Below are 57,671 nucleotides of genomic sequence, written 5' to 3'. Positions count from 1 at the left end.
AGGCGAGTGATGTTCCTGGGGCGTGGGTGGGAAGGGGTATGGAATTTTAAATAAATAATTATAAACATTCAATGCTATATTTTATTTAAATATTTGCTATAATTAATAACATCGGAAATTGTTAAGCAAATTTTTTTAAGGAGGCAATCGGAGAATAAGAATGAAGAACAGAACCTATATCGCAATTGATTTGAAGTCCTTCTATGCTTCGGTCGAGTGTATGGAACGAGGGCTCGATCCATTGACTACTAACCTTGTTGTCGCTGATGCAAGCCGTACCGAAAAAACCATCTGTCTCGCCGTCTCTCCCTCCCTTAAAGCTTACGGCATTCCCGGTAGAGCAAGGCTGTTTGAGGTCGTGCAGAAGGTCAAGGAAGTAAATGCAGCACGACTACGCAAAGCACCAGGGCGAGCCTTTTCCGGTGTTTCTTTCAGTGATACTGAATTGAAATCCACACCTAGTTTTTCGCTGGACTATATTGTTGCTCCGCCGAGAATGGCGTATTATATAGAGTATAGCACGCGGATTTACAATATTTACATGAAGTACATTGCGCCCGAAGATATACATGTCTACTCCATTGACGAGGTATTCATTGATGCCACTGATTATCTGAACACCTACAATCTTTCTGCCCGTGAGCTTGCAACGAAAATGATTCTGGATGTTCTTAAATCGACAGGCGTTACAGCAACAGCGGGAATTGGCACAAACCTGTATCTTTGCAAGATCGCTATGGATATTCAGGCAAAACGCATTCCGGCGGATCAAAACGACGTGCAGATCGCTGAATTGGACGAAATAAGCTACCGTCACTTGCTGTGGTCACACCGGCCTCTAACAGACTTTTGGCGTGTTGGCAGAGGATATGCCACGAAGCTGGAAGAACAAGGCCTATTTACTATGGGAGATATTGCAAGATGCTCTCTCGGTAAGCCCACCGATTATTACAACGAGGATCTACTGTACAAGCTGTTCGGCATCAATGCAGAGCTGTTGATAGACCATGCGTGGGGGTGGGAGCCATGCACGATTGCCGATATTAAAGCGTATAAGCCAAGTACAAACAGTATTGGATCGGGGCAGGTACTGCAAAGTGCCTATACTTTTGATAAAGCGAAGCTGATCGTGTGGGAAATGACCGATCTGCTGGTACTTGATTTGGTGGATAAAAAGCTTGTGACCGACCAGCTTGTTTTGACAGTCGGATATGATATTGAAAATCTGACAAACCCGAAGATAAAGAAATCATACCACGGGGCAATCACCACTGACCACTACGGACGCAACCTTCCGAAATCTGCACATGGTACGGCAAATCTTGGCAGACAGACCTCCTCTACAAAATTGATCCTGGAGGCCATCACAGAGCTGTTTGAGCGTATTGTTGACAAAAATCTCCTGGTCAGGAGAGTCAACATCACAGCGAATCATGTTGTGGATGAGAAAAACGTTCAAAAGCCAGATGACTTTGAACAGCTTGATCTCTTTACGGATTACGCTGCTGAACAGGCGAAAAAAGAAGAGGAAGAAGCCGGGCTTGCTCGAGAGAAAAGTATGCAGAACGCAATGTTGGAGATAAAAAAGAAATATGGCAAGAACGCCATCTTAAAGGGTATAAATCTGGAGGAAGGCGCTACCACAGTAGATCGGAATAAGCAGATTGGAGGACACAAGGCATGACGAAAACATATGACGACATCATCCATCTACCGCATCATGTCTCTGCGGCACACCCTCATATGGCAGCCATTGACCGGGCAGCTCAGTTTTCCCCTTTTGCTGCACTGACCGGTTATGATGCCGCCATTAAAGAAACCGCAAGGCTGACTGATGAGAGAGTAGAATTGGACGAATCCATGAAGGACGCTTTGAGCAATAAGCTGCAAATCATAGCAGACCGGCTTAAAGAGCATCCCGAAATCGCAATCACCTATTTTCAGCCGGATGCGAAGAAGAAAGGCGGCACCTATGTTACTGCTATCAGTGCGGCTAAAAAGATAGACGAATATGAACGGATTGTCGTAATGACCGATGGCATAGTGATCCCCATTGATGAAATAATTAGCATAGACGGGCAGATATTCGAAACTTTGGTATTCCATTCGTGTGATGAATGATTAACGGATAAATAGGACTTTATCGAGTGGTTTTGAACCAAAGGTTAATTATAAAATCCTGTCTGAGAGTATAATTGTTTATAAGCACTAAGATTATTAACAAAATTAAGAAAGAGAATTTCATGAAACAGATTGCAATCTTATCCGATACTCATGGTCTATTACGAGAGCCTGTTATAGCTGAACTTGCTGAAGCTGATTGCTCCATTCATGCTGGTGATATCAACACACCATACATTGTCGAGTCCATACGACAGTTCGGAGAGACCTATGTGGTGCGTGGCAACAACGATAAAGAATGGGCAGAAGCCCTGCCAAAAAGCATTACCGTCACAATTGAAGGCGTGAGATTCTTCATCGTTCATAACAAGAAAGATATCCCAAAATACTTAATAAATGTTGACGTGGTGGTCTATGGTCACTCCCACAAATATTCTGCAGAAGTTATAAAGGGAGTACTGTTTCTCAATCCCGGTAGCTGCGGTAAACGGCGTTTTGATTTGGAAATTACAATGTGCCGTATGACTGTGGATGCAGGGCACTACCAGTACGAAAAAGTGATGATTCCCTTATGAGTAAGAATATAAAATGCTGTAACTTATATAAATTAAATTGTATTTTCGGAGGATTATCAGTGAAAAAGAAAATTGGATATTGCTATACTTTCTTTAGTAATAGTAATCGGTTTGCTGTTTCTAAGTACTGGAGGAAAAATAGCATGTGTGATGATATCTGATTACTCAATATCCGAAGAAGGTGATATAATGGCACTAAAAGTTGGGGTAGCAAGTAGTAAATCTTGCGATGAAATATATTTTTACAGTGGAATTGGTGAATACAAGTTGAAGTTGCAAAAAAATAGCGAAACAAATGAATAGGAAAGAGTTAAGTAGCAAAATTTACATTTCTGGAGGCATAGAGTGTTGAAATCTGATGGAACTAAGAATAATAAAATAGCCATTTTAACAGGATTATTACAAGGTATTTATTTATTGCTCTTTTTTACTGAACTGATAGGAAAGATAGGTCAAATCAATATTTATATTGCATTTGGAATATGTGCTATCATTTCTATTATCTGCTTTTTATTATCTATTTGGCTGCTGCTTCCCTTTTCAAAGTTCAAACATGGCATTAAATATTTGTTTGTATTTTTTGCTGTGATACAGATATTTTTGACAATTTTTATTTACTTATTTCCGGAAGCAGGAATACCAGCACCAATCCAGTTTTAGTAAGAGTATAAGATGATTTAAATACGACTCAAACAAGGCAGACTATAAAAATAGTACTATTCCAGAGATAGGGAATAATAAAGTTACAGTAACTGTCAGGATATGGGAAGGGGGCATAAGGAAGCGCCTTTCACAGATTGAAAAAGGAAACAGCTATATATATATAAACACATGCCTTTAAAATATACGGGTTACTTCTGGCCCATTTTCCATACGACACCGTTCTGGTTATCATGGGCGCGTTGGTTGCCCTCTATCATTTCATTACAAGCAGAACTGTGGCAGGGCGGCAGATTTATGCCTTGGGCGGCAATGCGAAAGCGGCGAAGCTTTCCGGCATCAATACGGGAAAAGTCTTTTTCTGGGTATATACCAATATGGGCATTCTTTGCGCCATTGCCGGAATCGTTCTCTCCGCCAGAAACGCTTCCGCAACTCCCAAGGCGGGAGATCAGTTTGAGATGGATGCCATCGCCTCCTGCTATATCGGAGGAGCCGCGACCACCGGAGGCGTGGGCACGATTATCGGAGCCGTTGTCGGCGCATTTATCATGGGTATTTTGTGCTGGTCCACCGATATCCAGAAAATCGTAAAAGGTGCTGTACTTTTGGGGGCAGTTACGATAGACTTATTATCAAAGAGAAAAAAATAGCTGAAAGAAATTTATGTCAAAGGAGAATACTAATGAGTGAGAAGAAAGGTTCCTCTAATCCGCCTCAGAGCACCCTGATCCTGCGGCTTGTGGGCGGCGGCTATCTGGTTTATCTTGGGTACCAAATGATAACGGAGCTTTCAATGTCTTCCGGGGTCCGAAATCTGGTTCAAGTGGCAGCTATGGTCATATTCCTTGTGGTTGGTACATTGCTTGTGGGATGGTCTGTGAAAAAGCTGCTTCGGAGGGAATATGTGCGTCCGGGGGAGGAAGAAACGGACAGGACAAAAGGAGACAATGAGGAAAATTGATAAATTTCCAAAAGGCAATAACCAGGATATAATATTTACAAAAGATAATTATGACTACAATGCGATGTGTAGCGAATTTTTATAATCCTTAGAAAACAAACCCTGCAAGAGCCTTTAGAACTGCTCTGGCGGGGTTTTTTATTTGATTTAGGAGATGCTGATAAAAATTTCACAACGGCAAATGCAATATATACTTGACATTGTGCAATATATGATGTACCCTATGACTATGAAAGGGGGCATTCTATGAAGAACAAGAGAATGAAAATCGCCCGAATGGAAGTTGATATGAAACAAGAGGACTTGGCAAAAGCCGTAGGCGTAACCCGACAAACTATCGGGCTGATAGAATCAGGGGAATATAACCCCACACTAAACCTTTGCATATCGATTTGTAAGGAGCTTGGCAAAACATTAAATGATTTATTTTGGGAGGAATCGAAATGAAAATACAAAATATGCAAGACGAAAGAGTTGTAGCACTACGCCGTAAAATAAATAGTGAAGCATACGGTATTTTAATGATAGTGCTTCTCGGTTCAATACTCGTTCAACAATACCTGTTTAACGCTCCGTTTAAACAATATGCCGTTGAGGTTATATGTTTTTTTGGTATGTCCTTATACATGACCATACGGTACATGACCTTGGGACTTGACATATACGGCGAAGGTAAACGGTCTAAAGTCATTCCCCTTGTGAACAGTATAGTAGCTGGAATTGTAGTAACTGTGATTAACGGTGTTTTAAACTATACACAGTACGCAGAAAAATATAAGGAAGATGGTATCGGTTATTTTATCGCCGTATTGGCAGTTACTTTTATCAGCGCGACCATTTCAACTTTTGTTGTAATGTCTTGCCTTAATTATCTGAACAAGAAAAGACAGGCAAAAATTCAAAAGCAGTTAGACGAAAAAGAACAGGACGAATACTTTGTAAAATCATCACAGAATAGTAAGAATGGATGAGAAAATGAAAAAACATAGATTAACTTTTGCTTTTGTTGTTTTATTTTTCATAATATTTTATGTGATTATATATAATAATAAAGCAGCAACAGAAAGGTCTGAAAGCAGTTTAGTATTAGAGGATTTTGGTGGAATAACTATGGCGGTGCAAAGTGTGGAAGGCACAAAAATCACAGTGAATATAAATTAATCTGCTGATGATCCGGCAATATTTGGTGCAGATTATATCCTTGAAATAAAGAAGGGTCAAAGATGGTATTCTTTACCTGTTAAGGACGGCATCATGTTTACTTCAATAGGGTATCAATTAAAAAAGGGGGATAGTTTACCGTGGAGTACTGATTTTGAGATATTATATGGTAAATTATCTGCCGGCCATTATCGAATAATAAAAAGTTTTAGAATTGAACCGCAACAGGAAACTTCTAAAGAATATTTTATTAGTGCAGAGTTTTTAATTTCATAGGTATTTAATCAGTACAGTTCTCCCGCTTCATCTTTCGGTTCGTATATTTATGTTGTATTAGCTCTAATGCATAGTATAATATGATTATGGCCCATCTGATCCTAAGGAGGAATGCAACTATGGTTATCGAAATTGAGGAGCTTGTCAATAAGAATTATCATAAACTGAAAGAAACTGACCTTATTATCTGGAAATACATTTCAACTCATCGAAAAGCTTGCTGTGATTACACCATCTATGAATTGGCTGACGCCTGTAATGTGTCACGCACAACGGTGCTGCGCTTCGCTCAGAAGCTCTCATTAAGCGGCTACGCAGAATTGAAGATCTTATTGAGGATGGATTATAAACAGAAGTCTACGAATTACATCAACGATCCGAAAGATCTGATTACACTCTATCACCAGATCGTTACCGAGATGCAAAACAAAGACTTTACCAAGATCAACCAGATGATTTACGGTGCTAAGCACATTTTCGCCTATGGCACGGGCAATATGCAAAACAACGTTCTTCGGGAAATGCGGCGATTGTTCCAGTGCAGCGGTGATTATATTATCAGCATACAGGGGGAGAGTGAATTATCGTTCCTGTTAAAAAACGTTACCCCCCAAGACCTGGTTTTTATCATTTCTTTCAGCGGCGAAACACCGACTGCATTAGACTTCGCTCGGAACCTTTGTGCAAGAAATGTTCCTGTGATTTCGATCACCCGCCTAAAGGACAATATGCTGTCCTCGATCTGCGATGAAAACATCTATGTACACACGATGGACTTTCAATTTTATTCAGAGTATCACGGCTATCGGACCGAGTCTGCCGTAGGATATTTTATTGCCATTGAAACATTGTTTTTACAGTATCAGCAGTATAAAGCCAATATGAGAACAGAACAAGAAAAAGCTCTACCGGAATCCACCAGCGTTCCCCAATTGGAGTAGTGATTGCCGCAGCGCAACCTCCGTCATTACTAACCACACGCTACGTAGCGCCTGGTCGATCGGAAAGATATCAATTCATAAAGCAGATCCTTCGGGGTATGCTTTTTTTTGATCCTCTTTCATTATCTAATGTTTCTGTGATAAATCACGAATAAAGGTATAAAGTCCGACTTTTGAGATAAGGAACAAGCTGGTCCCAAAGCGTTGCAGTGCACTGGTGAAAATTATATAATATTGTCAACAGAAACGCAAAAATATAGAGAGGAGATCCTAAATTTTGAAACAATATAAGACCATTGTAAATGGTGCGACTATGGCTGGGCTGGCAATAGCTTCATGTGATCCAGAGGGAACTCTGATTGTGGATCGGGGAAACCAGCTGGCAAGTGATTTTTTTGCAAGTATGCGAGCCGATCCCATGCCAGAAAGAACGATACAGGGAGAGTCCGCCCGTAAATTCTGGGCCGTCATGAAACAGTACCCATCAGTTGTTCAGGATGGACAACTGGCCATTACCGAAGGGATGCCCGCCCTGGGCAGATATGCAGAAAGCCAGAAATTACAGATCTTGTTCGATTTTTCGATCCTATCCAGTCAGCGAAATATGGATCACTTCACACTTACAGGCATCTGCCGGGATGAGATCTATCACGTACAGGCAGAAAATTATGTAGACACTACCGAAACATTTGTAAAGCAGGCCGTTGATGGAATGGTAACCGAAAGTCTGAACCTTCTGATCTGGAAAGCCGGCCAGGACCGGGTGATCTGCCCCCATGCCACTGTTCATGAGTTTCCAACTGGCGGATATTACATTCTGGAAATGCCGGTAGACGCGGAAATGTCATATCCGCAACTGCGAAAACAAGCCCTCGAGCTGTTTTCTTGCACGCAAACTGACAGTAACGATCTATTGCTGAAGGCAGCGGATCGGATATGCGTCAGAGGCAAGCAGTCATCTGTTCTTTCTGATTCAAATGGTTTCATTTTGTGTTCCTGCCTATCGGATGATCTACTGCATGCTATGGAACGTGGGGAACAATTCTGGAGGGATTACTTATGCTGATGTTTCAACAGATTCTCGAACATGGAGAAATAGCAAAAGAACAACGAGATAATATCTCTTTTTCTAAACATTATGATGCTGTCATTCTCGGGGGCGGTACCGCCGGAAGCATAGCGGCAATCTACCTTGCTAAAAAAGGACGGCACGTTCTGATCGTAGAAAAGCAGAATTTTCTGGGCGGTGTGCACAGCGGGGCCATGTTCCATTACTATCAGGGCTCTACCGGCGGGATCTATGAAACGTACGACGCACGGATCGAGCAACAAAAAAAGCAGTATCGTCTTCCGGATGTGTTTGGGTCTCATCCGCTGATACGTATGTATGTGTACGAACAAGAATTGGAGGATACAAACTGTCAAATCAGCTTTGATTCTGCTTTGACCGGCGTATATACGGATGGAAGAACAATCGCAGGCATTCAGTATCTCACCCCTTTCGGACTGAAAGAAGTCTCCGCCGATTACTTTATTGACGCCTCAGCAGAAGCGGCCCTGTGCCGAATGGCTGGATCAGCCAAAAAGAATGGCAGAGAATTCGATGGCCTGTCACAGCCATTTTCCAATGTACGGCAGTTTTTCGAAAAAGATACTTGCCGCATAAATTTTGATAACATAGATGCGGGCTATGTTCGCCAGGAGCGAGCAGAAGAATATGCCAGCCACATCATAGCATCGTTAAACAACCCCGTTTACAGCACCTGGAAGAAAGGTCAAATCACGATGGGGATGTCTCCTCTGCTAGGGATTCGCGAAGGATTTGCCATAAATGGGATCCGGCTGCTGCGCATGGATCAGGTGATACAAAACCAGGAAACTGCAGAGCCGTTATTTTATTCCAGTGCTAATATTGATAACCATGTGAAGGATATGGCCTTTGAAAGCCAGACTCTGTGCGATTGGGTCGTTGGACTTAGTATGTGGTCCACACTGGTTTCGGTACCAATTGATAAAGAAGTGATGATTCCAAAAGCACTGGACAACGTGATCGCAGCCGGGCGAATTTTATCGCTGGATCACGACATGGCTTCACATACGCGAATGATGCGCGATTGTCAAAAATCAGGTGAAGCGGCAGCAACAGTTGTGGAAGAGGCACTTTGCCTGGGGCTTCCGCTGCAGGATGTGCCGTACCAGGCATTGAAGGAGAGGCTTACTCAAACGGGCTGCCTTTCTTGGCAAAATCATTATGTATTAAAAGACAATCCCCCGCCTGAACGCGAACAGATCCCCTATTTTGATTTAACAACGGAACAGATCCGCAAGGGCCTGTTATCCGATAGTCCGGGTCTTGCGATGTTGGCTGCATGGAAGCTGCGGATCACAGAGGCATTAAAAAGCTGGCTGAGCCAAGACAATATCAATCTACAGGTAAACAGCGCATTGGTATTGGCTTTGTGTGAGGATGATTCAGGCCTTGCGATTTTGATCGAAACGGCACAGCGAAGAGATTGCTATCTGCCGCAAACCAGTAAATCGTACAATTCCTTAAGAGGAATCAGTGCCGTTTACGCATTGGGCAGGCTTCACAATGCCAAGGTAAGTGAACCACTGCTGCATATGTTGCAGCAAAACGAAACCTTTATAAACGACAGTGTACATTTTGATAAATTTATCGGTCACATGCAGGATTATCGATTCCAATATGTCAGCCATCTGGTTCGTGCCCTGCTTACAATTGCCGATTACCACCCGGACTTGCACCGGTGCATTTATCAAGAGGTAGAGGAAATCGTTTTGGCTCCCCAATTTACTGTATCTTGCACACTGAAGAGCAATCCTGACTGCTTACATGATATGACAGGAAGTTTACGAAACTATATACAATGGAGAAAAAATAAAGGAGAAAGAAAATTATGAGCAACACGATCAACATTACGGCAATTATCGAAGGCCTGGGCGGTATCGATAATATTGCGAAAGTAGGGAACTGCATGACCCGTCTGCGGCTGACTGTTCATGATGCGTCACTGGTAGACAGGAAGAAGCTGCAGGCAATCCAGAGCGTCATGGGACTGGCCGGAGATGACAGCAATCCCCAAGTGATCTTAGGCCCTGGAAAGGCGGAGGCGGCCTGCCAGGAGATCCATAAAATACAGGGTCGCGAATCTCAGGTGTCCATAGATCGTGTAGAGGAATTTAACCAGAAGAAAAAGGGCAGAAACGAAATCTTCACCATCATTTCTCAGATCTTTACGCCACTGATTCCTGCCTTTGCTGGTACGGGCCTTTTGTACGGCATTATGAAGCTGCTGCAGTATATTTATATCTATTTTGGTGTCCAGCTGTTTAATCCTGCAGGAATTGCAGATGGAGGTTCTGTTTTCATGGCAGCGCTCAGTGTGATCGCCGGTTCTTTCTTCTCTATCATGAACATCGCGGTTGCCGGGCAGGCCGCCAAGGTTCGCGGCGGCAACCTGTTTGTAGGTCTTGCGATTGGCGCAATCGTTACGAATGTCGGCGCCTTAAACGGCATTTCCATGGGCATCATGGATCTGCAATTCAAAAGCGGCCTGGGCGGAACATTTGCCGCACTGATTGGCGGTATGTTGGCTGCCAAAATTGAAAAACGCGCAAGAAAGGTACTTCCGAATTCGCTTCAGATACATTTCCCCGCTTTGTTTTCTGTTGTGATCACCGGCTTGGCATTGTTATTTATCATCCAGCCCATTTGTGGTATTGTAAGTGACGCCCTCAGCACTGCGATCCTGTGGCTGGTCTATAATGCTGGTGCACTTGGCGGCGCTATTATTTCCGGTACCTTCCTTTTCCTGGTTGCCATGGGTATTCATCATATTGTTACGCCGATCAACACTTTGCTGCTTCAAGAAGTTGGTTATACGTGCCTACAGGGCTTTACCTCTTTGGCAGGTGCAGGTCTGGCAGGTGTTGCGGTTGGACTGCTGATCCGTTTCCGCGACAAGAAAAAGTATGGCAAGCTGCGTTCTGCCGTACTCGGCAACATTCTTACCCAGCTGCTCGGTATCTCGGAACCTATGATCTACGGTATTTCTCTGCCGCTATGGAAACCGTTCCTGGCCGCCAACTTGGGCGGTGCCTGCGGCGGTTTTGTATTAGGCCTATTTAGAACTCAAGGCGCGGAAACAATGATGGTGTCCGGACTTTTGGGAGCCCTGGTCAACACCAAGCCTCTGGCCTATTTACTTGGATACGCTGCTGCGGTTATCGGCGCTGCCTTCTTTACCTGCGTGCTTGGCGTAAAGAACGAAAACATGGCCGTGTTCTTAGATGATGAAACGGAGAATGCCAATGCTTAAAAAAGATTTTTTATGGGGTGGTGCAATTGCAGCCAACCAGTGTGAAGGCGCTTATGAGGCAGACGGAAGAGGCCTGTCCAATGTAGATGTACTTCCTTATGGTGAAGATCGGTACGCGGTTGCTTCCGGTATGATGGAAATGCTTAGCCCTGATGCGCAGCATTTTTATCCAACGCATCAGGCAATCGACTTCTATCAAAACTATCCTGAGGATATACAGCTTTTATCCGAAATGGGCTTAAAATGCCTCCGCATTAGCATTGCCTGGAGCCGCATTTTCCCCACCGGTGAAGAGGATACGCCAAACGAAGCAGGGCTTCGTTACTACGAAAACGTATTTCTTGAATGCAAAAAGTATGGTATGGAGCCGGTGGTCACCATTAACCATTTCGACTGCCCGATCCATCTCATCCGTAAGTACGGCGGCTGGCGCAGCCGCCAAATGATTCCACTGTTTGCCCAATATGCCAAGTGCCTGTTTCAGCGGTTTCATGGGCTGGTCAAGTACTGGCTCACCTTCAATGAGATCAACATGATCCTTCACCTTCCGTTTTTAGGAGCCGGTCTGGTTTTCCACGAAGGCGATCAGAAAACACAGGTAAAGTATCAGGCCGCACACCATGAATTGGTGGCAAGCGCGCTGGTCACCAAAATCGCGCATGAAATAGACGCTGATATGAAAATCGGCTGTATGCTGGCATCCGGCAGCGTATATCCCTACAGCTGCCGCCCTGAAGATGTACTTTGTGCCCAGCAGAAATCGCAGGAGGCTTTCTTCTTTACGGATGTTCAGGTCAGGGGTTATTATCCGGAATATTCAATAAAGCGCCTGGAGCGCGAAGGTGTAAAGTTACAAATGGCCCATGAGGATGTAACGATCCTGCGTGAAAATCCTGTAGATTTTGTCTCCTTCTCCTATTATCAAAGCCATTGCGCCAAAGCGGATATGCCAGATATGAAAACCTTGAGCAATGTGGACGGTGATGCCAAAAATCCTTATCTGGAATGCAGTCAGTGGGGCTGGGGTATTGATCCCATCGGTTTAAGAATTACACTCAATGAACTGTATGACCGTTACCAGAAACCGCTGCTGATTGTTGAGAACGGCTTTGGTGCCAAGGATGAGATTTCGCCGGATGGGAAGATCCATGACCAGTACCGCATCGATTATCTGAAAGCGCATATCAAAGCAGCATTGGACGCAGTTGAATTGGATGGGGTAAATCTATTTGGCTATATTACTTGGGGGCCCATTGACCTGGTCAGCGCAACTACCGGAGAAATGAGCAAGCGCTATGGTTACATATTCGTGGACCGGGATGATTTTGGCCGAGGTACACTGAGACGAATGAAAAAAGACAGCTTTTATTGGTACAAAGAGGTAATTGCATCCAATGGTTTAAGCGTATAAGCAGCATGAAAGCTTATGGCATATCTTTTATTTACGTAATGCCATAGTTACTATTTAACTAATATTAGTTGAATACTTTCTTAAATGGATTACGTTGAGACGGTCTGTTTGCTGTCGGGAAAACCTTGATTCTATGCGGGGTTAAGGAACTTTATAGCGAAAATAAAGCTGTTTTTTGAAAATCCACTTAAATGAAGAGCAGACAAAATGAAATTACCTTTCAAACCTGAAATTTTGGAATCGAACTTGACATTATATTGAATTAGTGATATATTAGATATGTTAGCATTCTCTGGTTGTGAGTGCTAACAACATACAAATAAATAGAGCTAATAAAAGTCACTTTGTATAAAGTGGCTTTTTTTTATTTATATGGCAATCTTTTAATAAACCACCTGCTATGCAAGTATGACCACGGTAGCAATTGTGTATTACTATCACGATTTTAATAAATTAAATTTATCTAAAAAAATGAATAACGGGAAAAGAGGTGATTTTAAATGGGAGATAAAAATCCAAAGAAGTTGTTAAAGAAGAAAAAGGTTAAGGAGGTATCTGTACAGCCGGAAATTGCAGTAGAAACAGTCGCAGCAAAGAAATCGAAGAAAAAATAATAAAATAAAACGAAAGCGAGATACTTTATTTGAATAAAAAAAGAGTATTAGTTGGCAGCCCGGTTTATCAAAAAATAAATATTTTGAAGGAGTTTTTAAGATCGTTAAAAAATCTTAGGCGGAATACTATTTCGATTGACTATATGTTTGTTGATGACAATATTGATGATGAAGCCAGTCATCTGTTAGCTGGCTTTGAAAGAGAAGATTCGAAGGTTATTATCATTCGAGGTAATGGACCGGGAGAGTATGAGTGTAATGATGAATCCCACCTATGGAACGACAGCTTAATGTTAAAAGTAGCAAATTACAAAAATCATATCATTAATTATGCAATAGACAATAATTATGATTATCTGTTTTTTGTGGACTCCGATTTGGTTTTGCATCCTAACTTAATAGAGCATTTGAAAATTCAAGATAAGGATATAATTTCTGAAGTTTTTTGGTCTCAATGGCATAAAAATAGACCTTTCGAGCCGAATGTCTGGATGTTTGACGAATATGATTTAGTTCCTAAAATATTAGGCGAAGTCTTAAGTGATAAAGAGGCTGAAATACGACAAACTAAGTTTTTAAACCAGCTTAGGTTACCGGGCGTATATGAAGTGGGTGGGTTGGGAGCGTGCACATTGCTAAGCAGAGCCTCATTGGTGAAAGGCGTTAGTTTTAAGCCAATTAAAAACTTAACCATACATGGTGAAGACAGATTTTTCTGTATACGTGCAGTGGTACTCGGCATTGATCTATTTGTTGATACTACTTATCCGGCATATCATATTTACAGAGAACAGGATTTAGCAGGAGTTCAGGATTATGTAAAAGATTGCGAAGCTGACCTTGGCTTTGTACGTCAATATAAAGAAGAGGAAAATAAAATCACTCTTTCCATGATAGTGAAAAATGAAGCAGGGCGTTATCTGAAACAGGTATTAGAAAGTTTAAAGGGACATATTGATGAAGCTGTTATCATAGATGACGCAAGCTGTGATGATACAGTAAATATGTGCAGAGCAATACTAAAAGAAATTCCATTGCATATAATACAAAATGATAAATCTATGTTTGCAAGTGAGGCCCAACTTAGGAAAAAGCAATGGGAGGAAACTGTAAAAACAAATCCAGATTGGATTTTAAACCTTGATGCTGATGAAATATTAGAAAAGAATTTTTGGAAAAATGCACAGGAACTCATTAATAACCGGGACTATGATTTGTATTGCTTTAGACTATTTGATATGTGGAATAATACACAATATCGAGAAGATGAATATTGGAATGCACATAACGTTTATAGACCGTTTTTAATGAGATATCAACCTGATTTTAAATATAAATGGAATGAAGCAGCGCAACATTGCGGAAGATTTCCTATTAATACGTCCTCTTTCCCTAAGTCAGCATTGGAATTCAGAGTAAAGCATCTTGGCTGGTCAGCGCCGGTTGATCGAGTTGAAAAGTATAAAAGGTATCAGCTTTTAGATTCGGATGCTATATATGGAATTAAGGAACAATACGATTCCATCCTGGATACCGATCCCAATTTAGTAAAATGGGATGAGGATCAAATGAATGAAAATTAAAAAGAAGATAAACGTTGGCGTGGGTTTTGTAACAGGACGAAAAAATTTTAAAAATGTTGTAAAAACCTATGTTGACAACTGGAATGAATCCGGACTTGTTGATAATAAAAAAATTGCTGTTCATCTGTTTGTCGCGTATGACTTAAAGTATTACAGTACAAAAGTGAGCGATTACAAAATTACGGACGATGAGATATTGGCATTGGTAGATTCCGCTTATTATTTAGGTAATTCTGCAATAACAAATGAAATGCAATATCTGGTAGAAAATGATGTTATCACCTTAAAAGAGGCGAAACTTATTTTTGGTGAAGGATATGCGATGAAAAGAAATGCAGTATTATATTTTGCTTTAAAAAACAAAATGGACTATCTCATTTTCCTTGATGATGATGAATATCCAATAGCAACTATTAAAATCAACAACAGTCTTGTTTGGAAAGGTCAGGAAGTTTTATCGACGCATATTAACAATATTAAATATGCTGATATGACACATGGGTATCATTGCGGTTATATTTCTCCAATACCTCAGTTGGATTTTAACGAAAAGCTTTCAGAAGACGAATTTAGAATTTTCATTGAGTCAATAAGCAATGATATTATTAACTGGGATTCAATAAAAGAAAAAATGAAAGATGGCGGTGTTACATATGCCGACCTTGATATTATAAATAGCGATACAATTGAAATAGTTAAAGAAGTAAATGGAATGAAATTTATTTCGGGTGCTAATTTGGCCTTTAACCTCAAAAATCTTGATAAATTATTTCCGTTTTATAACCCGCCGGGAGCAAGAGGAGAAGATACTTTTTTAAGCACCTGCATTGGTGAATGTAGTATAAGAAAAGTTCCTTGCTACACCTTCCACGACGGGTTCTCAAATTATGAGCATTTGCTTCTGGGAGTTCTTCCTAATAAATTAAAAGCATTGAAAGCGGATTCAGGAGCTATTACAATAAGATTTTTAAAGGCTTCAATAGGCTGGATTAGATATAAACCGCTTTTGCTTTATATCACCCAAAGAGATAATTACGAAGCTGAAATTAAAAAAATGAAAGAAGACTTAACGATAGTTATTCCGAAGATCTGCAATTATTTTGGGAATGATCAATTTAACAATATATTAGATGAACTTGAATTTTATCACGCACATGTAGAACAGCACTATATAGATTTTGAAAATACAAAGTCAGCTTGGTTGAAGATAATCAAGTTTCTAAAGAATAACGAAAATATATTAAAAAAATAAAATCAAATTTAAAGTGACACATGATCTGACAATACAAAAGGAGGGAATGGCAGAATGAAAACAGTTATGCTGATCTTTGGTACACGCCCCGAGGCAATTAAGATGTGCACTTTGGTGAATGAATTGAAGAGTCGAAAAAATATAAAAACAATAGTCTGTGTATCTGGGCAGCATCGTCAAATGCTGGATCAAGTATTGACAACTTTTAATGTAATATCTGGTTATGATTTGTCAATTATGCAGGATCATCAGACACTATTTGATATAACAACCAACATTCTAAATCGTATTAAAAGTGTTTTAGAAGAAGTTAAACCTGATGTGGTATTAGTACATGGCGACACTTCTACCACTTTTGTAACTGCTCTGGCTTGCTACTACCTGCAAATTCCGGTCGGACATGTTGAGGCTGGACTTAGAACTTATAATATTTTCTCACCATATCCGGAAGAGTTTAATCGTCAGGCAGTCGGTATCATTGCACGGTTTCATTTTGCACCGACAGAATTATCTAAAAATAACTTAATTCATGAAGGGAAAGCCCCATCAACGATTTATGTGACTGGGAACACTGCGATTGATGCACTAAAAACTACGGTGAGAGAGGACTATACTCACGAGCAGCTTACATGGGCAGAAGGAAGCAGACTCATCATGCTGACGGCTCATCGCAGAGAAAATCTTGGAGAACCACTTAACAACATGTTCAGAGCGATAAAGAGAATTGTCGATGAGACGCCAGATATCAAGGTGCTCTATCCCATTCATATGAACCCGGTGGTAAGGGAAGCTGCCAATACAATCCTTGGCAAACATGATAGAATAAGAATAATTGAACCCGTCGATGTTTTGGATTTTCACAATTTTCTTTCAAGATGTTATTTGATATTGACTGATAGCGGTGGGATACAAGAAGAAGCTCCAAGTCTAGGAAAGCCTGTTCTGGTTATGCGTGATACAACAGAACGACCTGAGGGGATAGCTGCCGGCACTTTGAAATTGGTCGGAACAGATGAAAGCGTAATCTATAAAACATTTAGAAGGCTCCTTGATGATAAAGCTGAATATGAAAAAATGAGCCATGCCAGCAATCCATATGGTGATGGGCATGCAAGTGAAAGAATAGCTGATATATTGGAGAAATCATTTGGTTATTGAAAAGTTACAGCATCTTTTTTATCTTCTCAAGGTACGCTGAGTGTATAATAATAATGCAGAATTTTTTCAATCTTCTTTTATCAGTGTGGAAAAGCTGCTTGGATGCTCCAATTGATTTGCCAGTAGAAAGCAACTATGGTTTTGACTCCATGGTCAGAAACTTCAAGTGAAAAGGATTTAAAAAATTTTCTGCTATAAAAATATAGGCTGCGTTTTTCGGAATTGAAAAGCGCAGCCTTTTTATTGCCTTAAATTCGCAAAAATAGAATTATCTATACTACATAATTATGGAAGTACCGTAAGTATGACATTGAAAATCGTTCCAGGTGCTGTGAACAGAGGACTGTGGGAAAGTAACGCCTCCACTTTTCCGCGTCCAATATAATGTATAAAATTTCTTTTTCAAAAGTATTGACCATGACATCATGTCATAGTGTATTATAAAACCATACGGACAGGAGGTACATATAGAGATGAGAACAATTAAACAGGTTTCGGATTTAACGGGTATCAGTGTTCGTATGCTGCACTATTACGATAAGATTGGCCTGCTAAAGCCGAGCTCAGTAACAGAAGCGGGCTATAGGCTATACGGCGATAATTCACTAGAAACGTTGCAACAAATACTTTTTTTCAAAGAATTGGACATTCCATTAAAAAATATGAAAGAAATTTTAGAAAGTTCACAGTACGATAAAGTACAGATGCTCCATAAGCAAAAAGAGTTGCTTTCGCTGAAACGAGATAGGCTGAATGAGCTAATCGCACTTATTGAGAAAAAATTGAAAGGCGGCAGCGCAATGAGTTTTAAAGAATTTGATATGAGTGAATATTTTAATGTACTGGAAACATTTAAGCAGGAACATGAGAATGAAGTTGTCAAGTATTATGGCAGTATAGAGGAATTCGGCAAGATTATTGAAACAATGAAATCAAAAGAGCTTGAAGGAGCCAAAATGGCAATTAAGCAGTTTGGCAGTATCGAAAAATACACCGAAGCTATAAAAAACAACCTCAATAATCTGCCGCTGATTATGGAGGGGTTTCAGACAATCAAAGAGAATGCAGATGTTTATATGGCTCAAACGGATCAATTAATGGAACGCTTAACATCTGATTTAAGTAAAAATCATTCTTCGCCAGATATTCAGGAGATCGTAAAAGAAATGGATGATATGGTCAAGGGGCATAGTAAAATTGTCAAGATGGACATGGGAGAAAACTACTGGGGTATGATGGCAGACCTCTATTTAACAAAGTGCACGAAAGTCCATGATAAAAAGTATGGTAAGGGCGCGACAAAATTTATAGGGGAAGCTCTCAAGTTCTATAGTGAGAACACTAAATAAAGCAGTCTAATTAAATATCAGGGATAGTTATTATAGCTATGAAGAATTAAAAGTAAATCGCATATATTTGTGCGGTACGGAAGTGTTCCTGTAGATCCGAAGAATGACCTTCCGGTTCCAGCCAGGGGGTAATAGGATTTAACGAGTTGAATATAAGTGGTTCCAAATAAAGACGATATTTTCCACGAACTGATTAGATTGTCTGAGTTTGTGAAAGAGAGACTATTCAGTAAATGGCAATGCACTTAGTAACTACGATAAGCGGGCTTGCTAAATATTTATTTGGGCCTAGATTATTAGGTTTTATATCACAAGCAATTAATTTATTTTAGATTGGAGCCAGTATATGAATATTTATAATAAACAGAACTATTTTACCAATAAGCAGTTGCTTAAGATATTAAACAGGCTGGGAGCAGATTATGAAATTAATAAATTATATATTATTGAAACTAGACACGATTTACTAAAGTATGGAGTAATCCGAATTAATCCATTTGGTTGGATAGAAATTATACGCGGAAAAATTGAAGGCAATTATTTGCCAACTAGCAAAACAGTTATAGTGTATGTATTTGCTCACGATGAATATAACGATTTTCATAGTTCCCAGTTGTATTCTATTCATGCATTATTACATGAATTGCGACACGCTTATCATAATAATAAAAATATTAAAGGAAGCGAAGAAGATTGCGATGAATTTGCAACCAGATATCTTGACGAGAATAGTAATTTCTTCTCAAGAGTAATGAAATGGGAAGACGAATGGGAAGTAGAAGAAGAGGATTAATGTTTCAAGCAAAATCGTAGTGAAACAGTGTGGAGAGACGAAGTGAGGATATCAGTTTACGTTTGAAGATTTCTTCGACCTCCTCTTCCTTCATGCCAAAAAGTGATTCTAAGTATTCAAGGCTTTATCTAAATCAATAATTTCTTAAGGCACTTTTGAAAGCTGAAAGTAGTATTTTCTGACTATCTAAGATAGTTCCATCTACATCTAATAAAATAGTATTATACATCAATTTTCCTCCTTAAATAATATATACTTCGGGGATATCATAACCTTAAGTATAATTCGATTAAAGATTAGATGGTAAACTAATGTTTAAAAAATCGGTAGTAATAAAAAGTCATATTTCCCAAATTAGCTATAATAAATAGGAACTTTATTAAAAGAGTATGATAATTGAAAGATAAATAATTTTATAAAAAAATAAACAAAAGTTTAAATTGTAAATATTTGTTGTAACGAAAGAAGGCTTGACATATAATACACCTATAAAGTACAGGAGGTGAAAAATGGAAACCAAGAAATATATAGTAGTTATCGGGGGGATGAATTTAGACTTGGCCGGATTATCTGGAGATGTTTATAGACCAAGGGATTCCAATATTGGTGAAATTGAAATGACAGTTGGCGGAGTCGGACAGAACATAGCACAGAATTTAACCAGACTTAATGTACCCACATATCTGATTACAGTATATGGAAATGATCATTTTGGTAATATTCTTACTCAAGAATGCGGAAAAAATAGTATTTATTTGGATTATTCAGAGTGTATTATTGGAAAAAAAAGTTCAACATATCTTTATGTGGCAGATAACAAAGGAGACATGGTAGCTGCGGTCAATGATATGAGTATTACAGAAAATATGACTCCAAAATTCCTGCAGGAAAGAATTGACTTTATTAATGGAGCAACATTGTGTGTAATTGATGGAAATGTATCGGCAAAATCAATAAGATGGTTGGCAGATCATTGTACAGTTCCGATTTTTGCGGATCCGGTATCAACTGCCAAGGCGTCAAGGTTTCAAGATATTTTGGAAAAGATAGATACATTTAAACCAAATGAACTGGAAGCAGAACTTCTGACAGGTATTAAGATTACAGACGAAGAAACAGCAAATAGAGCAGCAGGTTTATTAAATAAAATGGGAGTGAAAAATGTTTTTATTTCTCTTGGTGCAAAAGGAATTCTATGTTCCGGTAATGGAGAAACTATTTTAGTTCCTATTATTCCATCTAATATTACAAGTGTAAATGGTGCAGGTGATTGCAGCATGGCTACAATTGTATGGGCCAGATTCTTCTATAAGGAAAGTGTTTCCTTACGTAGAGTTGGAGAATTGGCACAGGCGGCAGCAAGTTTAACTGTTGAAGTAGCTGAATCTGTATCTACAAAACTCAGTGTAGAAGCTGTGCTCAAGAGAGCAAACACATTTAAAACTCAGTAAGAAGGAGAAAGTTATGATAAAACAAATTTATTCTTTAGTAAACTACAACGAGAGTGTGGCAACAATGGATGCGGGTGCTGACCATATTGGTTTAGTACCGATGCAAAGTGGTGGGGTTCCGGCTCATAGAGTACCGTTTGATGTAGTAGATAAAATTTTTAATGAAGCTAAAAAACGTGGCGTAAAATGTGTTGCAATTATGTTGCAGAAAGACCCAGATGAAATGATCTTTATTACAAAGCGTGTAAAGCCGGATATTCTTCATGTAGCAGGAATGGAGTATACTGCAGATGCGGCATTCGCAGAGAGGCTACATAAAGAGTGTCCTGGAGTTAAGCTGATGCAGGCGGTACTGGTAGATGGACCGAAAGCGATTGAAAAGGCAAAAGAATATGCAAAGTTCTGTGATTTTATTTTAACGGATTCCGGACTTGCAGCAGATACTGGAATCGGAGCAAGTGGATTAACACATGATTGGAATATTGATGCAGAAATCGTAAAAGCTGTAGACATCCCAGTAATTATTGCGGGAGGACTTGGCCCGGATAATGTAGAAGCGTGTATTAAGCAGGTAAAACCATATGGTGTAGATTCATTAACAAAGACGAGTTACAAATACAATGATGGTATTATGGAAAAAGATATTCCCAAAGTAGTGGATTTCTGTAAAAGAGCTGATAAGGCAGCCGCCGAACTGACTGTATAGTTGGCTTTGGAGGTGGAAGTGCCATTGACACTTCTCGAGGAATAAATGTAGTCCGGACTTTAGAAGGAAGTACAACTAAACTTCATGAATCGTTGTAAAGGCAAGAGAATTGACCTTGACCTATACAGCGATTCATGGAGATTGTAAAATCATGTAGTGATCGATATCATAAATATCCTTTTGACGTTTCTTTACGACTTGCGGTTCAAAAGTAGATTTTCGATCCTAAGACCCCAAGCAGGTCTTTAGTTCATTGAATGTCCTGGGCCGAATCAATATCATACTCGTCCAGCAGTTGCTAAATGATGCTTCGTTTTCCTTCGGGCATATTCTCTTATCATAATAAAGCCTTGGTGACCAGTCCACTTTTTATGATATAATGCTTTAAAAAGTTATACCTTGTTGAAAATACTGCTGTTTTTTTTCAAATAAAGCATCATTTGATAAAAAGGGATTAACTGATTCTTTTTCTTCCATAGTCATGCAAGCAGCAGTATATGCATATTTCAATGTATCTTCTAATTTGATATTCTTTTGCAGTCCCCATACAAGAGCACCAGTAAGTGTGGAACCTGCTCCAACAGGATTGACAATTATATGCTGCCCGGTGTTAAAGATATATTTTGTATTTGCACTTTTGTAAAATAATCCTTTACGCATTGAAAATACAATAATATTTTCCAACCCCTGATTTAATAACGTATCAGCGGCAGTATCTAGATTTGTATAAGGTTTTTTTAGTTCAGAAACCATTTGAGCTAATTCATTTTGAGAAGTAATGAGAAACTTAATTTTATCAAGATTATGGATAAAACGATGATTTTTATTCATGGATACGGTTTTTACAATCAATGGGACAGTTACCTTCTTACAGATGTAATCAATAGTTTCTTTTGGAAGATTTGTGTCAATGATGCAATATTCGGAATGATTAATTCGTTCTAAATTTTTTTCAATAAATGCAGGTGTCATCTGTTGATAAATATCCATGTCATCAATTCCCATAATTCTACTTCCATCAGAATCATCTATATATAGAAAGGAGGATGTTGCGATACCAGTAATCCTTTCACAGTACTGAATATCCATATTATGTTCGTTTGAATCCTCCACAAACTTATCTCCATTTATGTCATCTCCAAAAACAGAAATGAAATAATTTGGTACATCAAGCTTAGTCAGTGTTAATGAAATGTTTCTTCCAGCACCGCCCAGCAGATTATAAATTTTGCCCGGATTTGAGTTGTCACGAATGAGACGGCTCTTGGAAACTCCCATAATATCAATATTGATCCCGCCTACAACAGTAACAAAGCGAGGTTCACTTAATACATACCCCTTTCCTTTAATATAGCCCTTCTTTATTAAATTGTGGATATGTGCGGCAGCACCTGAACGTGTGATACAGAGTGCATAGGCAAGCTCATTTTGAGAAATCATAGGATTCTGTTTAATTATTTTTAGAATTTCAAGTTCACGTTCTGTCATAATTATCTCCAATCTGAAAAGGATATTGTGTTGATATGTTATTTAATAGAATAAATTCAAGTCTATATTACTAAACATTATAAGGAAAGGAAAAGGAAAAAGTCAATGATAAAGAAATGAGTTTACTGAGGATGATTTTTATAAAAATGGTGATATTAAAAACTCAACTATTAAATATGAATACATAAGTTTCGTTTCCAATGTTTCTGTAAGGGTGCAAAATTGATAGATATTTTAATTCTGCGGACATACCCGATACAGTCCAGAAGGTTGCGGGCGGCTTGGTCAGATAATCATCTGTACCGGCATTATCCCTATCCTCACTGCGGGCACTGATTACAATGATTGGAATATTTGACCATGTTCGCCCTCTTTTAATAACGTTAATACCGTCCATATACGGCAAACCCAAATCCGGCAAACCCAAATCCAAAATCATCATATCCGGCTGTTTTGCAACTTCCTCAAAATATTGGGGATAGTAGCATGATTTGACTGTCTGAATCTATTTGCAACATTGACATTGTAGCAACAATGTTATAATATTAAAGTGTACATACACGATGCGTGCCACATATTCTAGATGACGAGGATAATATGGATAAAATAATTACAGCACAAAAAAACGATATTATCTGTAATTGCTTAAAATTACGTAGAGCTTCTCAGGCAATTACAAAAGTTTATGATAAATATCTTGAGTCCAGCGGAATCAAAATAAGCCAATACCTCATATTAAAAACAATATCCCGTACGCAGCCGGTAAATGTTAGTGACCTTGCTGCTAATGTTAGATTAGATAGGACTACACTGGTTCGGAGCCTAAAGCCTCTTGAACAAAGGGAGTTGATCTCGGATATTGCAAAAGAAGGTACTCGAAATCGACAGCTCGTATTATCAGAATACGGAAAGGAAACTTTGGCTAAAGCTACCGCTCTATGGATGGAAGCACAAGATTACATTGAGCAGTATCTTGGAAAAGAAGATTTGTCTGAATTAAATCTACTGCTTCGTAAAATAGAGGAACTTGAATCGTAAATTTTTTACCCTTTTAGTGTATATACACGAAATGTATTGCTGATTCAATTACTGACTTGGATCAGTCGCAATTACGTCGCTTCATAATGATATTAAGCAATGTTCCCTGTAATTTGCTGGATCGTAGGATATACGGTGTGGTTCGATCCATTCAAACTAAATACAAATAAGCTCACATTGAAAGAGCCAAAGGAAAGTGAGAAAAATCAATTTTGAATAGTACAGAGAAGATGATTCAAAACAAAGCCTATGAGTTAGGTTATGAAAAGTGTGGTATCATTCCCATTCAGGCAATGGAGGGTTATAGGGAGAAAGTTGAGGAACGCATTCAGAAAGCGCCAGCGTCTGAACAATTCTATCGAAAAAAACACGGATGGCTTGCCGATCTTCAAGAAGATTATCCGTGGGCCAAATCTATCATTGTAGTAGTATCAAGGTATGGGAAATATAGAATACCTGAATCGGTAAAGAATCATATTGGAAAACATTATTTGACTGACACACGAATTGATGTCAATACAAAAGAATATCAGAGCAAATTGGATATGGATCAATATTTACAGGAACTCGGTATTAGAATTGATTCAGATTCAAAATTTGGATTGGTTGGCCTGCGATGGGCAGCTATGCAGGCAGGATTGGGTATTGTCCGGCGAAACAATTTTTTTTATACGGAGTCTGGTTCATGGGTGTACCTCGGAGCGTGGTTAACAGACAGGGAAATGAATTTACGTGAAACAACAAATTTGCCACCATGCCCGAAAAACTGTAACCGCTGTATTGCAGCATGTCCTACCCACTCACTTTCTGAGCCTTACACAATGCTGCCAAATTCATGCGTTTCCTTTTTGACAACATTTGGAGGGCGTGACCTGGTACAAGATCCCCTTTCCAGAAATTTTAAAAGCTTTATTTACGGCTGTGATATTTGTCAGGATGTATGCCCTATGAACAAGGGAAAATGGCAGGAGTACGAGGAATTTCCCGGACTGTCCGAGCTGGCTCCTTCACTTACACTGGAAAACATTTTAAATATGGACGAAAGCCTCTACAAAGAAAAGATACAGCCAAAGTTTTTTTATTTAACGCCAGAAGATAGCTGGAAATGGAAAGTGAATGTACTATGCTTTATGCGCAATAACTATCAGGAAAAATATAAACCAGCTATTCTTGCTGCCTGTAAAAACGAAAACAGCAAAGTCAGAGAAATGGCTCAATCTGTCTGTGATGAGATGGGACTAAGTTAAAATAATTTAAATTTGTTTCAAAAAGTGAGCCAGAAACTAACTTCTTGTTAGTTTCTGGCTCATTTTAAAAGTATATTTTGTTCTTGTATCAACATGGCTATAGATAAACCGTAAGTGACAGATTGCAAATGTTATTCTGTGAGATCATATAGCATTCAAATCAGATTTTAGTATGTGGTGGCTTGTCCGGTTCTCCCAGAATGCTCATGAGGATAATGCTGCCCTCAAAAAGGTGTTTTTCTCGCTTGTGCTATATAAAAAGCGGTCAGAGCTCTTTGATGGCCGTGTTAGATGGATAAAGGTGCCGTCAGTTTGTCCAGGACGAATAACAGATCCTTTTCTGCCTGTTTCATCAGATCGTAGGAATAATCGTTGAGACACCAGTCGATAATCACACCCCGGTTGATTCGGATCAGAAAGGATGTGAGCTCATGCACCGTCATATCGGTATGAATCATACCTTTCTCTAACGCTTTTCCCACCAGTTCTTCTACTGTCTGATAGTATTTTCTTACCGGCTTTACGGAATATTTTACATCCGTTGATAACTGAGCGATATACAGCTCTTTTGTTAAGTTGGCCGACTCTTCCATAACAAATTTTGTCTGGTGAAGTAATATATATTTTATATCTTCTACAGGATCATGGAATTCATAGTGCTGCAGCAGAAGATCCAAAGCATCGTCATACAGGGCAAAGCCCTTGTTGATCATCTCTTCCTTGGAACTGAAATGATGGTAAAACGCTCCGGTAGAGATACCGGCTTCCTGGCATAGCTGCCGGATGCTCATGTTGTGATACCCTTTTTTTTGAATTAAATTTAAGGCGACCCGTATGATGTTATTTTTTGTCTGGGCAGCCTGCTCGACTCTTTTCTTTCTTGCCATAAATGATTATGCTCCAATTAAGTACAGTTTTATTAATCATAATCTTTTTTCAAAAAAAAAGCAAGGTGAACTCATTAGACCGGATTGACAAAAGAATAACAAAGTGCTAATATTGACATAACAACGTTCGGTTAAAAATGTTCGTTGGAAACTATATAAATGAAAGGAGAAGATTATGAGGTTAACAAACGAAGAGCAGGATATTCTCAATGGCAAACACGGAGATATTCTGCAAAAAACAATGGAGACTCTTGTAAGGTACGGGGACATGTATGACGCAGAATGCCTTGTACCTCTGGATGGACCTGTGCATCTTGTGTGTTCCTTTGGAATGCCGGCCTTAAAGCCTCTGTCAAGAATTATGAAAGAGATGATTGATGCCGGAATCAGGACCAAGCTGCCTTTCACGGCGGATCCGCAGCCTCTTGATTACGAGAATGTACCGGTTAACCAGCAGGAGCAGGAGATGTATCAACTGTTATACGGCACCCAGAAGGAATATGAGGGCATGCTGGTAAAGCTGGGAATGAAGGATGAAAATGCCTATACCTGTGCCTGTTATTTCGATGAGGTGGGCAACACTCCAAATTTCGGAGACAATCTGGCTTGGGCGGAATCCTCGGCGGTGGTTTATGCAAACTCTGTACTGGGAGCCCGGACAAACAGGACATCCGGCGTAATGGAATTCTTCAGCGGGATTATCGGAAAGACGCCGAAATTCGGTTTCCTGACTGACGAAGGAAGAAATGCTGACTGGATCATAGAGCTGAAAACAACCAAAATTCCTCGTCCTCAGATTCTGGGAAGCGCTATCGGAATGAAGGTGGTGGAAAAGGTACCATACATAAAAGGTCTGGATCAGTTTCTCGGAACTGAATTGACTCCGGCGGTAAAGGACTTCTTAAAGGATATGGGAGCTGCAACTGCATCAAACGGTGCGGTAGCGCTTTACCATGCTGAAAACCTGACACCGGAGGCGAAAAAATACGGGGAAGAACTGATCAGAGAGAATGCGTCCGTTTATGTCATCGATGATGCGGAGCTTGAGAGAGTGGTAAGCTCCTATCCGATCCTTTGGGCGGATTTGAACGCGAAACCTGAAAGGGCATTTATCGGATGTCCCCATGCATCCTTCAACCAGCTGAAAGAATGGACCGAAATCTTTGAACAGGCCTTAAAGGAGAGCGGACAGGACAAAATTGTGGTGGATACCATCATAACCAGTGCACCGGACGTCATCGCAAGATTCAGAGAGACAGAGTACTATGACCGGCTTCTGAAAACAGGAGTGAAGGTGTCTCACATCTGCCCTCTGATGTATATGTCAAATCCGCTTTGTGCAAAAAAACCTATTATTACAAATTCAAATAAGCTGAGAACTTATTCTTCAGCACGGTACGTAGACGACCAGGAACTTGTAAATCTTGTAGTAAAGGGAGGTTTTTAGCAATGGATAAATTTCAGGGAAGAGCAGTCATACCGGGACAGGTCAAGGGAAGCGCTATGGTGTCCAAAAAGGGATTCAATGTGCTTTCATCCTATATGGGCGCGCTGGTATCCAACGGCAAACAGACACTGTGTACTGACCAGAACAATCCGGACCTGTTTCAGAAGGATCTCTCCGGAGCCATCCTGTGTATTCCTCAGGTAATCGGTTCCACTACGGCGGGTATGCTGATTCAGACCGTCGCAGCCATGGGTATTCAGCCGAAAGCAATGCTGTTTTCGGCAACTGCCGAATCCCTGGCGATTTCGGGAGTACTGCTGGCGGATATTTGGGAAAACACAAAGATCGTTACGGTTGATGGACTGGGTGAACGCTTCCTGGAGTCGGTTCAGGAGGGGCAGACGGTGGAAGTCACGGAAAATGGCGCTGTAACATTATTTTAATGGAGAGAAATGGAGGTAACACATGAGTACAAAATACAAAGAGCTTTTTGAGCCTGCCTATATCGGGAAAGTACAAATAAAGAACAAATTGTCCATGGCCCCAATGGGGCCTGTCGGATATGCCGATGCACTGGGAGCTATGAACCAAAGGCTGCAGGAGTATTATGTGGAACGGGCAAAGGGTGGAATCGGATTGATTATTACTGGAATCTGCAGTGTGGATCTGGATATTGAAGGTATGGTCAGACCGGGCCTCCCATGTCCGACTCAGAACCCTCTGGCTTTTATTCATGAAGCGTATCAGATGAATGAAAGAATCCACGCATACGGCACAAAGATTTTTCTTCAGCTCACCGGAGGTCTTGGGAGAAGCGCTCTGCCCGGATTTGCTACCAAGTTTATCGCTCCGTCGGAGAATGAAAACAGATTTGATCCCCGCATCAAGCACCGGGAAATGACAATAGAAGAAATTAAGAACATGATTCAGAAATTTGTCATGTCCGCAGTGGTTGCGAAAAAAGCTGGCTTTGACGGCGTAGAGATCCATGCGGTTCATGAAGGATATCTCCTGGATCAGTTTGCCATCGCCCTTTTCAACCGCAGAACGGACGAGTACGGCGGCTCGTTGGAAAACCGGCTGAGGGTTGCAACAGACATTGTGAAAGGTGTCAAAGCGGCCTGTGGACCTGACTTCCCTGTCAGCCTTCGCTACAGCCTGAAAAGCTGCATGAAGGGAATCCGCCGCGGCGGACTGCCGGGCGAAGATTATGAAGAAGCCGGAAAGGATATCGAAGAAGGAATCGAAGCGGCTAAAATTCTGGTGGCAGCAGGCTATGACGCATTGAACGTGGATGCGGGAACCTACGATTCCTGGTATTGGAATCATCCGCCGATGTATTTTGAAGATGGAATGTACCGTGAATTCGGCAGACTTGTAAAGCAGAACGTAGATGTCCCTGTTATTCTGGCCGGGAGAATGGAAAATCCGGAGATGGCAATAGAAGCCCTCGGCGATTCCTGTGATATTATCGGACTTGGAAGACAGCTTTTGACCGATCCGTATTATCCGGAAAAGGTGAGAACCGGAAGGCTTGATGAAATCAGACCGTGCCTCGGCTGCCATGAAGGCTGCCTGGGCAGAATTGCAAACGCCCCTGTGAGCTGTGCCGTAAATCCGGCCTGCGGCAGAGAAAAAATTTACGGCCTCGTACCGGCCAATAAGAAGAAGCATGTTCTTGTTATTGGAGGCGGCATAGCAGGAATGGAAGCGGCGAGAGTGCTGGCTGAAAGGGGACACCGCGTTACTCTATGTGAAAAGAGCGACAGCCTTGGAGGAAATTTGATTCCGGGAAGTGTTCCTCATTTCAAACGCTATGACAGAGCACTGGTCAAGTGGTATCAGAGACAGCTTGAGCTTCTGAATGTGGAAGTCGAGATGAACTGTGAGATCACTGCGGATAATATCTCCAATTACAAGCCGGATGAAATCATTACGGCAACCGGTTCGAAGCCGATTCAGAGCAAGTTTGGATCGGAGACTTTTGTGACTACCGCAGATGATATCCTTCTTGGAAAAGCAGAGGCAGGAAAAAATGTCGTAGTGATCGGCGGTGGACTGGTTGGATGCGAAACTGCTCTATGGCTTGCACAGAACGGTTCCAAGGTTACAGTCATCGAAATGCTGAAAGACATTTTGGGCGGTCACGGCGCACTACCGCATATGAATCATGATATGCTTGTGGATCTGCTTGCATTCCAGAAGGTGGATATCTATACAAGCAGCACTGTAAAGAGTATTGAGGGGGGCAAGGTGACAGCGGAAACTCCGGAAGGAGAATGTTCATTCACGGCGGATACGGTTATTTCAGCTATCGGCTACCGCGAGAATCATGCATTGTTTAATGAACTGAAGGATATGGATATACCTGTCCACAATATTGGAGATTCTCAGAAGGTACATAATATCATGTATTCCATCTGGAATTCATACGAGCTTGCCAGAGAGCTGTAACTCTTAAAATATTTGCAGAAAATTAATGAAGTAAAAGTGTCGCAATGCTAGAGTGCGTGAATGATGTTTTTTTCGGTTAACATGCACTTAATGTGCTTTGCGGCACTTTTTGTTGAAAAAAAAAGTGGAATTTATATCTTGACAACAAGAGGCTTTGACACTTGGTAAAAATGAAGGACAAATAATGAAGGTACATTTTCAATTATGAGGATGTACTTTTATTTATAGTTTCCCTTTCATATCTACTTTGATAGAGCTAAACATTTCCACGAGAATTTTCGTTATAAGCTTCTGATTAATGCAGAACGGACAAGCGGTTTTATATAAAAGTGTATGAATAGCATTTCTATGTAATCAACTTGACAGATAGCTGCATGTCTGATATATTAAAGATACTTTATAAAGTGTATTTAATAAAGGAGAGCAGTATGGCTGTAGGGAATGTCAATTTAATGAAACAAATCAATTTAGACACGGTTAGAAGGGTGATAAAAGAAAATAAAAAAGCAACAAAACCGCAGTTGGCAAATTTGACGGGATTAAGCGTGGTAACAATTAATTCACTTGTTGAAGTGCTTTTGGGAAATGGAGAGATTCTTGTTGATGAGCTAGAAGTGTCCAGTGGTGGCAGGCCAGCAGCTATCTATTCCTTTAATGAGGAATACAGTATGGCGTTAGTCATTTATACAAATGAGTATGAAATGAAGGATTTAACCCATGTTTCGGTTATCAATCTATACGGGGAAGTGATTGAAGGTAACGAGATTGTCTTAGATGAAATAACAGAACATAGTTTCGATTTAACAATCGAGAAAATGCTGAAAAAATATCCTAACATTAAATTGATAGGCATTGGTATGCCAGGACAGGAAATCAGAGGAAAGATGGAGATCAGTGATTATATATCTCTTGAAGGGAAATCCCTTGTAGAACATTTGAGAAATCAATTTCAAATACCTGTAATCTTTGAAAATGACGTTAACGCAGCTGTATTGGGATATTGTACTTCTAATCAATGCGACGATAAAAGCGTGGTAGGCATTTATATACCAGAGAAATATCCTTTAGGTGCAGGTATTTTTATCAACGGTGATATGTACAAAGGAAAAGATGGCTTTGCAGGTGAAGCTAAATTTCTTCCAGATGGATTTGATTGGAAGAATCCAGCATATGTTTCGGAAAATATTTCAGTGGCACTTAAGAAATTAATCATCACGTTTACCTGTCTTTTAAATCCAGATATCCTCGTCATTTACAGAGAAAATCTTACCGAAGCAGCGATTGATCCCATTATTGAAGATTGTAAAAAAACGATCAAGTCAGAAGTGATGCCTGACATTATTGTATTAAGTGACTTTGGCGAAGATTTTGCAGAGGGTATTAAACAAATCTCATTAAAACCATTGGAACCAAAATGGCAACGATAAGAAAAGAGATACCATGACGGCATTATCTATATTGAATTTATCAGGGCAGATCCCATATTCATCATGGTGTTACTCATAGTGATGTTTGTGAGCAGTAAGAAAATTAATAAAATCGTAGCAAGGAGGGATTGAAATGGTTAATCAGTTAGATTTACATATGCATTCAAATATTAGTAACGATGGTGAGTACACGCCCTCACAACTCATGCGGCTGTGTAAACAACATGGTTTAAAGACAGTTGCATTAGCTGACCATAATTCCGTACGAGGGATAGCAAAGGCTCAGAAATCAGCAAATGAATTAGGTATTGAATTTATTTGTGCTATTGAGCTTGATTGTCAATTTGAAGGAGTTAATCTGCATCTTTTAGGATATGGAATTGATCCAACATTACCTGAATTTGAAAAAAATGAAATGGATATCTTAAAGAAAGAACAAGATGCTTCTTCAAAACTTATAAACCTAGTACTTGATTTAGGAATTCATTTTGATATAGAGAAAGTTTTAGATTTTGCCATAGAAGGTGTAGTGACGGGTGAAATGATTGCTGAAGCCGCTCTTGAGGATAAAAGAAATCAAAACAATCCCCTTCTGGAACCATATAGAAATAACGGGAAGCGTAGTGATAATCCTTATGTAAATTTTTATTGGGACTTTTGCTCCCAAGGGAAGCCAGCTTATGTACCTGTTCAGTTTATTGGACTGAACGAAGCCATACGATTGATTAGAAAAGCAAGAGGCTTAGCTGTTCTTGCTCATCCAGGGATTAATATCGGGCAGAATCAGAAGATACTGGAAGGCATTGTTGCTTGTGGTGTTGATGGGATGGAAGTATACAGTAGTTATCATGATGAAAACATGGTTGCTTTTTATAATGAGCAGGCGGAAAAATTTCATTTACTGAAAACGATGGGTAGTGATTTTCATGGAAAAACAAAGCCAGCCATCAAACTGGGCAGTATGAGCTGCCATGAAGAAATAGATATTTATCATCAATTCAAGAAAAAACTTTATGAAGTGGCGCCATGAAATTAATTAGGAAGTAATTGACCTGGGAATATGAACCAAAGTAGTACGGAATCAAAGATGACTTTTATTCAAGACATATGAACCGTTCCCTGCCTAATAGACAGTTGAAAAAATAAAATATTGGGCACTACCCCATGTCTTGAAAGTTTTTTTGTCAGGCCTCCAATGGTTATGTAGCGAAAAATAATATGCGAGAAAGCAGAAGCCTGTAATTTCCGGATATGCCTTATCCTGTTCGACTCATTCGGTGAGGTTACTATATTATTCTGCATTGAGTAATGTTTTGTTCCTCATGGACAAATTTAATAAGAAATGAAGCTTGACGGTTAAACGAACAGGTGCTAAAATGTGAATGAATAAAAAAATATTCATTCACATTTTGCTGATCAGGAGGAGGTCTCAAATGAAAAGGGTTACCGCGTTTATTGGAAGTGCACGGAAGCAAGCAACTTATGAAGCAGTCCGTGAATTTGAGAGAAATATAAATTCGTACACAGAAATCGAATTTGAGTATGTTTTCTTAAAGGACCATCAGCTTGAGTATTGCAGGGGCTGCAAGCTATGTTTCGATAAAGGAGAAGAACTCTGCCCCTTACGGGACGATCGGGATTTACTGCTTGATAAGATGAACCATTCCGACGGTGTTATATTTGCCACACCTAATTATTCTTTTCATATTTCAGCTCCTATGAAGAATCTATTGGACCGGCTGGCCTTTATTTTTCATCGGCCATGTTTTTTCGGCAAGGCTTTCACCTCCATTGTTACTCAGGGTATTTTCGGAGGAAATTCTATTGTGAGGTACCTTAGCAATATGGGAGAAAATTTCGGATATAGTGTTGCGAAAGGCTGTGTATTAAAGACTCTGGAGCCGATCACAAAAGCCGCACAGGTAAAGAACTCGCGTGAAATCAAAAAGGCCGCTGCAAGATTTTACCGAATACTTATGCGCCCGTCTCCTCCAGACCCTTCTTTTTTCAGATTGATGACGTTCCGTATGTCCCGGACAATGATGAAAGAAATGCTCAGCGATGAATATTGTGACTATCGGCATTTCAAAGCCAAGGGATGGTTTGAATCGGATTATTATTACGATGTCTCTTTAAACCCAATCAAAAAGCTGGCGGGCCGGATTTTTGATTTTATGGGGCGCCGGATGTCGAGACAGAGTTAGCGATTCAGCGCTGTTTGATAAACAGAACATACGGGAGGGGTATATATGAAAGATACGAAAACAGATTTATTTAATTGCGGAAAGGAACTGTTCAGCCGGAAAGGCTTTAAGGATACCAATGTATCCGATATCACAAAATCCGTGGGAATAGGGACAGGTACGTTTTATAATTACTATTCCTCAAAAGAGGAACTGTTCATGGCCATATACATAGAAGAAAACGAGAAGCTAAAGAAAAAGATACTGAAATCTATTGATTTGGATCAGGACCCGCGGAGTTTAGTCAAAGAACTGATGTTATTGAATTTAAAAGGCATGAAGTCAAATCCTATTCTTAAAGAGTGGTATAACAAGGACGTGTTCGACAAAATAGAGCAACATTTCCGTGAAGATAAAGGGATGGAACGTCTAGACTTCATGTATAACGATTTTTCGGAGATCATAAAAAAATGGCAGGCAGACGGGAAAATGAGGAACGATATTGACAGTGGGATGATCATGGCCATTTTCACGGCAATCGTTACCATTGAGACCCATAAAGAGGAAATTGGGCTTCAGTATTTTCCGCAGATTTTGGATTATCTCACGGAGTTTACGATGAATGGCTTAGCCGGCGGCGGAACACAAAGCGGTGATTAATAAATTGCATATGCAACCAAATACGGTGGAATTCGCAAAGAGGATCATTATCGCCTGCGGGATACCATTACATGCTGACAGGGGAAATGGCCGGCAAGCACAATGACTGTGAATTTATCAGAGAGTTGTATAAGGATTGTCAGATCGGATCTGTTACCAGTCTTAGCATTTTGGGGTTTACAAAATAGTAACGAATAGCATTGGAATTGCCGCAAATGGCTGAATAAAAATCAGCTGTTTGCGGCAGTTTTTTATTCCGTCCAAATCAATGTGAGGAAATAGTTTATAGTGAATCATGATGGTGAACCTCTCACCCTAAAAAATTTCAATGATAGAAGAACGAGTTTAAGTTTCAAGTAGAATTCCAGATGCTGGGAAACAAATCATTCGTAAGACCATTGTTAATACACATGCATTAGCTTTTATCGCTGCCAGGTATTAATGTGAATCGTAAAGAAGTAAAATGAATCGATATGAATCAAAATGATTGACAATAAATCAAAATGGTGCTATAGTTTAATTATTGAATACGGCGGGGAAGTGGCACCTAAAATAGGGCAAAGGAGGTATGAACAGCAGTATTGAATGGGTGGAGCCGGAACATGATACATAGAAAGATACGAAACCGCAGAATATTATTATAATCAGGAGGATTCAAAATGGGGGATATAACAAAGTTTCTCTCGCCTAAGCTGATCAAAGTTGATATGCAGGCAGAGGATAAAAATGCGGCTATAGAGGAGTTAGCGGAACTTCTCTATAAGGAACATGTACTTAAGGATAAAGGCAGTTATATTCGGAATGTATTGGAACGAGAGGCACAAGTGCCCACAAATCTAGAGAACGGGGTGGCATTGCCTCACGGAAAATCAGATGCAGTACTGAGACCGGCGGTGGCAATCGGAACATCCAAACGGGGAATCCGGTTTGAAGAGGGGAGCCCGGTCAGCCATATCATCTTTCTCATCGCTATGCCAAACAATGCGGACGACACGCATATCACACTGCTAAGCGGTATTACTTCCCGCTTGCTGGATTGTGATTGCCTGGATTATCTAAAGGAGGCAAAACGGCCGGAAGATATTCTGGCGGCACTAAGCACAGAGGAGGTACGGACAGAGAGCAAAGGGTCAGAACGGTTTTTAATCGGGGTGACCGGCTGTGCGGTTGGAGTAGCACATACGTATCTGGCGGCGAAAGCCTTGGCAAAAGCTGCAGGGGAGATGGGCGTATCCATAAAGGTGGAAACAAACGGTTCCATCGGTACGGAAAATGTTCCCACCAGGGAAGAGATTGAAAGAGCCGAGGGAATCATCATTGCCAGCGACAAGGAGACGGACATGGAACGTTTCCGGGGAAAACAGGTAGTGACTACCACTGTGAAGGAAGGAATCGACCATCCGGCGGAGCTGATCAGAAAGGTTCTGGATGGAAAGGCCCCGATTTTTGGTGGGAGCTCCACAGAGCGTGTTCAGCAGGCAGCCAGGGGGAAGGCAGAGGAGCCTGCCGGTACGCTTAGTGGAAAGATGCTGTACAAGGCGTTGATGAACGGCGTTTCATTTATGATCCCGTTTGTGGTAATCGGTGGCCTTCTGATTGCGGTCGCACTGGCAGTGGGAGGAAAACCCACACCCCAGGGTCTTGTGATCCCCGAAGGCAGCTTCTGGAATCAGATTTCTGCAGTGGGAAGCGCCGGATTTACACTGATGATCCCGATTCTGGCCGGCTACATAGCATTTGCTATCGGTGACAGGGCGGCCCTGGCTCCTGGCATGATTGGCGGCTGGATAGCCAACAATGGTTCCTTTTACGGAGCTTCAGCCGGAACAGGCTTTATCGGTGCCATTGTGGCTGGTTTTCTGACCGGTTACTTTGTAAGGTGGCTGAAGAAATTTCAATGGCCTGAGATGATCAAACCGTTGGTTCCGATCATGATCATTCCTATTATTGGATCTCTGTTTATCGCATTTATATTTATATTTATTATCGGAGCTCCCATCGCATCCCTGATGACGGCTCTTTACGCCATGCTGGAAAGCATGTCTGCCGGAAGTATGATTTTACTTGGCATTACAATCGGTCTGATGCAGGGCTTTGACATGGGCGGTCCCTTTGGCAAGGTAGCATTCATGTTCTCGGTTGGTTTAATTGCTGAAGGACAGCCTCAGTTCATGGGAGCACAGGCTATGGCGATTCCGGTTGCACCGCTAGGTATGGCGCTGGCTACATTCTTAGACCGTAAGCACCAGCTGTTTCTTCCCGAGGAGACTGCCAACGGCAAGGCGGCTCTGGCTATGGGACTGGTGGGGATTTCCGAGGGAGCTATCCCGTTTGCAGCGGGAGACCCGCTGGCCGTTATTCCGGCCAATATGATTGGATCCGTAGTGGCCTGTACGATGGGATTCTTATTCGGCATTACAGATTCTGTTGCTCATGGCGGCCCTATTGTGCTGATCCTGGGTGCAGTGAACAAGCCGTTTATGGGACTGATCTGTATGGCTGCTGGAACTGTGGTGACCGCAATTGTCTGTATGACTTTAAAGCGTCTTAGATTAAAACAAAGATAAGTGTATCAACTGTGGCAAGGATAACCGGACAGAGGCATTGCACCGGTTAGGATCGATCGGAAGAATGATAGATTGACATATGATTTCCTCCTCTGATATGATAATGGCGAAGGAGGTGACGTTATGCTATCACAGCAAAGGCTTTATCATATCATGAGTATCGTAAAAGAACAGTCTTTTGTAACCATAAAGGAACTGATGGAACAGTTAAATGTGTCAAAATCCACCGTGACTCGGGATTTAATTGAACTGGAGGAACAGGGGCTGGTCAGCAGGGAGCGGGGTGGAGCTATGTGCAGAGAGGTTTCTTCTACACTGACGGTATTCAACGAAGTTCCTACCGTGAACAAGGAGAGCTTATGTGCGGAGGCAAAGGAGATTGTCTGCCAGCGGGCTGTCACGAATGTAAAGGACGGGGACTGCGTTTATGTGGACTCCGGCACTACTCCTGTGTACCTGCTGCCGCAGCTGCTTACGCACCATGTAAAAATTGTAACTCCAAGCATTTACTTGATCAAGAAGATTCCCATTACGTACAAGGGGGATATCTATCTGCTGGGTGGTCGTTTTTCACCAGATTATGATCTGAGTACAGGGTCCATGGCTGTGGATATGATTCGGAATTTTAATTTTGACCATGCTTTTTTCAGTACCAATGGAGTTAATATGGAAAGCGGCGAGGTTTACATTTTCGACATGGAAATTGGGACGATGAAAAAGGAGATCATGAAGAAGAGCCAGAACAATCATCTCCTGATCGATGACTCCAAGTATCATATTAAGGCAATGTTCTCATGGGCAAGTCTGGAGGATTTTACAAACGTGTATGTCAATCGTCTCCCTGACACAGGTGAGGCACCGGATAATTTTACCGTTTGTCTCAGTTAGAATACATTGGAAGAAAAGGGGACGCAGTTAAGCGCCCTCTTTTTTTCACTAAAAGTGCAGGACCGGAACAGGACTGCAGAACGGGGCAGTAAAAGGAAAGCTAAGGAACATAAGTGATTTTTCAAGTAATATTCGATAGAGGAGGAGACTCTGCAGTGAAAAAGAAAATTAACATTGACGGCGCTCAGAACGTAGAGGTGTCAATCCCAATCCCCTGTGAAAAAACACCTCGGGAGCAGTTGTCTATTATGGAAGCCTATACAGAGGCGCATAGAAACAGTGAGGGGCTGGATAAAGCGAGAAGAGAGATTAATTGCCTGAAAACAATATATCCGGTTCTGTTCCGTTCGATTGAAAGTGATGATCTGCTGGCAGGCAGACTAGATTTTTTACCCATTGGCTTTGGCAGTGTGACAAGTATCGGAGGCGTAGGCCATTACTGCGTATTCCATAAGCTGAGGGCATTTAAAGAAACGCTGTCAACCGAAGAGGAAAGAGCAAGAGTTGATACGCTTTACGATTACTGGCAGGATCATGATACGAAAGCAATTTTCTGTCAGGAGGTATTGACAGAGGATACAGTCGGAAGGTTTATTGATTGCTCCTATCCTTTGATGGCAACAGCCAGGTTGTCAGGAATGATGCTGAATTATAAAAAGCTGATGGAATATGGAGTGGAAGGCTTAAAAGAACTGATCTTTTTAAAAGAGCAGAATGAATTCCTGGAATGCAGTTATGAAAGCCTTAGTCTTTTGCAGGAGGTAATGGAACGTCAGATAGAATTGGTGAGAGAAGCAAAAAACGGTGCAGACCAGTCACGTTTAAAAGATTTGGAACTAATGGAGAATGACTTGCGGTATATTAAGAAAAACAAACCGCACACGTTCCATCAGGCTTTGCAGTTGTTGTGGATTTACGCCCTTTGTGCCGGAGTTATTAACTATGGGCGGCTGGATGACGTGTTGGGACCATTTTTACAGCATGATTTGGATCATGGCATTATTGACGAAGAAGAATCTTACCGGTATTTAAAATCCTTGTGGAAGATGATTGAGAACAGGCGTACCACTGTTAACGGACGTATCATTGTAGGCGGTGTAGGACGGGAACATCCGAAAGAAGCTGATACGTTTGCCCGTATCTGTATGAGGGTGTGCAAGGACACACGTTATGTAGAACCTCAGTTTACACTGCGCTTTAGCAAAGATACCCCGGAATACATGATGGATATGGCCTATGATTGTATCGGAAGCGGTGCTACCTACCCTACTTTATACAATGATGATGTGAATGTCCCTGCAGTTATGTATTCCATGCGTGTGAAACGGGAAATCGCAGAACAGTACGTACCATTTGGGTGCGGTGAATTTGTCATTCAGGGTAAGAGCGTAGGGACACCGAATATTTTGCTGAACCTTTTAAAAATCCTGAATATCACCTTAAACGGCGGAATAGACCCTATGGACGGGAAAAGAAAAAACGGACCCGTGGAGATTCCGGAATGCTCCCGATTCAAAACCTTTGATGAACTGTTTGATAAATATAAGGAATTGTTGAATTATTACTTTGATTTAAGTATACAGGCTCAATACCGTTCTTATGAGATCATGAATGAAAACGTATCCTTTCTGTTTACCTCTGTTTTGATGGATGATTGTATCAATAGAGGGAAGGCAGTGCTGGACGGAGGAGTGGAAATCCTTGGCGGAACCAATGAAACATACGGAAACATCAATTCCAGCGATGCGCTCTGGGCAATTAAAAAGCTGGTATATATAGATGAAAAATATAGTCTCGCTGAATTGCACCAGGCACAGCTTGCCAATTTTGAAGGATATGAGAGGATTCAAAAAGATTTAGTGGATCAGGATAAATACGGAAATGACAAAACGGAATGCGATAATCTCGCAAATGATTTATTTGAATTTGTAGCTCAAGGTATCCGCCAGAAGGGAATTGACTATGGCATGGGATATTTTCTGATTGTTATTTCAAATAACCAGACAAATACAGATTGGGGTCATGAGACATTTGCCAGCCTGGACGGAAGGAAAACAGGTGTTTACTTAAATCCAGCTAATAATCCCCAGGGCGGAGCGGCAAAAAACGGACCTACCGCCTGCTTAAATTCCCTGGTTAAGTTCCAGGCAAAATATCACGGCGGAAGCGTGCAAAACATTAAATTTACGCCCCGTATGTTCAATAAAGACAGAAAAAAAATTAAGATGTTGTTTGATACATATTTTAAGAAAGGAGGCTGCCAGCTCATGGTAACGGTCGTGGATTATGGCGTTCTTGAGGATGCCCAAAAGAATCCAGATAATTACCCGGATTTAATAGTACGGGTGGCCGGTTACAGTGCGGTCTTTGTCAATCTGACAAAGGATATCCAGGAAGAATTGCTGAGCAGGGCATTGTATGATTAAAGTGACCAATATTGAACGCTTTGCGACCCATGACGGGCCGGGAATCCGAACCACCGTTTTCTTAAAAGGGTGCCCCCTGTACTGCCCATGGTGCGCCAATCCTGAGACACAGACATCTTATCCGGAACTGTTATACAACGAGTCTAAGTGTATCGGGTGCCGTTCATGCGAAAAGGGTTGCAGGACTAAGGCAATTACCTTTGATGACAACGGGAAATTCAATTATAACAGGACCTTGTGTACTGATTGCCTGGCTTGTGAGAAAAATTGTATGCAGGATGCACTTGAATTTTATGGAAAAGATATGGACCTGGATTTCATCATGGAAGAAGTGATGAAGGATAAGGATTACTATGATAATTCCAATGGCGGGGGAATCACGGTCAGCGGAGGGGAGCCCTTTGTACAGCTGGAGGGGTTGATCGCCATCCTCAAAGCAAGTAAAGAAAGAGGATTGAATACGGCGGTAGAAACTACGGGAAATTATTCTTTAAAAACCTTGCAGGCTGCTGTGGCCTATATCGACCATTTTCTATATGATTTTAAACATCTGGATGACGAAGTGCTTAGAAGGGTTACAGGAGGGAATGGGAGACAGATTAAAGAAAACCTGATATATCTGGTAGAGATGGAACCAGATAAATTAACTGTGCGCATGCCGATTATCCCCGGATTCAACTTTGATTCCGTATTAATAAAAAAGACTTTACGATACTTACAGCAGCTGGGAGTTAAAAAAGTAAACCTTCTTCCTTATCATACACTTGGAAAAGCGAAATACGAGAAATTGGGAAGAGTTTACCAGATGACGGGTAAAATGCTTCATGAAGAAGATTTAGAGGAATATCACCAATATGCGTTGAAGATTGGGCTGGAATCCAGAATCGGAGGATAGAAGTAGTAAACAGGAAGGAACGTGATATGAGGTCCTTCCTGTTTTTTATGGTATGCCCAGTATGGGCGTAGTCGCAATGGCCTGACAGGATATACCATGCACTTATGGCAGAACTTCGAACAGAAATAATGATATATTTTTCCTCCAGGTTTTGGTATAATTAAGAAATCTGAATTTAGAGGTGGAAGTCATGAATGTAAATCCAAAGATTGTTATCCTAAGGGGTAATTCTGGGAGTGGCAAAACAACCATTGCAAGAAATCTGCAAAGATATTATGGAAGAGGCACGTTACTTATTTCACAAGATGTAGTCCGACGAGAAATGCTGTACGTAAAGGATGGTTCAGAAACACAAGCGATTGATTTAATGATTGAGCTTGTTAGATATGGAAAAGAAAATATAAAACAAAACCGAATGCCGGGGAATTTGGAGAAGCGGATATGAAACGTTGGTGGAGAGAAAAAGATTATCTGGAAATTTTCCCTGAGTATATGATAAACCAAGATATGACAACAGACACAATTGTTAATTTGATAATAGAGCAAACCAATATTTAAATTGGAATTTGAAAGAGTTATAAATCAAATCGTAATACTATTTTAGAAATTTGGTGTTAGTATATAAGTGTGGACACGAAACGTCTAACACGATAAAATATCAATATGAAAAGTGTGTGTTAAACAATGATCCAAAACGGTAATTATAAGGGGGTAGCAGCATGAAAAAAAAGGTGATTTTATTTGCAGCGGCATTGCTGTGTGGAGGCTTATTAGCAGGCTGCCAGAAATCAAAAGGTGACCAGTTGAATCCGAATACTGTAACTTCAGAAGGGAGTCAGATAAAAGTTGAATCATCCAATGAAAATAATGCCGGAACTTCTCAAACAGAAATATCTCTGGACGAAAAACGAATCATACCGGATCAATCCTTTGATGTTGAATTGAATGACTGGGGAGATGTAAGGTTTATTTCATATGGTCCGGAAGCCGGTGCTGATTTTGAAGATGTTTCATTTTACCTGATGAAAGACAATAAGGTTGTATATTCATTCCCTTACTATGGTGAAAATAACAAAACGGATACTTATGCAGGTCTTTTTGACAGTGTGGAGTCTGTAGGATTCCGCGATGTGAATCATGACAATTTAAAAGATATAATCGTCATAATAAACTACATTACAGGTGCGGGTCCTCAAGGTATGGTTCCTCGCCCCAGAGCCAGAATTTTCCTGGCAGATAAAAAGGAATTTCATCTGGCAAAGGATTTAATAGATGACATAACCGAAAATATGGATGAAAAAGATATAAACATTGATAACATATGTGAATATCTGAAAAATAAGTAATTAATATTACTTTTGATTTATTCGTAAAAACGGCTCCAGGTGCATTTCAATATCACCTGGGGCCGCATTGTTATCCTTTATGATGATTATGCTTTTGCGTAATCGGCTGCATTTTTCTTTAACTTAGGACCGTAGGTGTCACCGTCTCCATTGTAAATTTTCCCCATGCTGGTGAAATTACGTGACTGGCAAGCTTTTAATAATGAGCCGTTGTCGTATTTTGCAACAAAGGTGCAGAAACCTGCCATCTGCTTGTCCTCACTGATGCTGAAATCCTTAAACATGTCTGCCGGAGAGTCATAACCGGTAACTTTAAAGTTAAAGCCCATAATCTGGGGGAGTCCCATACTGATAGAATAATAAGCATAATATTCATTGATACCTTTTCCCAGGTTAAAGGCTTCATATTCACTGGCCTGCTTTCCGGTATGAGTCTGATTCCATTTGCCGTTTTTGTAGTAATAATGTACTTTATTTTCAACCTTAAAGGTGGAGGAAGCGTTGGAAACATTTTTTAAGAAAATATGGTTTTCAAACCGGATCAATAACTTTCCGTCGGTAAATCCTGATCCAGACGATTCTGTCAGGATAAATCCTCCTAAAACGTCCTCGTCAATGGAATATTTCGATGCAAATGAAGAAATAATGGATCCGAACTTCTTCTTTAGGTTTTTCGCTGCTGCACTGGCGCCGGAACCACCGCCGGTTGCTGCCTTATCAAGTGCAATAAGGGTATTTTTACCGGCTTTCCCATCTTCGGTAAGACCGTTGGCTCTCTGAAAACTTCTTACTGCAGTATCACTATTGTTGCCGAATTTGCCATCCGGAGTACCGCATTTGTGCCCTGCGGTATTTAATTTCACTTGCATGGTTTCTACACCTGCACTGTAACGAAGCTTGTCATCCTTCATGTAATAGCCGGTGCCTGCAAGTACCTGGGCATATGTATATCTTGAATTATCGTAATCTGCCATAATATTATCTCCTTTTCTATTTTTGTTGAATTTGCAAATTCAATAAATAGAAAGAAGATTTTCATCTGTTTGTAAACCATGAAATGACCCAATGATGCACTTGGGTGGCTGCGGAGCTGTTGTTATAACCAGCCAATGCTATTTTCCTGCATTCAATCCTGCGAAAGCGTAAGAAATCATTTGTTCCACAAAAGCAGAATCTACCTTTTCTCCGGTTATTAACAGCCGATAGAAAAGGGGGGCAAAAATTAAATCTATGCTTAGTTCGATGTCCAGATCCTTTTTCAATTCCCCTCGTTCCATTCCTCTTTCCAGAATATGCTGTGAAATAAGACGGCGGGGATTGAAATAACGGTTACGGTATTCTTTCGCTACATTCTCATCCGATTGCCCCTCTGCAATCAGTTCTGTGATTACCTTCCCCTTGGAACTGGTAAGAAAGGCGGCAAGGTTGCTTGCCTGAACCAAAAGATCTTCTTTTGCTGACCCGGTATCCGGCACTTCAAGCATTGATTCTGTAGCAGCAAAAAAACCGTCTAAGACAACAGCGGCCTTATTGGGCCACCATTTATATATGGTTGCTTTGCTGACCCCGGCCCTCTCAGCGATACCTTCAACAGTTATGGAATGAAAGCCATTTAAAAGCAGCAGGTCATACGAAGCAGTGAGTATGGCTTGCCTTGTTTTTTCGCTGCGAGGACGTCCTATCTTCTTATCCATGTGATTCCCCCTATTATTTTTCTCTGAAACAATTTAAAAACGCTGCGTTTATTATACCACATCTAATTTAAAAAAAACAGGGTTGACAAAACAAAACGGTGCGTTTATTATATATTTATAAACGATACGTTTAGTATATAAAAACGGAGGATAACACACATGAAAACTGAAATGATGGAAGAAAAAAAGATTTCCCGTTGGCTGGTATTTCTACTGGCAAGTGCCTGCGGACTGATTGTTGCAAACCTGTATTATTCCCAACCGCTGGTAGGTCCTATCAGCCAGGATACGGGAATCTCTGCCGGTTTATCCGGACTGATTGTTACGATGACCCAGCTGGGGTATGCCGCAGGACTTTTGTTTCTGGTTCCTTTGAGTGATTTACTGGAAAACAGACGACTGGCAGTAACAACACTGATTGTTGCTATATTAGGGCTGGTTGCAGCACCCTTAGCAACGAATTTCTATATGTTTTCCGCTTCTGCCATATTGATTGGAGTAGGGTCAGTCGCAGCTCAGATACTGGTTCCCCTTTCAGCTCATTTAGCACCTGCAAACGAGAGAGGGAAAATCGTTGGAAATGTAATGAGCGGACTGCTTCTAGGAATTATGCTTGCAAGACCGACTGCAAGTCTCATTACCGGTTTCTTTGGCTGGAAGGCAGTGTTTTTCCTGTCTGCGGCCATTATGGGAATCCTTTTGATTTTGCTGAGTTTTCTGCTTCCGAAAAGAAATCCGGAGCCAAATGACAGTTACCCTGCTATTGTAAGATCCTTGTGGTATCTCTTTAGAAAGACCCCTGTTTTACGACGCAGAGCATTATACCAGGCTGCTTTATTTGGAAGCTTCAGTTTATTTTGGACAGTAGTACCACTGTATTTATCCCAGCACTTTCAGTTGACGCAAAAAGAAATCGCAATATTTGGTTTCGCAGGTGTGGCCGGAGCTGTTGCAGCACCGATCGCGGGAAGAATGGCAGACCGGGGCTGGACAAAAAAACTTACAGGAGCGGCCTTTGTGATCGCAGCATTCTCCTTTGCTCTCACCCATGTGTTGCAAAGCAATCTTACGGTCTCTTTGTTCTTGTTTTGTATTGCCGCAATTCTTCTTGATATGTCTGTTTCCGGTAACCTTGTTCTAGGGCAGCAGGCAATCTATGGTTTAGGTGATGAAATACGTGGGAGGGTAAATGGATTATTTATGGCGGTATTCTTTGTCGGCGGAGCGGCAGGGTCTGCTCTGGGAGGCTGGTCATACGCTCATGGAAATTGGGATGCAGCATCAATGATCGGGTTTATCCTGCCGGTATTTGCTTTTGTTTATTTTCTTACGGAAAAAAATATCCCTGTTTCAAAATAATCTCAGTAGAGACGATCCGTCACGGATTCTGACCCTGCTTTCTGGGAAGCTTAAGGGTTACGGTGGTGCCTTTTCCATACGCGCTATCAATGGAAAGGGTGCCCCCATGAAGGGTCATGATCTTTCGGGAGATGGCAAGCCCCAGGCCTTCTCCTACGGATTTTTTATCCGCTTTATAAAAGGATCGGGTGAGGTGTTTTAAATGCTCTGCTTTAACTCCGATCCCTGTATCCCGTATGACCAGGCGGACACAGTGGTCTTCCATGGTCTGGGTGATAACGATGTCGCTGTTTTTTTGTGAAAATTTAATGGCATTATCCAGTACATTTAATACCACCTGCTTTAATTTATTCCAGTCGGCTTCTATGACAGTTGGAATGGTTTCCGTAATCAGATGTATATTCTTTTTTTCTGCTTTTTTTAAAAGTTCAAAAGTCACTTTTTCTATCAGCTCATCAAAGGGAACTAAAGAGAGAGATAAAACCATCCGGTCAGACTGGTATCTTGAAAAATCAAGCAGGCTTTCCACCAGGCTGATCAGCCGCTCGGTTTCTTCGTCTATGATCTTCAGACCGAACTTCATTTCGTCCTCCGTAAGGTCTTCAGGGTCTCTCATGGTTTCCGCCCAGCCTTTGATTCCAGTGAGCGGAGTCCGTAGTTCATGGGATATGGAAGAGATGAAGTCATTTTTCATATGGTCTGCTTTTGTGATCTCATCAGCCATATAATTAAGCATATCTACCAGTTCTCCTGCTTCATAGGGGTAGGATTTTTCGATTTTTTCTTTATAATTTCCCTCTGCCATTCGTTTCGTCAGCATGATAATGTTTTTTAAGGGGTTTACAATGGAATTGCCCAGGCGAAAACTGACCAGGAATACAAGAAATGCAACCAGCAGGCATACACCCAATCCCCAGGACAAAAGCTTATAGATTCTGGCATCGGTATCGGTCAGGGACACATCGTATTTTAAAATTCCTGCAGTCTGGCCTTCATATAGAAGAGGAGTATAGACAGCCATGATTTTTTCGCCGCCATTTTCTGGTTTTTCTATGTGATAAATTGTATGGAAACGAAGGACCTCAGGATCAATGGAATCGGTTTTTTCCGCCAGATATCCGGTGGAGGACTGGATCAGCTGTCCGTTTCTTGTCAGCAGGGAGAGGTTTGCGTCATCCATACGATAGGCTTTGATGATGGCATCGCTTGCGTCTGCCAGGTGCAAGCTGGTAAAGTCTCCCTGCTGTATCCAAACAGGTAAAACTGCTTCTGCATGATTTTTTACGGTATCGGAGATTTCCTGATAAAAGTACCGTTTCATCCCAATGCCAAAAGAGACCATAACAAGAGTCAGGGTTAGAACGATCAAAAACATAAAATAAAGAACAACCTTCCGCTTCATGTTTTACTCCTTCCATAAATATCCGTAACCCCATTCCGTACATAAGTATTTAGGGGAAGAAGGATCCGGTTCTATTTTTCGGCGGATCCGCCGGATGTTTACATCCACCACCTTTGGATCGCCGGAATAATGGGTTCCCCAGACTTCATCAAGGATCTGATCTCTGGTAAATCCCTGGTTTTTGTTGTTCATAAAAAATTGAAGCAGGCAGCTTTCCGTAGGAGTGATCCTGATCTCAAGACCGGAACAGGATAATTTGTTACGGATGCCGTCAAGGGCAAAGGGGCCTGATCGGAGGACTGTGGGAGAAGTACTTACCATCTTATAATCCAGGCGGCGCAGCAGGGATAAGATTCTGGCTTCCAGTTCCTTCATATGAAACGGTTTTGTCAGGTAATCATCAGCACCCAGGATAAGGCCCTTGACCTTATCCTCATCCTGAGACCGGGCGGTCAGCATGATGATACCTGCCGCCGGATCCATGTTTCTTATTTCATCACAAACGGTAAATCCGTCTATACCGGGAAGCATAAGATCCAGGATTACCACATCGATCTTCTGGCTCTTAAAAAGCATAAGTGCTTCTTCTCCGGTTTCTGCTTCCAGGACATGATATTCTTTTTTCTTTAAGTTCAGGCAGACAAAACTGCGGATTGACAGTTCGTCTTCCACCACCAAAATTGTTTTCATGTGCGTATTACCTCAGTTTATTTCTTCTTCCATCAGATGGAAGGCACTTGCCGGGATTTTCGTCTCTTCCTTCCATTCCGAGTAAAAGGCCATATCTTTTGTGGTTCCAAGAAGAGTGCCGTTAGCAGGAACGGCATCCTTTTGCGCCCATTTCACCTCGAATAAAACCTTGTCTCCTACGGTAGAAATCAGGTGGATTCCGTTGTCCAGCCGTTTGATTGTTACGTTCTCATGAAGCTCTGTCGGTATGGTAATATAAAAGTGGCGGCCGCTGTCAGAATAACGTTCCTCTACTGTCTGAAAGGAGCCATCGGAATGATAATCCTTATAAGTATAAAGGAAAGGAATATCTGCCATAGCAGCGTCTTCATAACCTTTTGGGCTGTACATTCCTCCAACCTCTACGATCCCATCTCCATTTATATCTCTGCTGTAGAGCGGATAGGGCTTCATAAGAATGCTGTCAGAAGGATCGCCTACCTTTTTTAGATTACCGTTTTCATAAACAATGATCTCTGTCAGCATGGAATGTGCGCCTATTCCGCTGTCTGCAAACAAAGCTTTCTTTCCATCGGCCAAGGTTCCAAAGGCAACATGCTCTAACGTTCCTTCCGGATCCAGATCGATCTCAGAGATGGATCTTAAACTTCCATCTGCATAGGAATAGAGCCCGGCGGTCTGCATTTCGCTCTCTTTTTTCGATATTATCATAAGGTCAGGCATCTGGTCATCATTAAAATCAGAGATTTGAAGTGTATCGTAAGATATATCCGCTTTCTTTTCCAGAGTGCCGTTTTGCAGTTCGTAAATATAAAGCTGGTTATCATGGCTGGAAACGGACAATCCACCTCCTACGGTGACTTCCTGCGTTCCATTGCCATCTAAGTCTACTAGATCAAATGTATCGATGTCAGTAAATCCGGTTTCCATGTCCGCTTTTTTCTGCCATGCTCCGTTTTCTTTTACCAGAAACATCATATGGGCCTGACGGTTGTCTTTTGGGTCCCTGTATAAGAGAAAGGCTTCCTGGTTCCCATCCTTGTTTAGGTCTTCCATGTAAATGCTCTGTTTTTTCTCCGCTTTTTTGGGCGTCAGAAGTTCTGCGCCAGCAGGAAGAAATTCTCCTAATGCTGCTACATCATCAATTGGCTTTGTCGGGGTGCTGTCCTGTTTGGGCACTTTCTGACAACCGGCTAACAGGACTGTGCCAGCCATCAGGATTGATATCATTGCAGTTTGTTTTTTATTCATTTTTGTGCTCCTTTTTCTTTCGGTTACGTATTCCTGGCTGATATCCTTGTTAGGGTTAGCAGAGGGAGATTATAGCTGTAATGAATGCTACTGTATTATAACTGACTTTTTCCATGATTGGGTTACAAAAAAGTTACAGCGTTGTGCGAGAAGAGATTACCACTAATGAAAGGGGAGAAACATCATCTGATTCAAGCCAGATCCTCTGCCAGATTTGCGTGTTTTCCTTCTTTCAGTGATTTCTAGACGATAATAGAGCCCCGGCTGGCTTTATATAAGTCTTCGCTGTCATCAAAACCAAGGTCCGTACTATATGTGACGACAAACCATAGTATGCCCGCGCACACAATCCCAGTAAATGAAGTGATTATTACCGGTACGATGATCATCAGAATATTGGTAATAACAAGTCGTTTTTTTTATTGTTATATTTTTATTAAGTATTGCTTTTATTTTCATATAAAACTCCACCTTGTAAACAATATTATAAAGTATAACATAATTTTTTTGGTTAGACTTATACCCTTTATAAACAATTTGAAACATAATTTCGCTATTTTTTATATTTCATAAAAAATAGCGAAATAGCTTTTATCGCTTAGGAGAGTGTTGGCATTATATGGGGCATTTGGCGCGCTGTGGATACTGCACAGTTGTTTGAAAAACCAGGATAGAATTACTAAAAAAGTGGGAGAAATGATATTTTATTTGGGGTATTTGTTGTAAAAAACACAGCACAAGGATGACCTTTACATTAAAATTGCTATCCTATATTATAAGATTAACTAGTGGTTATTAAAAGAATGGAGTTTAGCTATGTTTCAAATCGGAAAGCGTGAAATCGAACTTCTTTATTTGGTAAATTCATCGAAAGATGGGTTTATTTACAGAGAGTTAATAGAGAGATTTGGATATACGGAACGTTCTTTTAAATATGCTGTCGACTTAATCAATAGTTTTCTGAAAGAAAACTCCCAACAGGCCTGTTTCGTACTTGGTAACAAAAGATGTTATCTAAAAAATGCCCCTCTTTCCATGAAGTTTACTATGGATCATATCACAAAAGAACTGTATTACCTTTCGATGGAAGACCGCAGTGAAACCATCTTTTTCCGGTATCTGGCTGACTTACACTATACAATTGATGAAATTACAGACTATCTGGATGTGAGTAAGTCTACGGTAAAGAAATCCCTTGCAGTTGTTAAGGAAAAATGCGGGGAATATGGTCTGGAACTTGTAAACCATAAGAGAATGGGAATTGAGTTAAATGGAAATGAAACGGTGATCCGTTCAGCACTCATGGATGTACTTTATAAATACTGCGGTCTTTCAAACCAGGACAGTAAACACAGGAAGCTTGCACTTCGCAACTGCAATCCTTATTTAAGAGAATGGATCGCAGCGGTTTTTAACCAGTTTCAAGCAGAACAGAAAGCGGAGGTTTTATTATCCTCCATATGGGAATATCTGCCGGCTATTCAGAATGATGAAATCTATATACTGGCTGTTCTGAATCTGATTCTGGTATTTTACAGAACTGGAAGCGGGTATTACGTTTCAGCAGATGCAAAAGAATACGTTGGATTGGAAGGGAGAAAGCTGGCAGAAGTCATCAGCAGTTCTTGTGAGAAACATTTAAAGATCAAACTGCCCTGTGAAGAATTTTTTAAATTTGTCATTGTATTAAACAAAGGTTATTCCATAGAAAGCAATGAAAAAGACCAGTATCTGCTGATTGGAAGTATGATCTGGATCCATCGCCTGGTTTCTGATTTGCTGCTGAAATACACCAACCAGTCCTTGCAATCATTGACGAATGAATACAGCTTAAACGAAGCACTGGACATGCTCTACAACCATTTCTACGCAGCGGTTGAGAGAGTAAGGCGAAACATTTATATTCAGAATCCAATTCTTCAGGACATAAAAGAAGAATACGGGGAGGCGTTTCATGATGTTGAGAGCAGCTTAGAAGGGCTCGAAAATTATCTGGAAAAGAAATTTTCACAGGATGATATCGGATATTTCACTTTGCTGATTGAAAATATCATTTCCCAGGTCCGCAAACAGAAGAAAAGAGTCCGCAGGATTGTTCTTATCTGTGGTTTGGGCTATGGAACCGCTCAAATGGTGAAGAATAAAATTATGCAGAAGTTTGATGTGTTGATCGAAGATGTGATTCCTTATTACAGGCTGGATACTTATGCGGATAATAAGAATATCGATTTATTCGTATCAACAGTCCCTGTAAAAATAAATACAATCAGCAATGTGGTGGAGGTGAATCCGCTGCTTACAGAGCAGGATGCAGAAGCTTTGATAAAAGCAGGGATGGTCCGAACAAGCAATGATTTATCCACTCTGATGCAGCTGATAGAGCAGAATGCTGTGATAACCAATCGTCCCCGTTTAGAAAAAAAATTGAAGGAATTACATGGAATCAGAGATTTGGAACATTCTAAATATGAGATATTATTGAAGTATCTGCCTGAATGCAGGATCCTTGTCAATCAGACCTATAAAAACTGGCAGGAAGCCATTTGTGCGGCAGGCGGTCTTCTGGTAGAGACGGATTGTGTCTTGCAGTCCTATGTGGAAGATATGATCAATAATATTAAGGAGTTCGGCTCTTATATCACCATTGGCAACGGAATTGCCCTGCCTCACGCCAGAAATAAGAATAATGTGAAAAAGACCGCATTCAGCCTGATTACATTAAAAGAGCCGGTAGTATTTGAAAATGGGAAAAAGATTGATACGGTTATCAGCTTCTGCAATGTTGCAGGCAATGATTATACAACAGCATTGACGGCTCTCATGGAATTAAGTGAGAACCAGTCTTTCCTGGATTATAAAAAAGAGGTGGAAACGCCAAACCAGCTATTGGATTATATAAAAAAAATAAAGTAGGTGAATGGTATGAGTATTATCAATGAAACATGTATTGCTTTAAGGCTTGATGCCTCTGACGCACAGGAAGGGATTGCAAAAGCCGGAAAAGTGCTCCTTCATGAGGGGTATATCAGGCAGGAGTATATTGATGCAATGCTGAAAAACTTCGAAAAGAACGGCCCTTATTTTGCCATTGCACCCGGTTTTGCAATGCCTCATGCAAGGCCGGAGGATGGGGTCATTCAATCCGGAATATCCTTAATTACCCTTGAAAAACCGGTTTCTTTTGGAAGCAGCAATGATCCGGTGAAGCTGATTATGGCACTTGCAACCAGCAGCGATAATGAACATCTTGAGTTTATGACGAAAATAGCCGGACTTTTAGGAAAGGAACATGTGATAGACAGGTTGTATCAGTGCGTGACAGCTGATGAGGTCATGTCAATCATAAACAATAATTAAGCAAAGGAGACGAAAATGATGAAAGTGTTAGCAGTTTGTGGATTAGGTATGGGATCCTCCCTTATCCTTCGGATGAATATTGAGGATGTGTTTAAGGCAGAGGGAGTGAAAGCGGAGGTGGAACACAGTGATGCTTCTGCAGCAAGCGGCGAAGCGTGTGATTTCATTGTTACAACAAAAGAAATTGCACAGTCCCTTCAAAACCCGAGGGGAAAAGTAATTATTCTTGATAATTTTATCGACAAAGAAGAAATTAAAAGAGTGTTAAAGGAGAACCATGTTTTCTAATTACAAACGGAGGAGGTTTAGTTATGGCAGTAGTAAATTGGATTGCAACTAATATTTTTGGGAATGCCGGCTTTTTATTAGGAATTATCGTTATGTTGGGGTTGATTCTCCAAAAGAAGTCATCCAGCCAGACGGTTCAGGGAACGATTAAAGCGATCATCGGTTTCCAGATTATCGGAATTGGTTCTGGAATTGTGGTTTCCTCTTTGAATGTTTTCCAGCCTATGTGGGCTGAGGTTTTTGGACTGGAAGCCCAGAGTCTTGGCAAATATATGGGACAGAATGACTTTGTTCAAAGATTCGGTACCGTTGTTACCCTTTCTATGACATTCGGATTTCTGATCAATGTGCTCCTGGCACGTATCACAAAATTTAAGTATATCTATTTAACCGGTCATATGATGTTCTGGACTTCTCTTATTTTTGCAGGAATCATTTTTGATCAGAATATCAATGCAAATACATTTGCAGTAACAGCATTTTTATCAATTGTACTGGGCATTTATTGGACATTACAGCCTGCATTGACACAGCCTTTCTTAAGAAAGATCACGGGAAATAACAGTGTGGCGCTGGGACATACATCAGCTTCTGTTGCATTTTTAGGTGCAGTGGCAGGCAAATTTGTAGGGAATAAGGACAAGAGTACAGAAGATCTGGTTATCTCCGAAAAATGGGGATTTTTAAGGGATTCCAATATTGTTACCGGAATTACTATGGCAGTTTTGTTCATCATTGGTACCATTCTTCTTATGATTAAAAATACAGAGGGTGCCAGAGAAATTCTTGCATCCTCAGGAGATACAAGCTTTATCATATACTCCATATTAACCAGTTTACAATTTGCAGGCGGTATTGCAGTGGTGCTTTTCGGAGTCCGCATGTTTATTGGTGAAATGGTACCTGCTTTTAAAGGAATTGCTACGATCATTGTTCCAGGTGCGATACCTGCCCTTGATGCACCCATTGTTTATCCCTATGCGCCCAATGCGGTTATTATCGGATTCCTGGGAGCATTTGTAGCAAGCTTAATCTGGCTTGTAGTTTTAGGTAATACCGTTGGCTATGTGTTTGTTCCCACTATGATTGCTATTTTCTTCCATGCAGGAACAGCAGGAGTTTTTGGCAATAAAACAGGAGGAATCAGAGGTGCGCTGTTTGCAGGTGTGATCACGGCAACTGTCATTGCAATTGGTCAGTATGTCATGGTTACATTCCTGGCTCCATCGACTGTTCCTGATGTGGTAATGTGGGCTGCTGATTCCGATATGTTTATCATTGGACCGATTATCCGGTTCATTGCCGGCTTCTTATTCTAAAAAAATATGATTTTTACTTGTATAGCCGGGGTTTTTCATAAAACTTTCGGCTATGCTTTCCCGTAGAATTCATGGACAGACAGGAGGAATTATCATGAGTTTTGTAAGAACGATTTTCGGTGATATTTCACCGGAGGAAATGGGTATTACTTATTCCCATGAACATTTGTTGTGCGTACCGCCTTATTGGAAGGAGAGAAATGCAGATGACCTGCTTCTTGATGATCCTGAAAAGACAAAAGGGGATATGCTGGATTTTAAAAATTTAGGCGGCCGTACCATTGTGGACGCTACAGCCATTGACTATGGAAGAAATGTTTCCGGAGTTGCAGAACTGGCAAAAGAGCTGGATATTCAAATCATTGCAACAGCAGGGTTTAACAAGTCCTTTTTATGGGATGCAAAGCTGCCGGAGTATTTAATTCCCATTGTAGGAAATTATCATACTTACCAGGAGTGGATGGAACAGGCAACCGTTGACCAGCTAACGGATCACGTAATCCGTGAAGTTGAAGTAGGGCTGGAAGGAACACCTTACAAAGCAGGGCAGGTAAAAACCGGTACAGGCTATAACAGCATTAATCCCTTAGAGGTCAAGACCATTGTTGCTATCGCAGCAGCCCATCATGAGACAAAGGCCCCTGTTCATCTTCATACAGAGGCAGGAACCATGGCGCTGGAGCAGATTGAGATTCTGGAGAGGGAAAAGGTGGACATCAGCCGCGTTTCCTTTGGACATATGGACCGAAACTTAGATTTATATTATTATGAGAAAATCTTATCCCACGGAGGATTTTTAAGCTTTGACGGACTTGGTAAAATAAAATATGCACCGGAATCTGCAAGGATTCACGTAATTTTGGAGCTGTGTAAAAGAGGATATGAAGATCACCTTTTAATCAGCCATGATCTTGCCAGAAAATCCTATTACAGGAATTACAGCTACGGAATCGGTTTGAAATTTATATTAGACAAGTGGATTCCCAGATTCATAGAGGAAGCATATGCAGCAGGTTTAGACGGAAGGACTCTGGCAGATAAATTCCTGATAGACAACCCCAAACGATGCTTTTCCTTTCGATAGGAGGGGAGAAAATGAGCAATAAAATGAATGAACTGGATGGGATATCGATCAGAGACTTAATTCCAACCCATGATATCGCGCTGCTCCCCTTGGGAGCCGTGGAAGTCCATGGCCCCCACCTGCCCATAGGTACTGATTCCTTTCTTGCTGAAAAGCTGTGTGAAAAGCTTTCTGAGCGTGTCCCTTCCCTGATTCTTCCTGTGATTCATTACACCCAGGTCTGGAGTCTGGGAGAAATGAAAGGATCAGTCAGTATCAGCAATGAGCTGCTAACACAGCTGCTCTGTGAAATCCTGTTGGAAACAGAGCGTAACGGATTCCGTATGGCTGTTATGATCAATACCCATCTGGGAAATAACGGTGCCATAAAAGAAGCAGCCAGAAAAGTACTGAAAGAAAGACCGGACTTTAAGATCCTGTATTTTACCTATCCCGGTGCAGGAGAAATTCTGGGAGAAGTAATGGGAGGAAGTAATTTTCACGGTGGATTTTTCCATGCAGATGAAATTGAAACTTCTTATATGCTGTATTTGTGTAAGGAACATGTGGACATGTCTAAAGCTGTCAATGAAGCCCCGCCGGTACCTGAACTCATAGACGTAACGCCCATCCGGTGGAGTGAATTTACTGAGACCGCGGTTATGGGGAATGCAAAAGATGCGACAGAAGAGAAAGGCCGTAAAGTCATCGAATATGTATTGGACCGAATGGTTTCTCTTATCGAAAAAGCAAAGGAGAGGTAATTCATGAACGGCATTAAGGCTTATTTTAAAAATATTGAACGGATTCTGGATTCTGTACAGGAAAGCCAGGGGGAGGCCATGGAGGCTGCCGCAAAGTGCCTTGCGGATGCAATCGGGCAAAAGCGTTCCATCTATGTGTTTGGCTGCTCCCATGGAGCTATTTTATCAGAGGAAATGTTTTACCGTGCCGGTGGCCTGGCAGTGATCAATCCTCTGTTTAATCCATCTCTTATGCTCAATGTCCGCCCGGTTACTCTGACAAGCAGATTTGAAAGGCTGGAAGGCCAGTCAAAGGCCCTTCTTGAAGAGTCCAGTGCAAAAGATGGGGATGTGATTCTCATTCATTCTGTTTCCGGAAGGAATGCGGGAATTGTGGAAATGGCTCTGGAAGCCAAAGCCATGAATATGACCGTGATCGGAATTACCAATCTGGCATATTCTGAGAAGAATACTTCCCGCCACAGCAGCGGAAAAAGACTTTTCGAGCTGTGTGACATCTGCATAGACAATGGAGGAGAGTTTGGGGACGGCTGTGTTGAAATCAAAGGAATCCACGAAAAGGCAGGAGCCACATCCACGGTAATCGGAGCATCCATTGTCAATGGCATTTCCGTCAGGGCTGCTGAAATTCTGGCTGAAAGAGGAATTCAGCCGCCTGTCCTTCATAGTGCAAATGCGGATGGGGGAGATGAGATCAACAAGAAGATTTTTGAAGAATACAAAGACTGTATCCATTATTTATAAAGGGAGTAATTTAAGATAGAGTGAACTGCTGCGGGTTGATTTGTTTATGCCTGCAGCAGTTTTTATTGGGAAAATAGAAAGAAAAACGATTATTTGACGTTTGTTAAAAAAACATGATATAATATGATAAGCTGACAGAAACTATATCTGATGCATATTATAGAGCGGCGAGGAAGACGGAAATGAATCAGAACCGGGGTATTAACCAGGACGTGACACAGGAGATGAATCGGTCTCTCCTTTTGAAAAGTTTAAGAAGAGAAGGCGTATGCTCCAGAGCACATCTTGCGGCACTTACGGGGCTTAAACAGGCGACTGTGACCAATATCATGAAGGATTTTCTAAACTGGGGAATCGTAAAGGAGGTTGGTTTCTTAAATGGCAGCAAAGGGCGCCGGTCCATTGGAGTCTCCATTAATCCTGACGGCTACCGGGTCATCGGCGTGCGGCTTGCGAGAAAGCATTACAGTGTGGGACTATTTGATCTGACAGGCAAACAGATTGTGAAGGAGCGGGTGGATTTTGAGCCGGAAAAGCAGCCCGGTGCAGAAGAAATCTTAAATCAGATTGCGGGGCGGATGCGCCTGTTGATTCAGCAGTATGGAAAGGACTCTGTGCTGGCTGCGGGGCTTGCAGTGCCAGGTCCATTTATAGCGAAAAAGAGCCGTATTGCGTTGATAACGGGTGCGGATATATGGAAAGATATTGAGTTGAAGGCGTTTTTTGACCGGGAGATGGATATCCCGGTGTTCCTGGAACACAACGCCAATGCCGGAGCCTATGCCCATATGTGGGATTTGAAGGAGGCCTATCATGATGACATTCTTGTTTACATTGCCGCCGGTCAGGGGATTGGCGCAGGAATTGTGATGAATGGCAGAATCTACGAAGGAGCGCTGGGGACGGCAGGTGAGATCGGACATATGACGATAGACAGAAACGGGAGACCATGTGCCTGCGGAAACAGGGGCTGCCTGGAACGCTATGCCTCCTCACTGGAACTTGTAAAAGCAGTGTATGGGGAGCGTGCCGGTATGGAAGGCTGTAATTTTGAGGATTTGGAGCAGCGAATAAGAAACGGTGATACAACCGATACAGAGCATTACCGCAGGGCATGCGAGAGCCTTGGCATCGGGATCATAAACATTATCAATGTGATCAACCCGGACCGGATTATTATCGGTGATGATATGGCACGTCCGAATCCGGAATTAATGGAACAGACTGTGCGGGAGACGGTGCAAAAGGGAATCCTGCCGGATGTCTGGGACGAGCTTACGCTTTCCATCAGTGCCTACCAGGGGGACCCCATCCTGACCGGTGCGGCGATCGTGGCGATTGACAGGGTTTTTGACAGTCCGGGACAGTTTATATAGAACTGAATATTGAATTATGCTGAAGCAGCATTAAGGTCATGGAACGTTTAATGACT

General features: G+C 41.2%; 54 protein-coding genes and 1 pseudogene. 47 read left to right on the top strand and 8 right to left on the bottom strand.

The window, feature by feature from the left end:
• The first annotated feature begins 160 nt into the window (after positions 1 to 160).
• From AC27IJ_RS08165 to AC27IJ_RS08055, 23 genes and pseudogenes are all read left to right on the top strand, one after another.
• Entirely contained in the window at positions 161 to 1,684 is a 1,524-nt protein-coding gene (locus tag AC27IJ_RS08165; RefSeq protein ID WP_487148319.1) for a Y-family DNA polymerase, read from the top strand.
• Positions 1,681 to 2,121 (top strand): YolD-like family protein, encoded by a 441-nt coding sequence (locus AC27IJ_RS08160; protein WP_312442934.1) that lies wholly within the window; start codon positions 1,681 to 1,683, stop codon positions 2,119 to 2,121. The genes AC27IJ_RS08165 and AC27IJ_RS08160 overlap by 4 nt, the downstream gene beginning before the upstream one ends.
• 122 nt (positions 2,122 to 2,243) lie before the next feature.
• Positions 2,244 to 2,696 carry a metallophosphoesterase family protein gene (locus AC27IJ_RS08155; RefSeq protein WP_312442935.1) on the top strand — a complete coding sequence of 151 codons (453 nt, stop codon included), beginning with the start codon at positions 2,244 to 2,246 and terminating at the stop codon, positions 2,694 to 2,696.
• 72 nt (positions 2,697 to 2,768) lie between these two features.
• Positions 2,769 to 2,999, top strand: coding sequence for a hypothetical protein (locus AC27IJ_RS08150; RefSeq protein WP_487148316.1), 231 nt, complete (start codon positions 2,769 to 2,771; stop codon positions 2,997 to 2,999).
• A 42-nt stretch (positions 3,000 to 3,041) separates the two neighbouring features.
• Complete coding sequence (locus tag AC27IJ_RS08145; RefSeq protein ID WP_312442936.1) at positions 3,042 to 3,356, top strand: hypothetical protein; 315 nt, start codon at positions 3,042 to 3,044, stop codon at positions 3,354 to 3,356.
• A 221-nt stretch (positions 3,357 to 3,577) separates the two neighbouring features.
• A pseudogene (locus tag AC27IJ_RS08140) lies at positions 3,578 to 4,009 on the top strand (ABC transporter permease subunit); the annotation flags it as partial.
• Between the two features lie 32 nt (positions 4,010 to 4,041).
• Positions 4,042 to 4,320 (top strand): hypothetical protein, encoded by a 279-nt coding sequence (locus tag AC27IJ_RS08135; RefSeq protein WP_487148314.1) that lies wholly within the window; start codon positions 4,042 to 4,044, stop codon positions 4,318 to 4,320.
• Between the two features lie 246 nt (positions 4,321 to 4,566).
• Positions 4,567 to 4,767, top strand: coding sequence for a helix-turn-helix transcriptional regulator (locus AC27IJ_RS08130; protein WP_312442938.1), 201 nt, complete (start codon positions 4,567 to 4,569; stop codon positions 4,765 to 4,767).
• Entirely contained in the window at positions 4,764 to 5,291 is a 528-nt protein-coding gene (locus AC27IJ_RS08125) for a DUF6773 family protein (RefSeq protein ID WP_313256854.1), read from the top strand. Before AC27IJ_RS08130 ends, AC27IJ_RS08125 begins: the two co-directional genes overlap by 4 nt.
• 4 nt (positions 5,292 to 5,295) lie before the next feature.
• Complete coding sequence (locus AC27IJ_RS08120) at positions 5,296 to 5,481, top strand: hypothetical protein (RefSeq protein ID WP_487148311.1); 186 nt, start codon at positions 5,296 to 5,298, stop codon at positions 5,479 to 5,481.
• Positions 5,482 to 5,499: 18 nt separating this feature from the next.
• Positions 5,500 to 5,757, top strand: a complete 258-nt coding sequence (locus AC27IJ_RS08115) for an immunoglobulin-like domain-containing protein (RefSeq protein ID WP_487149033.1) — start codon at positions 5,500 to 5,502, stop codon at positions 5,755 to 5,757.
• A gap of 119 nt (positions 5,758 to 5,876) precedes the next feature.
• Positions 5,877 to 6,698, top strand: a complete 822-nt coding sequence (locus tag AC27IJ_RS08110) for a MurR/RpiR family transcriptional regulator (RefSeq protein ID WP_312442943.1) — start codon at positions 5,877 to 5,879, stop codon at positions 6,696 to 6,698.
• A gap of 277 nt (positions 6,699 to 6,975) precedes the next feature.
• Positions 6,976 to 7,764 carry a hypothetical protein gene (locus AC27IJ_RS08105; protein ID WP_487148308.1) on the top strand — a complete coding sequence of 263 codons (789 nt, stop codon included), beginning with the start codon at positions 6,976 to 6,978 and terminating at the stop codon, positions 7,762 to 7,764.
• Entirely contained in the window at positions 7,758 to 9,620 is a 1,863-nt protein-coding gene (locus tag AC27IJ_RS08100) for an FAD-dependent oxidoreductase (RefSeq protein ID WP_312501370.1), read from the top strand. Before AC27IJ_RS08105 ends, AC27IJ_RS08100 begins: the two co-directional genes overlap by 7 nt.
• Positions 9,617 to 11,038 carry a PTS transporter subunit EIIC gene (locus tag AC27IJ_RS08095; RefSeq protein WP_487148306.1) on the top strand — a complete coding sequence of 474 codons (1,422 nt, stop codon included), beginning with the start codon at positions 9,617 to 9,619 and terminating at the stop codon, positions 11,036 to 11,038. The genes AC27IJ_RS08100 and AC27IJ_RS08095 overlap by 4 nt, the downstream gene beginning before the upstream one ends.
• Positions 11,025 to 12,449 carry a 6-phospho-beta-glucosidase gene (locus tag AC27IJ_RS08090; RefSeq protein WP_487149031.1) on the top strand — a complete coding sequence of 475 codons (1,425 nt, stop codon included), beginning with the start codon at positions 11,025 to 11,027 and terminating at the stop codon, positions 12,447 to 12,449. Before AC27IJ_RS08095 ends, AC27IJ_RS08090 begins: the two co-directional genes overlap by 14 nt.
• Positions 12,450 to 13,092: 643 nt before the next feature.
• Positions 13,093 to 14,646: a glycosyltransferase family 2 protein gene (locus tag AC27IJ_RS08085; protein WP_487148304.1), complete on the top strand. Its 1,554-nt coding sequence runs from the start codon at positions 13,093 to 13,095 to the stop codon at positions 14,644 to 14,646.
• Positions 14,636 to 15,898 carry a hypothetical protein gene (locus AC27IJ_RS08080; RefSeq protein WP_312442950.1) on the top strand — a complete coding sequence of 421 codons (1,263 nt, stop codon included), beginning with the start codon at positions 14,636 to 14,638 and terminating at the stop codon, positions 15,896 to 15,898. Before AC27IJ_RS08085 ends, AC27IJ_RS08080 begins: the two co-directional genes overlap by 11 nt.
• Before the next feature lie 54 nt (positions 15,899 to 15,952).
• Positions 15,953 to 17,056, top strand: a complete 1,104-nt coding sequence (wecB, locus tag AC27IJ_RS08075; protein WP_312442951.1) for a non-hydrolyzing UDP-N-acetylglucosamine 2-epimerase — start codon at positions 15,953 to 15,955, stop codon at positions 17,054 to 17,056.
• Positions 17,057 to 17,529: 473 nt separating this feature from the next.
• The gene (locus AC27IJ_RS08070) at positions 17,530 to 18,405 is read left to right on the top strand and encodes a MerR family transcriptional regulator (RefSeq protein ID WP_312442952.1); all 876 of its coding nucleotides are present in this window, start codon (positions 17,530 to 17,532) and stop codon (positions 18,403 to 18,405) included.
• 346 nt (positions 18,406 to 18,751) lie between these two features.
• Entirely contained in the window at positions 18,752 to 19,198 is a 447-nt protein-coding gene (locus AC27IJ_RS08065; RefSeq protein ID WP_312501364.1) for a hypothetical protein, read from the top strand.
• 509 nt (positions 19,199 to 19,707) lie between these two features.
• The gene (locus AC27IJ_RS08060) at positions 19,708 to 20,649 is read left to right on the top strand and encodes a carbohydrate kinase family protein (protein ID WP_313256842.1); all 942 of its coding nucleotides are present in this window, start codon (positions 19,708 to 19,710) and stop codon (positions 20,647 to 20,649) included.
• Positions 20,650 to 20,662: 13 nt separating this feature from the next.
• A complete protein-coding gene (locus AC27IJ_RS08055; RefSeq protein WP_312442957.1) occupies positions 20,663 to 21,355 on the top strand; it encodes a phosphoribosylanthranilate isomerase in 693 nt (230 codons plus the stop codon).
• A gap of 384 nt (positions 21,356 to 21,739) precedes the next feature.
• On the opposite strand, the gene AC27IJ_RS08050 is transcribed toward AC27IJ_RS08055, so the two are convergent.
• Entirely contained in the window at positions 21,740 to 22,843 is a 1,104-nt protein-coding gene (locus tag AC27IJ_RS08050) for a PfkB family carbohydrate kinase (protein ID WP_312442960.1), read from the bottom strand.
• 163 nt (positions 22,844 to 23,006) lie between these two features.
• Entirely contained in the window at positions 23,007 to 23,285 is a 279-nt protein-coding gene (locus AC27IJ_RS08045) for a response regulator (protein WP_442913744.1), read from the bottom strand.
• Between the two features lie 155 nt (positions 23,286 to 23,440).
• On the opposite strand from AC27IJ_RS08045, the gene AC27IJ_RS08040 reads away from it, so the two are divergent.
• Together AC27IJ_RS08040 and AC27IJ_RS08035 are read left to right on the top strand one after the other, a co-directional pair.
• Positions 23,441 to 23,881, top strand: a complete 441-nt coding sequence (locus AC27IJ_RS08040; protein ID WP_312442961.1) for a MarR family winged helix-turn-helix transcriptional regulator — start codon at positions 23,441 to 23,443, stop codon at positions 23,879 to 23,881.
• Between the two features lie 212 nt (positions 23,882 to 24,093).
• On the top strand, positions 24,094 to 25,128 hold the full coding sequence (locus tag AC27IJ_RS08035; protein WP_487148299.1) for an epoxyqueuosine reductase: 1,035 nt from the start codon (positions 24,094 to 24,096) through the stop codon (positions 25,126 to 25,128).
• Between the two features lie 287 nt (positions 25,129 to 25,415).
• On the opposite strand, the gene AC27IJ_RS08030 is transcribed toward AC27IJ_RS08035, so the two are convergent.
• Positions 25,416 to 26,015, bottom strand: a complete 600-nt coding sequence (locus AC27IJ_RS08030) for a TetR/AcrR family transcriptional regulator (RefSeq protein ID WP_313256836.1) — start codon at positions 26,013 to 26,015, stop codon at positions 25,416 to 25,418.
• A 175-nt stretch (positions 26,016 to 26,190) separates the two neighbouring features.
• Between AC27IJ_RS08030 and AC27IJ_RS08025 the strand changes: the two genes are divergently transcribed.
• The 13 genes from AC27IJ_RS08025 to AC27IJ_RS07965 all read left to right on the top strand — a co-directional run bounded on the left by AC27IJ_RS08025 (position 26,191) and on the right by AC27IJ_RS07965 (position 42,308).
• Complete coding sequence (locus AC27IJ_RS08025) at positions 26,191 to 27,462, top strand: aconitase X (RefSeq protein ID WP_313256835.1); 1,272 nt, start codon at positions 26,191 to 26,193, stop codon at positions 27,460 to 27,462.
• 2 nt (positions 27,463 to 27,464) lie between these two features.
• Entirely contained in the window at positions 27,465 to 27,905 is a 441-nt protein-coding gene (locus tag AC27IJ_RS08020; RefSeq protein WP_312501358.1) for an aconitase X swivel domain-containing protein, read from the top strand.
• Between the two features lie 22 nt (positions 27,906 to 27,927).
• Positions 27,928 to 29,916: an FAD-dependent oxidoreductase gene (locus AC27IJ_RS08015; protein ID WP_487148296.1), complete on the top strand. Its 1,989-nt coding sequence runs from the start codon at positions 27,928 to 27,930 to the stop codon at positions 29,914 to 29,916.
• Between the two features lie 428 nt (positions 29,917 to 30,344).
• Positions 30,345 to 31,343 carry an ROK family protein gene (locus tag AC27IJ_RS08010; protein ID WP_312501355.1) on the top strand — a complete coding sequence of 333 codons (999 nt, stop codon included), beginning with the start codon at positions 30,345 to 30,347 and terminating at the stop codon, positions 31,341 to 31,343.
• Positions 31,344 to 31,476: 133 nt separating this feature from the next.
• A complete protein-coding gene (locus AC27IJ_RS08005) occupies positions 31,477 to 32,373 on the top strand; it encodes a PHP domain-containing protein (protein ID WP_312442968.1) in 897 nt (298 codons plus the stop codon).
• A 403-nt stretch (positions 32,374 to 32,776) separates the two neighbouring features.
• A complete protein-coding gene (locus AC27IJ_RS08000; RefSeq protein WP_487148294.1) occupies positions 32,777 to 33,547 on the top strand; it encodes a flavodoxin family protein in 771 nt (256 codons plus the stop codon).
• A gap of 45 nt (positions 33,548 to 33,592) precedes the next feature.
• Positions 33,593 to 34,186, top strand: a complete 594-nt coding sequence (locus AC27IJ_RS07995; protein WP_487148292.1) for a TetR/AcrR family transcriptional regulator — start codon at positions 33,593 to 33,595, stop codon at positions 34,184 to 34,186.
• A 659-nt stretch (positions 34,187 to 34,845) separates the two neighbouring features.
• The gene (locus AC27IJ_RS07990) at positions 34,846 to 36,753 is read left to right on the top strand and encodes a PTS fructose transporter subunit IIABC (protein WP_487148290.1); all 1,908 of its coding nucleotides are present in this window, start codon (positions 34,846 to 34,848) and stop codon (positions 36,751 to 36,753) included.
• 123 nt (positions 36,754 to 36,876) lie between these two features.
• On the top strand, positions 36,877 to 37,641 hold the full coding sequence (locus AC27IJ_RS07985) for a DeoR/GlpR family DNA-binding transcription regulator (RefSeq protein WP_487148288.1): 765 nt from the start codon (positions 36,877 to 36,879) through the stop codon (positions 37,639 to 37,641).
• A gap of 155 nt (positions 37,642 to 37,796) precedes the next feature.
• Positions 37,797 to 40,067 (top strand): pyruvate formate lyase family protein, encoded by a 2,271-nt coding sequence (locus tag AC27IJ_RS07980; RefSeq protein ID WP_312442973.1) that lies wholly within the window; start codon positions 37,797 to 37,799, stop codon positions 40,065 to 40,067.
• Entirely contained in the window at positions 40,060 to 40,962 is a 903-nt protein-coding gene (locus AC27IJ_RS07975) for a glycyl-radical enzyme activating protein (protein ID WP_313256828.1), read from the top strand. The genes AC27IJ_RS07980 and AC27IJ_RS07975 overlap by 8 nt, the downstream gene beginning before the upstream one ends.
• A 190-nt stretch (positions 40,963 to 41,152) precedes the next feature.
• The gene (locus AC27IJ_RS07970) at positions 41,153 to 41,407 is read left to right on the top strand and encodes an AAA family ATPase (RefSeq protein WP_312442975.1); all 255 of its coding nucleotides are present in this window, start codon (positions 41,153 to 41,155) and stop codon (positions 41,405 to 41,407) included.
• A 286-nt stretch (positions 41,408 to 41,693) separates the two neighbouring features.
• Positions 41,694 to 42,308, top strand: a complete 615-nt coding sequence (locus AC27IJ_RS07965; protein ID WP_312442977.1) for a hypothetical protein — start codon at positions 41,694 to 41,696, stop codon at positions 42,306 to 42,308.
• Between the two features lie 86 nt (positions 42,309 to 42,394).
• Here the strand turns inward: AC27IJ_RS07965 and AC27IJ_RS07960 are convergent, their stop codons facing one another.
• Positions 42,395 to 43,282 carry an N-acetylmuramidase domain-containing protein gene (locus AC27IJ_RS07960; protein WP_312442978.1) on the bottom strand — a complete coding sequence of 296 codons (888 nt, stop codon included), beginning with the start codon at positions 43,280 to 43,282 and terminating at the stop codon, positions 42,395 to 42,397.
• A 138-nt stretch (positions 43,283 to 43,420) separates the two neighbouring features.
• The gene (locus AC27IJ_RS07955) at positions 43,421 to 44,002 is read right to left on the bottom strand and encodes a TetR/AcrR family transcriptional regulator (RefSeq protein WP_312442979.1); all 582 of its coding nucleotides are present in this window, start codon (positions 44,000 to 44,002) and stop codon (positions 43,421 to 43,423) included.
• Between the two features lie 159 nt (positions 44,003 to 44,161).
• On the opposite strand from AC27IJ_RS07955, the gene AC27IJ_RS07950 reads away from it, so the two are divergent.
• The gene (locus tag AC27IJ_RS07950; RefSeq protein ID WP_487148284.1) at positions 44,162 to 45,361 is read left to right on the top strand and encodes an MFS transporter; all 1,200 of its coding nucleotides are present in this window, start codon (positions 44,162 to 44,164) and stop codon (positions 45,359 to 45,361) included.
• 19 nt (positions 45,362 to 45,380) lie between these two features.
• Here AC27IJ_RS07950 and AC27IJ_RS07945 read toward each other — a convergent pair whose 3' ends face one another.
• The 3 genes from AC27IJ_RS07945 to AC27IJ_RS07935 are packed head-to-tail and all read right to left on the bottom strand — an operon-like array spanning position 45,381 to position 48,704.
• Entirely contained in the window at positions 45,381 to 46,763 is a 1,383-nt protein-coding gene (locus AC27IJ_RS07945; protein WP_312501343.1) for a sensor histidine kinase, read from the bottom strand.
• Positions 46,764 to 46,766: 3 nt separating this feature from the next.
• On the bottom strand, positions 46,767 to 47,453 hold the full coding sequence (locus tag AC27IJ_RS07940; protein ID WP_312442982.1) for a response regulator transcription factor: 687 nt from the start codon (positions 47,451 to 47,453) through the stop codon (positions 46,767 to 46,769).
• 12 nt (positions 47,454 to 47,465) lie between these two features.
• Positions 47,466 to 48,704, bottom strand: coding sequence for a hypothetical protein (locus tag AC27IJ_RS07935; protein ID WP_312501342.1), 1,239 nt, complete (start codon positions 48,702 to 48,704; stop codon positions 47,466 to 47,468).
• A gap of 816 nt (positions 48,705 to 49,520) precedes the next feature.
• Here AC27IJ_RS07935 and AC27IJ_RS07930 point away from each other — a divergent pair.
• The 8 genes from AC27IJ_RS07930 (at position 49,521) to AC27IJ_RS07895 (ending at position 57,615) form a co-directional block, all read left to right on the top strand.
• The gene (locus AC27IJ_RS07930) at positions 49,521 to 51,617 is read left to right on the top strand and encodes a BglG family transcription antiterminator (protein WP_312442984.1); all 2,097 of its coding nucleotides are present in this window, start codon (positions 49,521 to 49,523) and stop codon (positions 51,615 to 51,617) included.
• 9 nt (positions 51,618 to 51,626) lie between these two features.
• The gene (locus AC27IJ_RS07925) at positions 51,627 to 52,061 is read left to right on the top strand and encodes a PTS sugar transporter subunit IIA (RefSeq protein WP_312501341.1); all 435 of its coding nucleotides are present in this window, start codon (positions 51,627 to 51,629) and stop codon (positions 52,059 to 52,061) included.
• Between the two features lie 15 nt (positions 52,062 to 52,076).
• Positions 52,077 to 52,349: a PTS sugar transporter subunit IIB gene (locus AC27IJ_RS07920; protein WP_310579568.1), complete on the top strand. Its 273-nt coding sequence runs from the start codon at positions 52,077 to 52,079 to the stop codon at positions 52,347 to 52,349.
• 23 nt (positions 52,350 to 52,372) lie between these two features.
• On the top strand, positions 52,373 to 53,668 hold the full coding sequence (gene ulaA, locus AC27IJ_RS07915; protein ID WP_312501340.1) for a PTS ascorbate transporter subunit IIC: 1,296 nt from the start codon (positions 52,373 to 52,375) through the stop codon (positions 53,666 to 53,668).
• A 94-nt stretch (positions 53,669 to 53,762) separates the two neighbouring features.
• Entirely contained in the window at positions 53,763 to 54,752 is a 990-nt protein-coding gene (locus AC27IJ_RS07910) for a phosphotriesterase family protein (protein ID WP_312501338.1), read from the top strand.
• 11 nt (positions 54,753 to 54,763) lie between these two features.
• The gene (locus AC27IJ_RS07905) at positions 54,764 to 55,495 is read left to right on the top strand and encodes a creatininase family protein (protein WP_312442988.1); all 732 of its coding nucleotides are present in this window, start codon (positions 54,764 to 54,766) and stop codon (positions 55,493 to 55,495) included.
• A 3-nt stretch (positions 55,496 to 55,498) separates the two neighbouring features.
• On the top strand, positions 55,499 to 56,239 hold the full coding sequence (locus AC27IJ_RS07900) for a sugar isomerase domain-containing protein (RefSeq protein WP_313256820.1): 741 nt from the start codon (positions 55,499 to 55,501) through the stop codon (positions 56,237 to 56,239).
• A gap of 182 nt (positions 56,240 to 56,421) precedes the next feature.
• Positions 56,422 to 57,615: an ROK family protein gene (locus AC27IJ_RS07895; RefSeq protein ID WP_313256818.1), complete on the top strand. Its 1,194-nt coding sequence runs from the start codon at positions 56,422 to 56,424 to the stop codon at positions 57,613 to 57,615.
• Positions 57,616 to 57,671: the final 56 nt, after the last annotated feature.

The sequence above is a fragment of the Lacrimispora sp. YZC11 genome, from assembly GCF_057543815.1.
The sequence above is the reverse complement of the archived record's forward strand: the minus strand, read 5'-3'. Positions and strand labels throughout refer to the sequence as shown.

Coding starts and splice junctions, on each gene's coding strand:
- AC27IJ_RS08165 (WP_487148319.1), top strand. CDS start 161: ATGAAGAACAGAACCTATATCGCAATTGATTTGAAGTCCTTCTATGCT.
- AC27IJ_RS08160 (WP_312442934.1), top strand. CDS start 1,681: ATGACGAAAACATATGACGACATCATCCATCTACCGCATCATGTCTCT.
- AC27IJ_RS08155 (WP_312442935.1), top strand. CDS start 2,244: ATGAAACAGATTGCAATCTTATCCGATACTCATGGTCTATTACGAGAG.
- AC27IJ_RS08135 (WP_487148314.1), top strand. CDS start 4,042: ATGAGTGAGAAGAAAGGTTCCTCTAATCCGCCTCAGAGCACCCTGATC.
- AC27IJ_RS08130 (WP_312442938.1), top strand. CDS start 4,567: ATGAAGAACAAGAGAATGAAAATCGCCCGAATGGAAGTTGATATGAAA.
- AC27IJ_RS08125 (WP_313256854.1), top strand. CDS start 4,764: ATGAAAATACAAAATATGCAAGACGAAAGAGTTGTAGCACTACGCCGT.
- AC27IJ_RS08120 (WP_487148311.1), top strand. CDS start 5,296: ATGAAAAAACATAGATTAACTTTTGCTTTTGTTGTTTTATTTTTCATA.
- AC27IJ_RS08110 (WP_312442943.1), top strand. CDS start 5,877: ATGGTTATCGAAATTGAGGAGCTTGTCAATAAGAATTATCATAAACTG.
- AC27IJ_RS08100 (WP_312501370.1), top strand. CDS start 7,758: ATGCTGATGTTTCAACAGATTCTCGAACATGGAGAAATAGCAAAAGAA.
- AC27IJ_RS08095 (WP_487148306.1), top strand. CDS start 9,617: ATGAGCAACACGATCAACATTACGGCAATTATCGAAGGCCTGGGCGGT.
- AC27IJ_RS08090 (WP_487149031.1), top strand. CDS start 11,025: ATGCCAATGCTTAAAAAAGATTTTTTATGGGGTGGTGCAATTGCAGCC.
- AC27IJ_RS08080 (WP_312442950.1), top strand. CDS start 14,636: ATGAAAATTAAAAAGAAGATAAACGTTGGCGTGGGTTTTGTAACAGGA.
- wecB (WP_312442951.1), top strand. CDS start 15,953: ATGAAAACAGTTATGCTGATCTTTGGTACACGCCCCGAGGCAATTAAG.
- AC27IJ_RS08070 (WP_312442952.1), top strand. CDS start 17,530: ATGAGAACAATTAAACAGGTTTCGGATTTAACGGGTATCAGTGTTCGT.
- AC27IJ_RS08065 (WP_312501364.1), top strand. CDS start 18,752: ATGAATATTTATAATAAACAGAACTATTTTACCAATAAGCAGTTGCTT.
- AC27IJ_RS08060 (WP_313256842.1), top strand. CDS start 19,708: ATGGAAACCAAGAAATATATAGTAGTTATCGGGGGGATGAATTTAGAC.
- AC27IJ_RS08055 (WP_312442957.1), top strand. CDS start 20,663: ATGATAAAACAAATTTATTCTTTAGTAAACTACAACGAGAGTGTGGCA.
- AC27IJ_RS08050 (WP_312442960.1), bottom strand. CDS start 22,843: ATGACAGAACGTGAACTTGAAATTCTAAAAATAATTAAACAGAATCCT.
- AC27IJ_RS08045 (WP_442913744.1), bottom strand. CDS start 23,285: ATGATGATTTTGGATTTGGGTTTGCCGGATTTGGGTTTGCCGTATATG.
- AC27IJ_RS08040 (WP_312442961.1), top strand. CDS start 23,441: ATGGATAAAATAATTACAGCACAAAAAAACGATATTATCTGTAATTGC.
- AC27IJ_RS08030 (WP_313256836.1), bottom strand. CDS start 26,015: ATGGCAAGAAAGAAAAGAGTCGAGCAGGCTGCCCAGACAAAAAATAAC.
- AC27IJ_RS08025 (WP_313256835.1), top strand. CDS start 26,191: ATGAGGTTAACAAACGAAGAGCAGGATATTCTCAATGGCAAACACGGA.
- AC27IJ_RS08020 (WP_312501358.1), top strand. CDS start 27,465: ATGGATAAATTTCAGGGAAGAGCAGTCATACCGGGACAGGTCAAGGGA.
- AC27IJ_RS08015 (WP_487148296.1), top strand. CDS start 27,928: ATGAGTACAAAATACAAAGAGCTTTTTGAGCCTGCCTATATCGGGAAA.
- AC27IJ_RS08010 (WP_312501355.1), top strand. CDS start 30,345: ATGGCTGTAGGGAATGTCAATTTAATGAAACAAATCAATTTAGACACG.
- AC27IJ_RS08005 (WP_312442968.1), top strand. CDS start 31,477: ATGGTTAATCAGTTAGATTTACATATGCATTCAAATATTAGTAACGAT.
- AC27IJ_RS08000 (WP_487148294.1), top strand. CDS start 32,777: ATGAAAAGGGTTACCGCGTTTATTGGAAGTGCACGGAAGCAAGCAACT.
- AC27IJ_RS07995 (WP_487148292.1), top strand. CDS start 33,593: ATGAAAGATACGAAAACAGATTTATTTAATTGCGGAAAGGAACTGTTC.
- AC27IJ_RS07990 (WP_487148290.1), top strand. CDS start 34,846: ATGGGGGATATAACAAAGTTTCTCTCGCCTAAGCTGATCAAAGTTGAT.
- AC27IJ_RS07985 (WP_487148288.1), top strand. CDS start 36,877: ATGCTATCACAGCAAAGGCTTTATCATATCATGAGTATCGTAAAAGAA.
- AC27IJ_RS07975 (WP_313256828.1), top strand. CDS start 40,060: ATGATTAAAGTGACCAATATTGAACGCTTTGCGACCCATGACGGGCCG.
- AC27IJ_RS07970 (WP_312442975.1), top strand. CDS start 41,153: ATGAATGTAAATCCAAAGATTGTTATCCTAAGGGGTAATTCTGGGAGT.
- AC27IJ_RS07960 (WP_312442978.1), bottom strand. CDS start 43,282: ATGGCAGATTACGATAATTCAAGATATACATATGCCCAGGTACTTGCA.
- AC27IJ_RS07955 (WP_312442979.1), bottom strand. CDS start 44,002: ATGGATAAGAAGATAGGACGTCCTCGCAGCGAAAAAACAAGGCAAGCC.
- AC27IJ_RS07950 (WP_487148284.1), top strand. CDS start 44,162: ATGAAAACTGAAATGATGGAAGAAAAAAAGATTTCCCGTTGGCTGGTA.
- AC27IJ_RS07945 (WP_312501343.1), bottom strand. CDS start 46,763: ATGAAGCGGAAGGTTGTTCTTTATTTTATGTTTTTGATCGTTCTAACC.
- AC27IJ_RS07940 (WP_312442982.1), bottom strand. CDS start 47,453: ATGAAAACAATTTTGGTGGTGGAAGACGAACTGTCAATCCGCAGTTTT.
- AC27IJ_RS07935 (WP_312501342.1), bottom strand. CDS start 48,704: ATGAATAAAAAACAAACTGCAATGATATCAATCCTGATGGCTGGCACA.
- AC27IJ_RS07930 (WP_312442984.1), top strand. CDS start 49,521: ATGTTTCAAATCGGAAAGCGTGAAATCGAACTTCTTTATTTGGTAAAT.
- AC27IJ_RS07925 (WP_312501341.1), top strand. CDS start 51,627: ATGAGTATTATCAATGAAACATGTATTGCTTTAAGGCTTGATGCCTCT.
- AC27IJ_RS07920 (WP_310579568.1), top strand. CDS start 52,077: ATGATGAAAGTGTTAGCAGTTTGTGGATTAGGTATGGGATCCTCCCTT.
- ulaA (WP_312501340.1), top strand. CDS start 52,373: ATGGCAGTAGTAAATTGGATTGCAACTAATATTTTTGGGAATGCCGGC.
- AC27IJ_RS07910 (WP_312501338.1), top strand. CDS start 53,763: ATGAGTTTTGTAAGAACGATTTTCGGTGATATTTCACCGGAGGAAATG.
- AC27IJ_RS07905 (WP_312442988.1), top strand. CDS start 54,764: ATGAGCAATAAAATGAATGAACTGGATGGGATATCGATCAGAGACTTA.
- AC27IJ_RS07900 (WP_313256820.1), top strand. CDS start 55,499: ATGAACGGCATTAAGGCTTATTTTAAAAATATTGAACGGATTCTGGAT.
- AC27IJ_RS07895 (WP_313256818.1), top strand. CDS start 56,422: ATGAATCAGAACCGGGGTATTAACCAGGACGTGACACAGGAGATGAAT.